This is a genomic window from Allobosea sp. GW823-FHT02B03, from assembly GCF_058797755.1.
This window is the reverse complement of record NZ_JBXAJY010000004.1, coordinates 616,223-671,493: the sequence shown is the minus strand read 5'-3', so window position 1 is coordinate 671,493 and position 55,271 is coordinate 616,223. Positions and strand designations below refer to the sequence as shown.

The 55,271-nt window shown below is 68.3% G+C and carries 55 protein-coding genes and 1 other RNA gene (2 of these 56 running past the window's edge); 25 read left to right on the top strand and 31 right to left on the bottom strand.

Features of this window, described 5'->3' with window-relative positions:
- From AC1REK_RS16745 to ybgC, 8 genes are all read right to left on the bottom strand, one after another.
- Positions 1–301, bottom strand: partial view of a DUF2939 domain-containing protein gene (locus AC1REK_RS16745; RefSeq protein WP_492269174.1) — the 5' portion only. Its footprint begins 368 nt before the window's first position; the window shows 301 of its 669 coding nt (coding positions 1–301); its start codon is at positions 299–301; its stop codon lies beyond the left edge, outside the window.
- 115 nt (positions 302–416) lie between these two features.
- A complete protein-coding gene (tolB, locus tag AC1REK_RS16740) occupies positions 417–1,730 on the bottom strand; it encodes a Tol-Pal system beta propeller repeat protein TolB (RefSeq protein WP_327522201.1) in 1,314 nt (437 codons plus the stop codon).
- 56 nt (positions 1,731–1,786) lie between these two features.
- The gene (tolA, locus tag AC1REK_RS16735) at positions 1,787–2,908 is read right to left on the bottom strand and encodes a cell envelope integrity protein TolA (RefSeq protein WP_327522202.1); all 1,122 of its coding nucleotides are present in this window, start codon (positions 2,906–2,908) and stop codon (positions 1,787–1,789) included.
- 46 nt (positions 2,909–2,954) lie between these two features.
- The gene (gene tolR / locus AC1REK_RS16730; RefSeq protein ID WP_316017640.1) at positions 2,955–3,401 is read right to left on the bottom strand and encodes a protein TolR; all 447 of its coding nucleotides are present in this window, start codon (positions 3,399–3,401) and stop codon (positions 2,955–2,957) included.
- Positions 3,402–3,413: 12 nt separating this feature from the next.
- Positions 3,414–4,127: a protein TolQ gene (tolQ, locus tag AC1REK_RS16725; RefSeq protein ID WP_066476097.1), complete on the bottom strand. Its 714-nt coding sequence runs from the start codon at positions 4,125–4,127 to the stop codon at positions 3,414–3,416.
- 527 nt (positions 4,128–4,654) lie between these two features.
- Positions 4,655–5,104 (bottom strand): DUF2852 domain-containing protein, encoded by a 450-nt coding sequence (locus AC1REK_RS16720; RefSeq protein ID WP_316017641.1) that lies wholly within the window; start codon positions 5,102–5,104, stop codon positions 4,655–4,657.
- A 297-nt stretch (positions 5,105–5,401) separates the two neighbouring features.
- Entirely contained in the window at positions 5,402–6,049 is a 648-nt protein-coding gene (locus AC1REK_RS16715; protein ID WP_492269175.1) for a TetR/AcrR family transcriptional regulator, read from the bottom strand.
- 57 nt (positions 6,050–6,106) lie between these two features.
- The gene (gene ybgC / locus AC1REK_RS16710) at positions 6,107–6,532 is read right to left on the bottom strand and encodes a tol-pal system-associated acyl-CoA thioesterase (protein ID WP_066476093.1); all 426 of its coding nucleotides are present in this window, start codon (positions 6,530–6,532) and stop codon (positions 6,107–6,109) included.
- Between the two features lie 170 nt (positions 6,533–6,702).
- Between ybgC and AC1REK_RS16705 the strand changes: the two genes are divergently transcribed.
- On the top strand, positions 6,703–6,915 hold the full coding sequence (locus AC1REK_RS16705) for a hypothetical protein (RefSeq protein ID WP_327522204.1): 213 nt from the start codon (positions 6,703–6,705) through the stop codon (positions 6,913–6,915).
- Positions 6,916–6,933: 18 nt separating this feature from the next.
- Here the strand turns inward: AC1REK_RS16705 and AC1REK_RS16700 are convergent, their stop codons facing one another.
- From AC1REK_RS16700 to ruvA, 4 genes are read right to left on the bottom strand one after another with little or no spacing between them, the layout of a single operon-like run.
- Positions 6,934–7,470, bottom strand: a complete 537-nt coding sequence (locus AC1REK_RS16700; RefSeq protein ID WP_492269176.1) for a DUF3828 domain-containing protein — start codon at positions 7,468–7,470, stop codon at positions 6,934–6,936.
- Complete coding sequence (gene ruvB / locus AC1REK_RS16695) at positions 7,467–8,513, bottom strand: Holliday junction branch migration DNA helicase RuvB (protein WP_316017646.1); 1,047 nt, start codon at positions 8,511–8,513, stop codon at positions 7,467–7,469. Before ruvB ends, AC1REK_RS16700 begins: the two co-directional genes overlap by 4 nt.
- Positions 8,510–8,995: a GNAT family N-acetyltransferase gene (locus AC1REK_RS16690; RefSeq protein ID WP_492269177.1), complete on the bottom strand. Its 486-nt coding sequence runs from the start codon at positions 8,993–8,995 to the stop codon at positions 8,510–8,512. The genes ruvB and AC1REK_RS16690 overlap by 4 nt, the downstream gene beginning before the upstream one ends.
- Positions 8,992–9,609, bottom strand: a complete 618-nt coding sequence (gene ruvA, locus AC1REK_RS16685; RefSeq protein ID WP_066476085.1) for a Holliday junction branch migration protein RuvA — start codon at positions 9,607–9,609, stop codon at positions 8,992–8,994. Before ruvA ends, AC1REK_RS16690 begins: the two co-directional genes overlap by 4 nt.
- Positions 9,610–9,710: 101 nt before the next feature.
- Between ruvA and AC1REK_RS16680 the strand changes: the two genes are divergently transcribed.
- Entirely contained in the window at positions 9,711–10,922 is a 1,212-nt protein-coding gene (locus tag AC1REK_RS16680; protein WP_492269178.1) for an NAD(P)/FAD-dependent oxidoreductase, read from the top strand.
- Here AC1REK_RS16680 and ruvC read toward each other — a convergent pair.
- Entirely contained in the window at positions 10,910–11,419 is a 510-nt protein-coding gene (gene ruvC, locus AC1REK_RS16675; protein ID WP_492269179.1) for a crossover junction endodeoxyribonuclease RuvC, read from the bottom strand. The genes AC1REK_RS16680 and ruvC overlap by 13 nt on opposite strands.
- 158 nt (positions 11,420–11,577) lie before the next feature.
- Here ruvC and AC1REK_RS16670 point away from each other — a divergent pair, with 158 nt between their 5' ends.
- Positions 11,578–12,357, top strand: a complete 780-nt coding sequence (locus tag AC1REK_RS16670; protein WP_492269180.1) for a TSUP family transporter — start codon at positions 11,578–11,580, stop codon at positions 12,355–12,357.
- A gap of 122 nt (positions 12,358–12,479) precedes the next feature.
- Here AC1REK_RS16670 and AC1REK_RS16665 read toward each other — a convergent pair whose 3' ends face one another.
- Complete coding sequence (locus AC1REK_RS16665; protein ID WP_492269181.1) at positions 12,480–13,226, bottom strand: YebC/PmpR family DNA-binding transcriptional regulator; 747 nt, start codon at positions 13,224–13,226, stop codon at positions 12,480–12,482.
- Positions 13,227–13,439: 213 nt separating this feature from the next.
- Between AC1REK_RS16665 and AC1REK_RS16660 the strand changes: the two genes are divergently transcribed.
- Together AC1REK_RS16660 and AC1REK_RS16655 are read left to right on the top strand one after the other, a co-directional pair.
- A complete protein-coding gene (locus AC1REK_RS16660) occupies positions 13,440–14,789 on the top strand; it encodes a globin-coupled sensor protein (protein WP_316017652.1) in 1,350 nt (449 codons plus the stop codon).
- Positions 14,790–14,892: 103 nt separating this feature from the next.
- Positions 14,893–16,899 (top strand): PhoX family protein, encoded by a 2,007-nt coding sequence (locus AC1REK_RS16655; RefSeq protein WP_492269182.1) that lies wholly within the window; start codon positions 14,893–14,895, stop codon positions 16,897–16,899.
- Between the two features lie 20 nt (positions 16,900–16,919).
- On the opposite strand, the gene AC1REK_RS16650 is transcribed toward AC1REK_RS16655, so the two are convergent.
- The 9 genes from AC1REK_RS16650 to tkt all read right to left on the bottom strand — a co-directional run bounded on the left by AC1REK_RS16650 (position 16,920) and on the right by tkt (position 24,652).
- Entirely contained in the window at positions 16,920–17,207 is a 288-nt protein-coding gene (locus tag AC1REK_RS16650; RefSeq protein ID WP_492269183.1) for a YciI family protein, read from the bottom strand.
- A gap of 24 nt (positions 17,208–17,231) precedes the next feature.
- Complete coding sequence (locus AC1REK_RS16645) at positions 17,232–17,822, bottom strand: TetR/AcrR family transcriptional regulator (RefSeq protein ID WP_492269184.1); 591 nt, start codon at positions 17,820–17,822, stop codon at positions 17,232–17,234.
- A gap of 193 nt (positions 17,823–18,015) precedes the next feature.
- Entirely contained in the window at positions 18,016–19,098 is a 1,083-nt protein-coding gene (gene fba, locus AC1REK_RS16640; protein WP_291641413.1) for a class II fructose-bisphosphate aldolase, read from the bottom strand.
- A 94-nt stretch (positions 19,099–19,192) separates the two neighbouring features.
- Positions 19,193–19,426, bottom strand: a complete 234-nt coding sequence (locus AC1REK_RS16635; protein ID WP_492269185.1) for a hypothetical protein — start codon at positions 19,424–19,426, stop codon at positions 19,193–19,195.
- 170 nt (positions 19,427–19,596) lie between these two features.
- Entirely contained in the window at positions 19,597–19,788 is a 192-nt protein-coding gene (locus tag AC1REK_RS16630; protein ID WP_492269186.1) for a hypothetical protein, read from the bottom strand.
- Positions 19,785–20,978: a phosphoglycerate kinase gene (locus tag AC1REK_RS16625; protein ID WP_492269187.1), complete on the bottom strand. Its 1,194-nt coding sequence runs from the start codon at positions 20,976–20,978 to the stop codon at positions 19,785–19,787. The genes AC1REK_RS16630 and AC1REK_RS16625 overlap by 4 nt, the downstream gene beginning before the upstream one ends.
- Before the next feature lie 35 nt (positions 20,979–21,013).
- On the bottom strand, positions 21,014–21,475 hold the full coding sequence (locus AC1REK_RS16620) for a hypothetical protein (RefSeq protein ID WP_492269188.1): 462 nt from the start codon (positions 21,473–21,475) through the stop codon (positions 21,014–21,016).
- Between the two features lie 71 nt (positions 21,476–21,546).
- Positions 21,547–22,557, bottom strand: coding sequence for a type I glyceraldehyde-3-phosphate dehydrogenase (gene gap, locus AC1REK_RS16615; protein ID WP_066476067.1), 1,011 nt, complete (start codon positions 22,555–22,557; stop codon positions 21,547–21,549).
- A 97-nt stretch (positions 22,558–22,654) separates the two neighbouring features.
- Positions 22,655–24,652, bottom strand: a complete 1,998-nt coding sequence (tkt, locus tag AC1REK_RS16610) for a transketolase (RefSeq protein WP_492269533.1) — start codon at positions 24,650–24,652, stop codon at positions 22,655–22,657.
- Between the two features lie 326 nt (positions 24,653–24,978).
- Between tkt and AC1REK_RS16605 the strand changes: the two genes are divergently transcribed.
- The 12 genes from AC1REK_RS16605 (at position 24,979) to AC1REK_RS16550 (ending at position 34,501) form a co-directional block, all read left to right on the top strand.
- Complete coding sequence (locus AC1REK_RS16605; RefSeq protein ID WP_327522675.1) at positions 24,979–25,275, top strand: DUF4164 domain-containing protein; 297 nt, start codon at positions 24,979–24,981, stop codon at positions 25,273–25,275.
- A 30-nt stretch (positions 25,276–25,305) separates the two neighbouring features.
- The gene (locus AC1REK_RS16600; protein WP_492269189.1) at positions 25,306–25,674 is read left to right on the top strand and encodes a cell division protein ZapA; all 369 of its coding nucleotides are present in this window, start codon (positions 25,306–25,308) and stop codon (positions 25,672–25,674) included.
- Between the two features lie 96 nt (positions 25,675–25,770).
- Positions 25,771–26,835 (top strand): D-alanine--D-alanine ligase family protein, encoded by a 1,065-nt coding sequence (locus tag AC1REK_RS16595; RefSeq protein ID WP_492269190.1) that lies wholly within the window; start codon positions 25,771–25,773, stop codon positions 26,833–26,835.
- Positions 26,836–27,071: 236 nt separating this feature from the next.
- A non-coding RNA gene (ssrS, locus tag AC1REK_RS16590) (6S RNA) lies at positions 27,072–27,227 on the top strand.
- Between the two features lie 6 nt (positions 27,228–27,233).
- Positions 27,234–27,809, top strand: a complete 576-nt coding sequence (locus tag AC1REK_RS16585; RefSeq protein WP_492269191.1) for a 5-formyltetrahydrofolate cyclo-ligase — start codon at positions 27,234–27,236, stop codon at positions 27,807–27,809.
- A 73-nt stretch (positions 27,810–27,882) separates the two neighbouring features.
- Entirely contained in the window at positions 27,883–28,707 is an 825-nt protein-coding gene (locus AC1REK_RS16580; protein WP_316017663.1) for a TIGR00282 family metallophosphoesterase, read from the top strand.
- Positions 28,708–28,717: 10 nt separating this feature from the next.
- Positions 28,718–29,872 carry a benzoate/H(+) symporter BenE family transporter gene (locus AC1REK_RS16575; RefSeq protein WP_492269192.1) on the top strand — a complete coding sequence of 385 codons (1,155 nt, stop codon included), beginning with the start codon at positions 28,718–28,720 and terminating at the stop codon, positions 29,870–29,872.
- Positions 29,869–30,522 (top strand): thiamine phosphate synthase, encoded by a 654-nt coding sequence (locus tag AC1REK_RS16570; RefSeq protein WP_316017665.1) that lies wholly within the window; start codon positions 29,869–29,871, stop codon positions 30,520–30,522. The genes AC1REK_RS16575 and AC1REK_RS16570 overlap by 4 nt, the downstream gene beginning before the upstream one ends.
- On the top strand, positions 30,519–31,439 hold the full coding sequence (locus AC1REK_RS16565; protein ID WP_492269193.1) for a tetratricopeptide repeat protein: 921 nt from the start codon (positions 30,519–30,521) through the stop codon (positions 31,437–31,439). The genes AC1REK_RS16570 and AC1REK_RS16565 overlap by 4 nt, the downstream gene beginning before the upstream one ends.
- 96 nt (positions 31,440–31,535) lie before the next feature.
- Positions 31,536–32,324 (top strand): inositol monophosphatase family protein, encoded by a 789-nt coding sequence (locus AC1REK_RS16560; protein WP_327522672.1) that lies wholly within the window; start codon positions 31,536–31,538, stop codon positions 32,322–32,324.
- Between the two features lie 87 nt (positions 32,325–32,411).
- The gene (locus AC1REK_RS16555) at positions 32,412–33,431 is read left to right on the top strand and encodes a flagellar motor protein MotA (RefSeq protein ID WP_492269194.1); all 1,020 of its coding nucleotides are present in this window, start codon (positions 32,412–32,414) and stop codon (positions 33,429–33,431) included.
- A 53-nt stretch (positions 33,432–33,484) separates the two neighbouring features.
- Positions 33,485–34,501, top strand: coding sequence for a peptidoglycan -binding protein (locus AC1REK_RS16550; RefSeq protein WP_492269195.1), 1,017 nt, complete (start codon positions 33,485–33,487; stop codon positions 34,499–34,501).
- Between the two features lie 82 nt (positions 34,502–34,583).
- Here the strand turns inward: AC1REK_RS16550 and AC1REK_RS16545 are convergent, their stop codons facing one another.
- The 6 genes from AC1REK_RS16545 to AC1REK_RS16520 all read right to left on the bottom strand — a co-directional run bounded on the left by AC1REK_RS16545 (position 34,584) and on the right by AC1REK_RS16520 (position 43,460).
- Positions 34,584–35,036, bottom strand: coding sequence for a GNAT family N-acetyltransferase (locus tag AC1REK_RS16545; RefSeq protein WP_492269196.1), 453 nt, complete (start codon positions 35,034–35,036; stop codon positions 34,584–34,586).
- A gap of 283 nt (positions 35,037–35,319) precedes the next feature.
- Positions 35,320–39,213, bottom strand: a complete 3,894-nt coding sequence (locus AC1REK_RS16540) for an autotransporter outer membrane beta-barrel domain-containing protein (protein ID WP_492269197.1) — start codon at positions 39,211–39,213, stop codon at positions 35,320–35,322.
- Between the two features lie 478 nt (positions 39,214–39,691).
- Positions 39,692–41,200 (bottom strand): tripartite tricarboxylate transporter permease, encoded by a 1,509-nt coding sequence (locus tag AC1REK_RS16535; RefSeq protein ID WP_316017672.1) that lies wholly within the window; start codon positions 41,198–41,200, stop codon positions 39,692–39,694.
- A gap of 4 nt (positions 41,201–41,204) precedes the next feature.
- On the bottom strand, positions 41,205–41,678 hold the full coding sequence (locus AC1REK_RS16530; protein WP_492269198.1) for a tripartite tricarboxylate transporter TctB family protein: 474 nt from the start codon (positions 41,676–41,678) through the stop codon (positions 41,205–41,207).
- Positions 41,679–41,755: 77 nt separating this feature from the next.
- Entirely contained in the window at positions 41,756–42,724 is a 969-nt protein-coding gene (locus AC1REK_RS16525; RefSeq protein WP_316017674.1) for a tripartite tricarboxylate transporter substrate binding protein, read from the bottom strand.
- A gap of 10 nt (positions 42,725–42,734) precedes the next feature.
- The gene (locus tag AC1REK_RS16520; RefSeq protein WP_492269199.1) at positions 42,735–43,460 is read right to left on the bottom strand and encodes a FadR/GntR family transcriptional regulator; all 726 of its coding nucleotides are present in this window, start codon (positions 43,458–43,460) and stop codon (positions 42,735–42,737) included.
- Positions 43,461–43,714: 254 nt separating this feature from the next.
- Between AC1REK_RS16520 and AC1REK_RS16515 the strand changes: the two genes are divergently transcribed.
- The 8 genes from AC1REK_RS16515 to AC1REK_RS16480 all read left to right on the top strand — a co-directional run bounded on the left by AC1REK_RS16515 (position 43,715) and on the right by AC1REK_RS16480 (position 51,953).
- Positions 43,715–44,080, top strand: a complete 366-nt coding sequence (locus AC1REK_RS16515) for a YciI family protein (RefSeq protein WP_492269200.1) — start codon at positions 43,715–43,717, stop codon at positions 44,078–44,080.
- A complete protein-coding gene (locus AC1REK_RS16510; protein WP_492269201.1) occupies positions 44,077–45,321 on the top strand; it encodes an RNA polymerase sigma factor in 1,245 nt (414 codons plus the stop codon). The genes AC1REK_RS16515 and AC1REK_RS16510 overlap by 4 nt, the downstream gene beginning before the upstream one ends.
- Positions 45,322–45,484: 163 nt before the next feature.
- On the top strand, positions 45,485–46,228 hold the full coding sequence (locus tag AC1REK_RS16505; protein ID WP_492269202.1) for a glucosamine-6-phosphate deaminase: 744 nt from the start codon (positions 45,485–45,487) through the stop codon (positions 46,226–46,228).
- A gap of 7 nt (positions 46,229–46,235) precedes the next feature.
- Positions 46,236–47,264 carry an N-acetylglucosamine-6-phosphate deacetylase gene (locus tag AC1REK_RS16500; RefSeq protein ID WP_492269203.1) on the top strand — a complete coding sequence of 343 codons (1,029 nt, stop codon included), beginning with the start codon at positions 46,236–46,238 and terminating at the stop codon, positions 47,262–47,264.
- Positions 47,265–47,313: 49 nt separating this feature from the next.
- On the top strand, positions 47,314–48,504 hold the full coding sequence (locus AC1REK_RS16495) for an ABC transporter substrate-binding protein (RefSeq protein ID WP_327522661.1): 1,191 nt from the start codon (positions 47,314–47,316) through the stop codon (positions 48,502–48,504).
- An 83-nt stretch (positions 48,505–48,587) separates the two neighbouring features.
- Positions 48,588–49,016 carry a hypothetical protein gene (locus AC1REK_RS16490; RefSeq protein WP_492269204.1) on the top strand — a complete coding sequence of 143 codons (429 nt, stop codon included), beginning with the start codon at positions 48,588–48,590 and terminating at the stop codon, positions 49,014–49,016.
- Positions 49,017–49,195: 179 nt separating this feature from the next.
- Positions 49,196–50,914, top strand: a complete 1,719-nt coding sequence (locus AC1REK_RS16485) for an ankyrin repeat domain-containing protein (protein ID WP_492269205.1) — start codon at positions 49,196–49,198, stop codon at positions 50,912–50,914.
- A 268-nt stretch (positions 50,915–51,182) separates the two neighbouring features.
- Positions 51,183–51,953 carry an enoyl-CoA hydratase-related protein gene (locus AC1REK_RS16480; protein ID WP_492269206.1) on the top strand — a complete coding sequence of 257 codons (771 nt, stop codon included), beginning with the start codon at positions 51,183–51,185 and terminating at the stop codon, positions 51,951–51,953.
- Positions 51,954–52,022: 69 nt separating this feature from the next.
- Here AC1REK_RS16480 and AC1REK_RS16475 read toward each other — a convergent pair whose 3' ends face one another.
- A complete protein-coding gene (locus AC1REK_RS16475) occupies positions 52,023–54,017 on the bottom strand; it encodes an acetyl/propionyl/methylcrotonyl-CoA carboxylase subunit alpha (protein ID WP_492269207.1) in 1,995 nt (664 codons plus the stop codon).
- A 5-nt stretch (positions 54,018–54,022) separates the two neighbouring features.
- A protein-coding gene (locus AC1REK_RS16470; RefSeq protein ID WP_492269208.1) for an acyl-CoA carboxylase subunit beta crosses the window boundary here: on the bottom strand, positions 54,023–55,271 show its 3' portion. Its footprint extends 350 nt past the window's final position; 1,249 of the gene's 1,599 nt are visible here — the last part of the coding sequence; the start codon falls outside the window, past its right edge; the stop codon is at positions 54,023–54,025.

Below are 55,271 nucleotides of genomic sequence, written 5' to 3'. Positions count from 1 at the left end.
CGGCGACGACCTGACGGGCGAGCGGATCGAGACCGCGAGCCTGCGGATTGCGCGAAATATAGGAGCGGACGATCTGGCGGGCGAAAGACATGCGCAGCGCCGGAAGATCGATGCGGGCAAGGACCTCGTCCGCCGCGCCGGCATTGGCCGCCCGGGCCAGGCGTGCCGCCGCGACATAGGGCGAGGCCCAGTAGCCGAACAGGATAGCGAAGAGCAGGCCGAGCACGATCCACCTGCCGCGCCGCGACGGCAGCGTGGCGAGGTCTTCAGCATCGTCGCGGTCCGGAATCGTCTGCGCCATCCACACTCCCTTCAAGGCCGAGGCATCGCAACGCCGACGCTGAAAGGAGAACGTGTCATGGTCGCGAAGCGGAAGCCTCGCTCACCGGCTCGTGAACGAGACCGGCCGCGGAGCCTCAGCGCGCCGCGGTGAGTAGCGGCGACCAGGTCGGGTCGGAGGCGAAGGCCGGCGTCGGCACCGGGATTTCCACCCGGCCGGTAATGTCGACCATGTAGAGTTTGCCACCCGACTGGCCGCCGGGGTCGCGGAAGAACATGATGTACTGGCCATTCGGGGCCCAGTTCGGAGCCTCGTTGTGGAAGCCCTCGGTCAGGATGCGCTCGCCCGAACCGTCGGGGCGCATCACGCCGATCGAGAAGGCGCCGCCGCCCTGGCGGGTGAAGGCGATGAGATCGCCGCGCGGCGACCACGAAGGCTGCGAATAGGAGCCCTGGCCGAAGGAGATGCGCTTGCCCTCCCCGCCTCCGGCGCCCATCACATAGAGCTGCTGCGAGCCACCGCGGTCGCTCTCGAAGACGATCTGCGCGCCATCGGGCGAATAGGATGGCGAGGTGTCGATCGCCGGCGTCGAGGTCAGCCGCGTCGTGGTGCGCGAGCCGATGTCGATCGCGTAGAGATTGGCGTTGCCGCCCTGCTGCAGGCTGAGCGCGATGCGCGCGCCGTTCGGCGAGAAGCGCGGGCTCGTGGTCATGTCGGGGAAGTTTCCGACGACCTGGCGCTGGCCGGTCTCGATGTTCAAGACATGCACGCGCGGCTGCTCGCCGGTGCGCTGCGCCATATAGGTGACTTCCTGCGCCACAGGGGAGAACCGCGGCGTCACCACCGAGATCGCGCCATCGGTGAGGTAGCGCACATTGGCGCCGTCCTGGTCCATGATCGCGAGGCGCTTGCGCCGGCTCTCCTTCGAGCCGGACTCGTCGACGAAGACCACACGGGTATCGAAGAAGCCGCCGACGCCGGTGACCTTGCTGAACACCGCATCCGAGATGATGTGACCGACGCGGCGGGAATTATTGGGGTCGGTGAAGTATTGCTGGCCGTCGATCTGCTCGCCGGTCAGCACGTCCCAGAGCCGGAACTCGGCCTTGAGCCGGCCGGAGCCGTCGCGCGAGACGCGGCCCGTCACCAGCGCCTGGATGCCGGCCGACTTCCACGCCTCGAACTGCGGGACGCTGTCGAAGGGCGGGTTCTTCTCGGGATGACGCGCCTTCTCGATCGGCAGGAAATAGCCGCAGCGCTTCAGGTTGTTGGTGATGATCGTCGAGACCTGCACGCCGCCCTCGCCGGCGAAATCGGCGATCGCGATCGGCATCGGCTGGAAGGTGCCCTTGCGCAGGTCGATGACGAGTTCGGCACGCGCCGCGGCCGGCAGCAAGGCCGCGCCCGCGAATGCAGCACCGCCGAGCGCCAGCGCATGGCGGCGCGTCAATCCGGGCGCGCGCGGCAACGTCTGGAGAGTGGGAAGAGGATTGCGGTCGATCGCGGTCACAGTACGTCCCTTGCGTCGAAATTGACGACGACATCGCGCCAGTCGTCATAATACGCGGCAAACTGAGCGGGAATCCGCAGCGGCGAGCAGCGCCGCGTCGCCGTCAGCGCCGAATCCGCCGCGACTCGGAAGAGCGGGTCGGACGAGGAATTGGTCACGCTCGCCTGGCCGAGCAGCGAGCCGTCGGTGTTGAGCTTCATGCGCACCTGCGGCACCACCGGCCGCGGCGAGCTCTGCAGCGCGATCGGCACGTTCCAGCACTTCTGCAGCTGGTCCTGGATGATGCCCATCAGCTGCGCCCGCAGCGAGGGCGAGAGCTTCTGCGACGAGCCGGTCTGGGTGCCGAGCGAGGCGGTGCGGTTGACCTGCGGCGCGCTCGATCCCGAGGATTGCGCCTGCTCCTTCGACTGCAGCAGCTTGGCGATGTCGTTCGGATTGAAATTCTTGGCGATCTCGGCCTCGCGCTTGGCCTTCGCCTCGGCCTCGCGCTTCGCCTTGGCTTCAGCCGCGAGCTTGGCCTTCTGCTCGGCTTCCGCCTTGGCCTTGGCTTCGGCCTCGGCCTTCGCCTTGGCGAGCTTGGCGGCTTCGGCCTTGGCCTGCGCCTCCGCTTCGGCCTTCGCCTTGGCGGCGGCCTTCGCCTCTTCCTCGGCCTGCTTGGCCTTGCTCTCGCGCTCGGCCTCCTCGGCCAGCTTCGCCAGCTCCTCACGGCGCTGCTCGGCCTCGCGGGCGGCGGCCTGCTCGGTCTTCTGCGGCGGCTGCTTCACCGGTTCGGCCGGCGGCGTCGGCTTCGGGGTCGGCCGCGACGGCGGCAACGGTGCCGCGACATTCTCATCGGCGACCTTGAGCTCGGCCGGGCGCGAGGGCGGCGCCGGCGTGTCGTGCTTGGCCTCGCCGGCTTCCTTGCGCTCGACGATCTCGGACTGGCGCTCGGCGCGCTGCTGCGGCTGCTCCTGCACCTTCTCGGCCTGGCGCTCGCCGCGCGTCACCTGGTTCAGCGCGGAAGGGTCGATGACCTCGACCGCGATCGCTTCCATATGCTCCGGCAGCGGGTTCGGCGAGGAAAACGCCAGCAGCCCCGCGACCAGGAAGGTCGCGTGGCCCAGGGCGGAAACCGCCATGCCCGGTTCGGAACTGGAGATCTTCAACGCGGACAGACTCCCCCGTTCACCGCGAGCTAGGCTCGGTGACCAGCGCGACGCGCTTGAAGCCGGCGCTGGTGATCGTCGACATCACCGAGGCGACGCGGCCATAGTCGACCTGCTTGTGGCCGCGGACATAGATCCGGTCGTCGAAGCCCTGCTTGGCGATCGCCTGGAGCTTCTGCACGAGATCGGGCTCCAGCGTCGGCTGGTCCTGCAGGAAGATCTGGCCCTTGTCGTCGATGGCGATGGTGATCGGCTTCTGGTCGACATTGATCGGCTTGGCGCCGGTCTGCGGCAGGTCGATCGGCACGCCGCTCGCGATCAGCGGCGCCGCGACCATGAAGATGATCAGGAGCACGAGCATGACGTCGATAAACGGCGTCATGTTGATCTCGGCGATGGCGCCGTGCCGCCGGCTGCGGCGGCGACGTCCCCCGGCCTTGGCGCCGGCTGCGGCTGACATGCCCATCCGCGCCGCCCCTTAAGCCGCCAGCCGTTCGTCGATCTGCCGCGACAGGATCGCGGAGAACTCGTCGGCGAAGGCTTCGAGCCGGTTCTGCGCCTTGGCGACCTCGGCCTGCAGCTTGTTGTAGGCCATCAGGGCCGGGATCGCGGCGAACAGGCCGATCGCGGTGGCGAACAGCGCCTCGGCGATGCCCGGCGCCACGACGGCGAGCGAGGAGTTCTTCGAGACCGCGATCGCGGTGAAGGAGTTCATGATGCCCCACACCGTCCCGAAAAGGCCGATGAACGGAGCCGCCGAAGCGATGGTGGAGAGCACGAGCAGCTTCGATTCCAGCCGCTCCGCCTCGCGCTGGATGGTGACGTCGAGCACCTTGTCGATTCGCTGCGACAGGCTTGCGACCGAGCGCCCGCCATTCTCGAAGGAGCGCTTCCATTCGCGCATCGCCGCGACGAAGACCGCGGCCATGTCGCTGACCGGCCGGTTCGCGAGCTCGCGATAGAGTTCTTCGAGCGAGCGGCCGGACCAGAACACCTCCTCGAAGGCATCCATGTCGCGGCGGGTGCGGCGATAGAGCAGGGTCTTGTCGACGATGATCGACCAGCACCAGACCGATGCGGCGAGCAGGCCCATCATCACGATCTTGACGACGAAATGCGCGTGCCAGAACAGCGACCAGAACGACATGTCGATCTGCGGCGCGACCTGCGCGACCTCCGCGGCGGGGTTCATCCTGTCATCCTTCTGCCTGGCCGATGCGAAATCCGACCGACTCCGCACAGCCCGCTAGACGCGTCGCGAAGTTCGCGCCGCCGCCCGATCTGCGCTCCGGGGATATGCCGTCAGAACCAATCGCCGCTGAATCCGGCGAAAGATGGGCCAAACGGCGATATTCGGCGCGCCAAAGGCCTTGTTTCGGATTAAGGCCCGGTCAACCTTAACAGTCCTCGTGGTTAACATCGGGTTATGGCGTCGGCCTGCCTGCGATCCCGGCGGCGCGCGCAAGGGCGTGAATGCGCAGGTGCAAGCGCTGGCCCGCCCTGTTCCAGCCGCTTCAATGCAGCGCGCTGCGCCAAGCACCCGGCCCGGCCGGCCCGCCGCGATACTGCTCTGCCGACCAGGGTCGCCCCGGTCATCTTTGACGCGAGGACGCGTTGCAGGAACGCGGAGCCGGCTACTGAGTCGCGAAAGCAAAACGGCCCGCCTCCCAGAGGGAAGCGGGCCGCGAAAGCTGTGGGATCGCTGATGCGATCAGACGGTCAGGCGTTGCCGCCGGCTTCCGCCTCCGGCGTGCCCCGGCGACGCTCGCTCATGAACTCGTCGAACTCGGCCTTGTCCTTGGCCATGCGCAGCCGGCCGAGGAAATCCTGGAATTCGCGCTGCTCGTCCTCGAGGCGACGCAGCGTCTCCTCGCGGTACTCGTCGAAGGCGCGGTTGCCGCTGGACGGGCCGCGACCCCAGCCACCGAAGCCGGAGCGGCCCCAGCCCTGCCCACCGCCCATGCGATCGCGCAGGCGATCCATCTTGTCCTGCAGGCGGCTCATCCGGTGCTCGTAATGCGCCTGTCCGCAACCATGTCCCATGCGTCCACTCCAAAACAGAAAGACCAGGGTCGCCAGACCCAGGGGCCAGAAGATGATGAAGCCGAGCACCGCAAAGGCGATCCAGGCTCCTTTTCCGTATTCGTCCAGCTTGGCGACGATCGGCATCGTTCCCTCTCGAAACAGATGGCAGCGGCGGGTGCCACTGCCGGCCAACCTCCCCGATCGGCGGAGGCCGACCGTGTGAATGTAAATCACATTTACATATCTGGCCGCGACTGCCAAGCGTTTCAAGACGAGACGCAGAAAATTCTGAGTCGGCTCCCCGTCGGCACGGACAAGCCGCACCCACGCACAGCCCCGGGGATCTATGCGTGAGTCCTCTGAATGATGTGCGGACCGTTTCCGAGATGCGACCGGGCTGGCCGGAACGACGGTGCGAGGTGGGCGAAGCCTGTGCGGCCTTCAGCCAGCCTGCTCGGGCGGCAGGCCGAGGCCCTTGAGATAGACCAGCATCCCGGCCTCCAGCAGGTCGGAAGCCGACATCGGCAAGGGCCGCCTGCCGCCATCGGCCCGGCCGAACAGGGCGGCGACGCCATGCGACATCGCCCAGATATGCAGCGCCATCATCAGCGCCGGCGGCCGCTTGCCCTGAGGCAGTGCCGCGATCAGCGTCTCGGCGGCCTGGCGCAATTGCTGGAAAGAGCGGTCGGCGGCGGCCCGCAATTCCGGGCTGGCGTCGAGCGGCACTCCGGCTTCGAACATCGCCGAATAGAAGGCCGGCTCGTCATGCGCGAAGGCGAGATAGGCCCGGCCGAGCCGGTGGAAGGCGATTTCCGGATCGGGCTTGCCGCCATCCCAGGCCTTGGCCAGGGCGGCCTCGAAGGCGATGAAGCCGCGCACCGCGACATCGGCCAGCAACTCGTCGCGGTCACGATAATGGCGATAGGGCGCGGCGGGGCTGACGCCGGCCATGCGGGCCGCCTCGGCGAAGGTGAAGCCGTTCGGCCCCTTCTCGCCGATCAGGCCGAGCGCGGCGCGGATCAGCGCTTCCTTGAGGTTGCCGTGGTGATAGCCCCGCGGCTGACCGGGCTCGTCGCGTTTCCAGCTCATGTTACGGGCACTAACATGGCGCTCGGACCGGGTCGATGCCAGTCCGAGCAGCCCCGCTCAGACGATCTCGAGGCCCAGACGGTGCCGCAGCACGTCGGGGATGCGCCGCGCCTTGCCGCCACCGACACAGGCGACCTTGACCTGCGCCGTGATCAGGACCTCCTCGCCGCGCAGGATGCGCTGGTCGAGCTCCATTGTGGCGCCGCGCGCCAGCGTCGGACGCGTCTCCACCGTCAGGAGATCGTCCATCACCGCCGGCCTGACGAAATCGATCGTCATGCGCCGGACGGCGAAGCCGAGCGCCTGATCGCCGTCGAACAGCTCGCGCTGCTCGATCCCGAGCGCGCGGATCAGCTCGGTGCGGCCGCGCTCCATGAAACGCAGATAGGAGGCATGGTAGACGACGCCGGAGAAGTCGGTGTCCTCGTAGTAGACGCGGACGGAAATCCGGTGGCCGGCGGGCGCAGCGTTCGATTCGGTCATTGAGGCTCTCAGGCGGCCGGCTCCCGGGAGCACAGCCGCACTTCCTTTCGCGGGCATGCCGCGAGCTTTAGCCCCGAAGGCAGCGTGACCACAACCGCCCGCTCCGGCCGCAAGGGAACCTCGCCGCCGCCCACAGGTTATCACCGGGCAACCGGACGGAGACCAAATCGATGGAGAAGCTGCGACACGCGGCCCAGCAGGCCAAGGCCCGCAAGGCGCTGGATCGGAAGCGCAAGGCGGAAACCGAGCCGGCCCGGCCGGAAAGTCGCAACCCCGACGAGGGCATGCAGCCGATCGAGAGCGATCGCGAGGCGCCGTCCGGCGCACTCGATCATGCCGGCCAGCTTCCGGCCATGCAGCGATCCAAATTCGCGCGCCAGTAGACGGAACGAGGGCGCGCCTCAGCGCTTGCAGGGCTTGCCCATGAACGAGCCGCAGTCATAGGGCTGCGACAGCGCCGCCCGAACCGAATAGTCCTTGCCTTCGAACTGGTCGATGATGTCGTCGATGCGCCAGCCGTCGTTCTCCCGCACCATCCTGAACTGGACGGTGACGGGCTTGCCGAAGCTGCGGAAGCTGGCAACGACCGTCGCCTTGCCCGGCGCGACGGGGATAGTGTCCAGGGTCAGTTTCTTGATCTCGCCGTCCTGACCGTTGAGGAAGGGATCGGCGCCGATCTGGCCCATATCGCCGCTCTCCTCCTGGTAGAGGTCGTCGCGGGCAAAGAGCGCGGCAAGCTCCCGGCTCATCAGCCTGTCGCGATGCGGCGGACGCCAGGCGGGCTTGCCGGTTCCCTTCAGCGTCTTGATGGTGATGGCGTAGGCCTCTGAGACCGGCCCGCGCGGCGAGACATCGTCCGCTCGCACCGGGGAGGCCGATATGGCGATCTGCCCGGAAAGCGCGAGCGCCAGGGCCAGCGCCTTGCCTCTGCCTATCACGCCTCGTCCTCCTCATCGCCGAACAACCCGAACTGCGCCGTATCGCGCTTGGGCTCGGCCATGCCGAGATGCCGGAAAGCATGCGCGGTCAAAAGGCGCCCGCGCGGTGTGCGCTGCAGGAAGCCCTGCTGCAGCAGGAAGGGCTCGATGATCTCCTCGATCGCGTCGCGCGGCTCGGAGAGCGCCGCCGCGATGGTCTCGATGCCGACCGGACCGCCGCCGAAGTTCACAGCGACCATTGTGAGATAGCGCCTGTCCATCAGGTCGAGGCCGATCCCGTCGACTTCGAGGAGGCTGAGCGCCTTGTCGGCGACCTTGCGAGTGACGATCGCATCGCCGTCGACGATCGCGAAGTCGCGCACACGTCGCAGCAGGCGTCCCGCTATTCGCGGCGTCCCGCGGGACCGGCGCGCGATCTCGTTGGCGCCGTCATCCGACATCGGCACGCCGAGCACCCGCGCGCCGCGCGCGACGATGCCCTGCAATTCCTCGACCGTGTAAAACTGCAGCCGGACCGGAATGCCGAAGCGGTCGCGCAACGGCGTCGTCAGCAAACCGGCCCGCGTCGTCGCGCCGACCAAAGTGAACTTCGGCAGGTCGATCTTGACCGAGCGCGCCGCCGGCCCCTCGCCGATGATCAGGTCGAGCTGGTAGTCCTCCATCGCCGGATAGAGGATTTCCTCGACGGCCGGATTGAGCCGGTGGATCTCGTCGATGAAGAGCACGTCGCGCTCTTCGAGATTGGTGAGCTGAGCCGCAAGGTCGCCGGCCTTGGCGATCACCGGTCCCGAGGTCGAGCGGAAATTGACGCCGAGCTCGCGCGCCACGATCTGCGCCAACGTCGTCTTGCCGAGGCCGGGCGGCCCGACGAACAGGACATGGTCGAGCGCATCGCCGCGGGTGCGTGCGGCATTGATGAAGACCTGCAGATTCGCCCGCGCCGCCGCCTGGCCGGTGAAATCGGCGAGCGAAAGCGGCCGCAGCGAGCTCTCGCTGTCGTCGTCGCGACGCTCGGGCGTCACCAATCGCCGGGGTTCACTCACAACGCGATCTCCAATTCGAGCGCGTCGCGCACGGGCAGGCCCTGATAGCCGGTCTTGATGATCGTCGGGATCACCGAGCGATAGGCATCGATCGCCTCGACATAAAGCCCCGAGAAGCGGAATCCGAGCTTCTGGTAGAATGCCAGGCCCGGCATGTTGTCATTGGTCAGCATGGCCCGCAGCCTGACGGCGCCGCGCGCCTTCGCCGCCGCCTTGACCGCATCGAGCAGCCGCTCCGCCGCGCCTTCGCCGGGCTTCAGCGCATGCAGCGCGCAGAGCACGGCCGTGTCGCCGTCGGGAGCCCAGCTCGCCAGTGCCAGCGGCTCGCCGGCGGCCGTGAACAGTCCGAGCAGCGGAATCTCGGCGCAGTCATAGGTCTTCAGCCCGATCATCATGCGATGCGAGCCCCAATGCCGCATCATCAGCGCCAGGAAGGCGCTCTTGTCCTCGATCTCGCGGACCAGTTCCGGCGGACGGCTCATTTCGCCAGTTCCTTCAGGCCGAGCCGGATCAGCTGCGCGGTTCCGGCGCCCTCCCCGGCGGCCCGCGAAGCGGCCGCGACCGCGGCCACGGCCTGCGCCTGCGGATAACCGAGATTGGCCAGGGCCGAGACCGCATCGGCGACCGGCTGCGGCAGCCGCTTGTCGTCGAGCGCGCCAGCGAGCTCGGCGACGCCGGCATCGATATGGCCGAAGGCCGGAGCCTTGTCCTTGAGCTCGGCGCAGATCCGCTGCGCCAGCTTCGGCCCGACGCCGGATGCGCGGGCCACCGCCGCCTTGTCGCCGGTCGCGATCGCCGTCGCCAGCGCCCCGGGCTCGAGCGTCGAGAGGATCGCCAGCGCGACCTTGGCGCCGACGCCCTGCACCGTCTGCATCAGGCGGAACCAGTCGCGCTCGGTATCGGACAGGAAGCCGTAGAGCCGGATCGCATCCTCGCGGACATGCGTCTCGATCGAGAGCGCCGCAGCCTCGCCGGTCTTGGGCAGACGCTGCAAAGTGCGCGACGAGCACTGCACGACATAGCCGACGCCCTGAACGTCGACGATGACGAAGTCCTCGCCATACGAATCGATGAGGCCCTTTAGCTTTCCGATCATGCATCCTGTTAGCATGATCGCCCCTTCCAGCCAGCGCGGATCATTCGCGGCGATCATGCGTTCTCCACCAGGAGTGGGGGGCGCCAAGTGCTGAAGAAGAAGTGCTGACGAAGAAGAGGGACCTGCGGACCGGCCGCTCGGTCTGGCAGGAGAAGCGGGCGCCTTCCGTGCCGGGCTGGGAGCTTGCTGGCGATGCGGACGCCGATGTCGTGGTGATAGGCGCCGGCATCTCGGGCGCCATGGTCGCCGATGCGCTGAGCGAAGCCGGACTGGGCGTGCTGATCGTCGACCGGCGCGGCCCGGTCCGTGGCTCGACCGTCGCCAGCACCGCCCTCCTCCAATACGAGATCGACCAGCCCCTGACCAAGCTCTCCCGCCAGATCGGCGAGGAGGCGGCGATCCGGGCCTGGCGGCGCTCGCGGCTGGCTCTGGACGGGCTTTGCGCCCGCATCCGCGCCCTGTCGCTCGCACCGATGCGCAAGCGCGATTCGCTCTACCTCGCCGGCAACCTGCTCGACGCCGAGGCCCTGTCCCGCGAGGGCGAGGCGCGCCGCCGCGCCGGATTCGAGACCGCCTTCCTCGGCACCGCCGCGCTCAAGGAACGCTTCGGCATCGGGCGCCGGGCCGCCCTGCTCGGCTACGACAATATCGAGGTCGATCCGCGCGCCCTCGCCGCCGCGTTCCTGCGCATCGCGATCGCCCGCGGCGCGCGGCTCGCCAGCCCGGTCGAGATCGTCGACCTCGATGCCAGGCCGCGTTCCGTCGTCCTGCGTACGAAGGCCGGCACACGCATAAGCAGCCGCCATGTCGTGTTCTGCACCGGTTACGAGATCCCGTTCGGGCACGAGCCCAAGGGACATCAGGCGATCTCGACCTGGGCGATCGCCACCGTCCCGCAGCCGCGCCGCCTCTGGCCTGAGCGCTGCTTCATCTGGGAAGCGTCCGAGCCCTATCTCTATCTGCGCACCACGCCCGATGGCCGCGTGATCTGCGGCGGTGAGGACGAGGATTTCGTCGACGAAGAGGCACGCGACCGTCTGATCGAAGCCAAGACTGCGACCTTGCAGAAGAAGCTCGCCAAGCTGCTATCCGGCCTCGACACGCGGGCCGATTTTGCCTGGGCCGGCACCTTCGGCGCCTCCACCACGGGGCTGCCGACGATCGGCGAGATGCCCGGGTTGAAGAATTGCTGGGCAGTGATGGGCTTTGGCGGCAACGGCATCACCTATAGCCGCATCGGCGCCGAGATCGTCCGGGCCGGCCTCACCGGCAAGGGCGATCCGGATGCCGAGCTCTACGCCTACCGGGCCTGATACTTCGCCAGCATCGCGCGGGCGCCGCGGTGCTGGGCATGGCAGATCGCCACCGCCAGCGCATCGGCAGCGTCGGCGCTCTTCGTCTCCGCCTTGGGCAGCAGCACGCGGATCATCGCCTGCACCTGCTTCTTGTCGGCATGGCCGACGCCGACCACCGTCTTCTTGACCAGGTTCGCCGCATATTCGGCGACCTCGAGCCCCGCCAGCGCCGGAACCACCAGCGCGACGCCGCGTGCTTGGCCGAGCTTCAGCGCCGATTGCGGATCGCGGTTGACGAAGGTCTCCTCGACTGCGACCTCGCCCGGCGCATGGGCGGCGATCACGCCGGCGATGCCGTCGTGCAATTGCCGCAGGCGCTCGGCCAGCGTCGCCTTCTGCTCGCTTTCGACGACGCCGCAGGCGATGAAGCTGAGCTTGGTCCCCTCGCTGAGAATGACGCCCCAGCCGGTCTTGCGCAGGCCGGGGTCGATGCCGAGGATGCGAATCGCGTTCATCGGGGCAAACTAGAACCCCGCAGCCTGCGGTGGAACCGCGGCGGGCAATCGATGCCGGGTGATCGATGCTTGCCGCTCATCGCTGCCATCACCGCAACGGGGGTTGATCGCGCCACGGCTTGGGGTGAGGTGAAGGCGTCGCCATCGCATCCGAGGCCATGCTCGAATTCCTCGCCCCCTTCTTTCCCGGTCTCACGGTCTCGGGCATAGCCACACTGCTCTTTGCGACCTTTCTCGGCGGGCTGGTCCGCGGCTTCACCGGCTTCGGCTTCGCCATGGTGTTCATGCCGCTCGCCTCGGTCGTGCTCGGCCCGGTCGCGGCGCTCGGCCTGATCTGGCTGATCGACATGCCCTTCGCCCTGCCACTGGCGGCGCGTTCGGCCAAGCGCGCCGAATGGCGCGAGGTCATCCCTCTGCTCGTCGCGGCGACGCTGACCCTGCCACTCGGCCTCGCTCTGCTGATCTGGCTCGACCAGACGACGATGCGCTGGCTCCTGGCCGCGCTCATACTCGGCACCGTCGCGCTGCTGGCATCCGGCTGGCGCTATCATGGCCAGCCGGGCATTCCGCTCTCGCTCGGCGTCGGCGCCTTGTCCGGGCTTTGCAACGGGCTCGCCAGCATCGGCGGCATGCCGCTAGCCGTGTTCTGGCTCGGTGCCCAGCGCAACGACCGGCACAAGACGCGCGCCAACATGCAGACCTATTTCGGCCTGGGCACCATCGTCAGCGGCACCATCCTCTGGATCAAGGGCATCCTCAGCGCCGCTGGTCTGCTGATGGCGCTGCCGCTCTTCCTGATCTATGGCGCCGGCCTCTGGATCGGCACCCACGCCTTCGGGCTCGCATCGGAGCAGACCTTCCGGCGCATCGCCTATCTGACAATCTTCGCCAGCGCGATCGTCGGCCTGCCGCTCTGGGATGGGTGGCTCGGGCGATAATACGCGACAGCCGTCATGCTCGCCCTTGTGGCGAGCATCCACGTCTTGAACACCACTCTGCGTAAAGGAAGACGTGGATGGTCGGGACGAGCCCGACCATGACCCAATCCAGCTGTCCGGCCTCAGCCGCTGAGCTTGGCCATCACATCGTCGGCGATCTCGAAATTGGCGAAGACGTTCTGGACGTCGTCGTCATTGTCGAGCGCCTCCATCAGCCGCATCATCGACGCCGCCTTCTCCTCGTCGAGCGGGGCCGTCGTCGTCGGCCGCCAGACCGGCTTGGCCGAGGCAGGCGCGCCGAGGGCAGCTTCCAGGGCCTTGGAGACCTCGTTGAGCGCATCGAAGGCGCACAGGATGGTGTGGCCGTTCTCGTCGCTGATCACGTCGTCGGCGCCGGCCTCGATCGCGGCCTCCATCACCTTGTCGGCATCGCCTGCCTCGACGGGGTAGCTGATCTCGCCGACCCGGTTGAACATGAACGAGACCGAGTTGCTCTCGCCCATCGCCCCGCCGGACTTGGTGAAGTAGGAGCGCACCGCCGAGGCCGTACGGTTGCGGTTGTCGGTCAGCGCCTCGACGATGACGGCCGCGCCGCCCGGGCCGTAGCCTTCGTAGCGGACCTCGTCATAGTTCTCGCCCTCGCCGCCGATCGCCTTCTTGATCGCGCGCTCGATATTGTCCTTCGGCATATTTTCAGCGCGCGCCGCCAGCACGGCCATGCGCAGGCGCGGGTTCATGTTCGGATCGGGCATGCCCATCTTGGCGGCGACGGTGATTTCACGGGCCAGCTTCGAGAACAGCTTGGAACGCACCGCGTCCTGCTTGCCCTTGCGGTGCATGATGTTCTTGAACTGGGAATGCCCGGCCATGGCTTGGTCGCCTCCGCTCTGATCGTTGCGGCAGCCCGGCGCCGCGCGCAGGGGCGGGTTATAGTCAGCCGGATCGGCAGGAAGCAAGCGCGCAACACTGCTTTTTCGCGTTGGCTCACTGCCTTTCGCGCGCGCTTAAGCCTTTGTTTTCGAACTCCTCGCAATGTCCTCGCGAACCTGTCAGCCCATCGCCGAGATCCCAAGAAGTTGCGTATGAGCAACGCCATCGCCCAGCACGACGCGCGTCTGCGCACCTTCCGCATCGACGAATACGACCTTGCCTTGCTGCACGGCCAGCGTGACTTCGCACGGGAGCGCATGCCCGGGCTGCTGCAAGGGCTGCACGACCGTTTCGAAGCTTGGCCCGAGATCCACCGCGCGATGCAGCAGCCGGAGGTCCATGCGCTGCGGCTGGCCCATTGGATCAGGCTGGTCTCGGGCGAGCTCGACGACGATTTCCTGGCATCCGCACGTACGCTCGCCACCGCCTTCCATGACCATGGCGTTCCCGTCCATGGCGTCGCCATCTGCCATGCCATCGTCGGCAATGCGATCGGCGCCGAGCTCGGACTGCAGCGCGACGGCCTCGGCCGCCTGCGCTTCTGGCAACGCAAGGAACTCAACCGGCGCATCGCCCTGCGCGCCGCGCTGCTGAAGGCCATCCAGTTCGACCTGGAACTGCTGCTCGAGACCTACACGCTCGTGCAGAAGCAGAGCCGCGAGACGTCCCAGACTGAGATCGCCGCGTTCGAGGTTACGGTCCGCGACGTCGTCGCTTCGGTCGCCGGCAGCGCCCGCGTGATCGAGACGCTTGCCCGGACCATGAACGACACCGTGCAGGAGACCGGAATGCAGGCCCTCGCAGCAGCCAGCGCCTCGGATGCGGCCTCGGAGAATGTCCGCAACGTCGCCAACGCCGCCGAGGAGCTGTCGATCTCGCTCCGGCACATCGCGGCGGAGGTCACCGGCGCCACGACCAAGACCCATGATGCCAGCGCCGCGGCGCAGACGACCGAGGTCATCGTCAAAAGCCTGGCGCAGTCGGCCGAAACCATCGGCTCGATCGTCGACCTGATCCGCGACATCGCCGAGCAGACCAACCTGCTCGCCCTCAACGCCACCATCGAGGCCGCCCGCGCCGGCGAGGCCGGCCGCGGCTTCGCCGTCGTCGCTCAGGAGGTCAAGCTGCTCTCGGAGCGCACCGGCAAGGCGACGGACGAAATCGCCGCCCAGGTTCCGACGATGCGGGCCCATAGCCGCGAGGCCATCCTCGCCATCGAGAGCATCGCCGGCTTCGTCTCCGGCATGGACCAGACGACCCTGACCATCGCGAGCACCATCGAGCAGCAGCGCGCCGCGACCGAGGAGATCGCCCGCAGCGTCAGCTTCGCCGCGCAGGGAACCCAGGAGGTCGCCCATACCATCGGCGCGGTCAACGAATCGGCCCAGGCGGCCGGTGCCAGCGTCGGCGATGTGCTCGGCGTCGCCCAGTCGCTGACCCGCCAGGCCGAGGGACTGGCCGATGCCTTCGAGAACCTGACGCGTCGCAGCCGCGCAGCCTGAGCTTCGGCTCCAGCCACCTCGCGGCGTCACCTGCCTGTCAATCGCTCCGGCTAGCTTGCAACCGTTCCAATCGGAAGCAAGCTTAGAGCATGGAGAGCCGGTGATGGGCGACGATGCGCAATATGAATCGACCTTCGGCGCGAGCTTGCTCGAGCACGAGGACGCCGCCCCCCAGAACCCGACCGACAACCCGACGATGGGTGAGCTGATCGGCCAGCGCTTCTCGCGGCGCGGCTTGCTCAAGGGCGCGCTCGCCGTCTCGGCGATCTCGGCGACTGTCGGGACCGCGGCGCTGGCGACTGCCGAACGGGCGGAAGCGCGCGGCGCCGAAGGCTCGGCCTTCGCCTTCAAGGAGGTCGAGGCCGGTGTCGATACCGACCATCATGTCGCTGAGGGTTACGACGCCGATGTCCTGCTGCGCTGGGGCGACCCGCTCTTTCCCGACGCGCCGCAGTTCGATCCCACCAAACAGACGCCTGAGGCCCAGGCCAGGCAGTTCGGCTACAACAACGACTTCGTCGGCTACCTGCCCCTGCCCGGCGCGGCTGACCCGTCCGCGCATGGCGTGCTCTTCGTCAATCACGAATACACCAACCCGCATCTGATGTTCCCCGGCGTCGTCGAGATCAAGGACGGCAAGCCGGTGATGAAGAACGCGACCAGGGAGCGCTACGCGATCGAGGCGATGGCCCATGGCGCGACCGTCGCCGAGATCCGCCGGACCGACGGAAAATGGGCGCTGGTCAAGGATTCAAAGCTCAACCGCCGGATCACGGTGGCGACCGAGATGCAGCTTTCCGGCCCCGTCGCCGGCACTGAGCGCGTCAGGACCAAGGCCGACGCCTCGGGCCGCAAGGTTTTCGGCACGCTCAACAACTGCGCGGGCGCGATGACGCCCTGGGGCACCTTCGTCTCCGGCGAGGAGAATTTTCACGGCTATTTCTCCGGCAAGCTGCCGGAAGGCCATCGCGAGGAGGCCAATTACAAGCGCCTCGCCATCCCCTCCTCACCCTATGCCTGGGGCCGCTTCGAAGAGCGCTTCGACCTCGCCAGCGAGCCCAACGAAGCCAACCGCTTCGGCTGGATCGTCGAGGTCGATCCCTTCGACCCGAACTCGGTGCCGAAGAAGCGCACCGCGCTCGGCCGCTTCAAGCATGAGGGCGCCGACAACATCGTCGCCAAGGATGGCCGCGTCGTCGCCTATCTCGGCGATGATGAGCGCTTCGACTATGTCTACAAGTTCGTCACCGCCGGCCGCTTCGACCCCGCGAACCGCGCCGCCAACATGGACCTGCTCGATTCCGGCACGCTCCATGTCGCGAAGTTTGCGGCTGACGGCACGCTCGAATGGCTGCCGCTGGTCTTCGGTGAGGGGCCGCTCACCACGGCCAACGGCTTCACCAGCCAGGCCGACGTGCTGATCGAGACCCGCCGCGCCGGCGACCTGCTCGGCGCCACCAAGATGGACCGGCCGGAGGACATCACGCCCGACGGCGTCAACGGCCGCGTCTATGTGATGCTGACCAACAATACCAGCCGCAAGGACGATCAGGTCGACGCCGCCAATCCGCGTGCCAAGAACGCCTTCGGGCACATCATCGAGATCATCGAGGATGGCGGGGACTTCACCGCGACCAGGGGCAAATGGGAAGTGCTGCTGAAATGCGGCGATCCTTCCATCGCCGCGGTCGGAGCGAGCTTCTCGACCGAGACCAGTAAGAATGGCTGGTTCGGCATGCCCGACAACGCCGTGGTCGATTCGGCCGGGCGCCTCTGGGTCGCGACCGACGGCAACGGCCCCAAGGAAACCGGCCGCACCGACGGTCTCTGGGCGGTCGACACCGAAGGCGCGGCACGCCGCACCTCAAAACTGTTCTACCGCGTGCCGCACGGCGCCGAGCTCTGCGGCCCCTGCTTCACGCCCGACGACACCACCGCCTTCGTCGCGGTCCAGCACCCCGGCGACGACGGCCCGGACTGGCCGGAATTCGGCCGCCGTTCCTATTACGAGGACCTCTCGACCCGCTGGCCGGACTTCAAGCCGGACATGCCGGTGCGCCCCTCGGTCGTGGCGATCACCCGCAATGGCGGCGGCAAGATCGGCGTCTGATCCTATCCGTGCCTTGCCGGTCAGTTCAGCAGGAAGGCGAGCCGGTCATCGGCTCGTCCGGCAGCAATCTCGAGGACATCGGCGCTGACGACATCCTCGGCGACGAAGGGGTCATCCCGCAGGCGCGCATCGAGTTCTTCGCGTGACAGCTTGTGCGCGAGGACCATGCCGCCGCCTCCCGACTTCAGGCTGCCCGTCAGCAGGAAGACGCCATCATCGAAGCCGCGCCTGATCCAGTCGTTATGGGCCGGCATCAGGGCCGCAGCACGAGACTTGTTGGCGGAGAAGCGGAGCGCGACGACGAACATAGGGCTACCTTTCCGGCGAATGGCTCAGGTCGATGAAGCGGCGTTTTCGAGTGGTTCGAGCGCCCGCAGCCAGGCCGACATCGCTTCGACCTCCTGCTGGATGAAGGCCTCGTCGCGAAAGGCGGTCGCCAGCGTCGCGATGCCCTGGCTGCGCATCAGCACATGCATCGCCAGCCTGTCCGCTTCGGCCGCACAGCCGAGCGCCGCGAACTGCGAGGCGAGCCAGTCCCGGAACAGGGTGAATATCTCGGCCGCGTGCTGCTGAGCGTCATGGTCGAGCTTCGCAAGCTCGTTGCAGAGCGTGCCGACCGGACAGCCATGGCGCATGATCTTGGCGCGGTTGGCAGTCAACATGCCGATGAAGCAGCGGATGCGCTCGCGCGGCGTCCCGGCCTCACCCTGCCAGTGCTCCAGCATGCCCCGCGTCCGATCCAGCCGCAGCGCGATCACGGCCGCGAGGATCTCGTCCTTCGTTCTGAAATGATAATAGAAGTTCCCGCGGGAAATGCCGACGGCCGCCGCTATGTCCGCAAAGGCGGTCGCCTCGTAGCCGCGCTCATAGAAGAGCTGGTCGGCTGCATCGACGATCTGCTGCCTCGTTGCGGCTGCCCTCACCCCGGCCCTCCCCGCTATCCCTGTGGACCGTCAAACCTATTAGGTCATCCATCCTAAATCTTGATTAGGACAGATGACCTAGATGGTCAAGACACAGGCGGCCGCCAAAGCAAAAACGCCGCCGGGAAACCCGGCGGCGCTGGAAATGGGGGCTGCTGCGGCAATGCAGCAGCCGAAGGGCTTGCAGCTGAGCTCAGGCCGCCTTCTTGGCGCCGAAGGTCGGGTCGAGTTCGCCCTTGGCGTAGCGCTTGGCCATGTCGGCCAGCGTGATGACGCGCTTGATCTTCGAGGCCTGGCCGGCGGTGTTGAACTCTTCCAGGCGCTGCTTGCAGAGCTTGGTCATCGCTTCCATGGCCGGCTTCAGATACTTGCGCGGATCGAACTCGCCGGGGTTCTCGGACAGGATCTTGCGGATCTGCCCGGTCATCGCCATCCGGTTGTCGGTGTCGATGTTGATCTTGCGCACGCCGTGCTTGATGCCGCGCTGGATCTCCTCGACCGGGACGCCCCAGGTCTGGGGCATCTTGCCGCCATACTGGTTGATGATGTCCTGCAGGTCCTGCGGCACCGAGGAGGAGCCGTGCATGACGAGATGCATGTTCGGCAGCTTCTTGTGGATCTCTTCGATGACGTGCATCGCGAGGATCGCGCCGTCGGGCTTGCGGGTGAACTTGTAGGCGCCGTGCGAGGTGCCCATGGCGATGGCCAGCGCATCGACCTTGGTCTCGGCGACGAACTTCACGGCCTCGTCCGGGTTGGTCAGGAGCTGGTCATGGCTGAGCTTGCCCTCGAAGCCGTGGCCGTCCTCCTTCTCGCCTTCGCCGCTTTCGAGCGAGCCGAGCACGCCGAGCTCGCCCTCGACGGAAATGCCACCTAGATGGGACATCTCGGTCACCGTCTTGGTCACGCCGACATTGTAGTCCCAGTCGCCCGGCGTCTTGCCGTCGGCCTTGAGCGAGCCGTCCATCATCACCGAGGTGAAGCCGGCCTGGATCGCGGTCATGCAGGTCGCGGGCTCGTTGCCGTGGTCCAGATGCACGCAGACCGGGATATGCGGATAGATCTCGGTGACGGCGTCCATCATGTGCTTGAGCATGATGTCGTTGGCGTAGGAGCGCGCCCCGCGCGAAGCCTGGATGATCACCGGAGCGTCGGTGGCGTCCGCAGCCGCCATGATCGCCAGCGCCTGCTCCATGTTGTTGATGTTGAAGGCCGGAACGCCGTAGTCGTTCTCGGCGGCATGGTCGAGCAATTGGCGAAGCGTAATACGGGCCACGATGATCCTCCGGTTGGACTCTGCTTTATCCGGAGGGTTTAGAATCGAACTGTGGCGGACGCAAAGCGAAAGGCGCCGAAAGTGTGAATCCCGCTCAGCGACCGCGTGCTTCGAGCGCCGCGACGCGCTCTTCAATCGCGGCCAGTTCCTCGGCGAAGTTGCCGGTGATCGACTTCGCCATGACGAGCAGGCCGGCAGTATCGCGCCGCTGCTTGCGGACGAGCTCGTCGAGCCCTTCGAACCGAGCCTCCACATGAGTGAAGCGCTCGTTCACCTCGGTCCGGAACGAGCCGAGGTCAGCCTGAATCTTCTTCAGGATCTCGAACATGGCCGTCTGCACATTCTCGCTCATCGCAAGGCGGCTCCAGCGGAATCGTCGTGACATCGTGCCTTGAAAGGCGAAGGGCGATGCGGCCCGTCCGACGGGCCAGCCCCTCGCCGGCGTTCACACACGCCATCGAGAGAACATAGCATAAACAACGCCCGTCGCAACGGCGCTCAATCGAACCAGCGTCGGTAGACCGCCTCGCCCATTCCCCTCGTCATGGCAGTCACGAGGAAAGCAGCGCCGCCAATCACCAGCCAGCGCGGCCCCTGCCAGCCGGCCACGTCCGCCGTGACGAGGACCGCCAGCGTGGCCGCGATGGCGAGCAGGACATGGACGCCCCCGATGACGAGGTGGCGCTTCACCGCGCCCGCAGCGCCTCGACGCCCGGCAGGGCCTTGCCTTCCATCCATTCGAGGAAGGCACCGCCCGCGGTCGAGACATAGGTCAGGTCGTCGGCCACGCCGGCATGGTTCATCGCCGCGATCGTATCGCCGCCGCCGGCGACCGCGACGAGCCGGTTGGTCCGGGCGCGCTCGGCCACCGCCTTGGCGACCGTCACCGTCGCCGTGTCGAAGGGCGGCAATTCGAAAGCGCCGAACGGGCCGTTCCAGACCACGGTCTTGGCCTTGTCGAGCCGCAGCACGACCTCGGCGACGCTGAGCGGGCCGGCATCGAGGATCATCTCGTCATCGGCGACCTCGCCGATCGAGACGACGCGGTGGCCGGGATTGGCCTTGAACTCGCGCGCCACCAGCGCATCGACCGGCAGAACGATCTCGCAACCCGCCGCCTTGGCCTTCTCCTCGATCTCGCGGGCGGTCGCGACGAGATCGTGCTCGCAGAGCGACTTGCCGACATTGACGCCGCGCGCCGCCAGGAAGGTGTTGGCCATGCCGCCACCGATGACCAGCACATCGACCTTCTTGACGAGATTGCCGAGCAGCTCGAGCTTGGTCGAGACCTTGGCGCCGCCGACGATCGCCATCACCGGCCGCGCCGGGCTGTCGAGGCCGGCCGAGAGCGCCTCGAGCTCGGCCTGCATGGTACGGCCGGCATAGGCCGGCAGCACATGTGCCAGACCTTCGGTCGAGGCGTGCGCCCGGTGCGCCGCCGAGAAGGCGTCATTGACATAGAGATCGCCATTGGCGGCGAGCGCCTTGACGAACTCCGGATCGTTCTTCTCGTCACCGGCGTGGAAGCGCGTGTTCTCGAGCAGCAGCACCTCGCCGTTCTTGGCAGCCGCGACCGCCTTGGCGACATCCTCGCCGATGCAGTCGCCGACGAAGATCACCGGCTGGCCGAGCGCATGGGCGAGCGCCGGCACCACCTGCCTGAGGCTGTTCTTCTCGTCGCGGCCCTTGGGACGGCCGAAATGCGCGAGCAGGATGACCTTGCCGCCCTTCTCGGAGATCTCGCGGATCGTCGGCAGCACCCGCTCGATCCGTGTCGCGTCGGTGACCTTGCCGTCTTCCATCGGCACGTTGAGGTCGACGCGGACGAGAACGCGCTTCCCTGCGAGGTCGGCGTCGTCGAGGGTGCGGAAAGCGGGCATCGCGGTCTCTTCTGAAGGTCGGGGCGTGGGCAGCGTCAGCGCGGCAGGATCGGCGGCAGGATGCCGGGGACACCGCTCTTCAGCACGATCACGGTGAGGATCACCGTCAGGATCGCGGTCACGATGCCGGTCAGCAGCAGCGCACCGAAGCGCGGCGTCGCGTTGACGCGCTGGCGCAGCGTCGAAAGCTCGACGCGCAGCCCGGCGAAATCCATGGTGCCGGCAGCGAGGTCGACCTTCTGGGCGCTGCGCTCGAGCGAAGCCTCGGCGCGCGTCAGAACGGCCTCGTAGCGGGCGAACTTCTCCTCGATCCGGGCCGCCTTCTCCTCGATCCGCGAAAGCTGGTCGAGCTTGCGCGGGTCGCTGGCGACGGCCGGTTCGACGGCCTTGATCTCGGCGGCGCGGGCCGCGGCGGCCTCCGCCATGGTCGGGGCGGGAGGAATGATCGCCTCGGGAGCGGGCGACGGGTTCGCGACGGTAGGCTCGATCTTGTTCATGGGCTCTGGCTTTCCCGTTCGTGAAAGTGGAATGGCCGCGCCGGGCGCGGCCATTCAGGGACCCTTCTGGGTCAGATCAGCTTGGCCATGGCGACGGCGGTGTCGCTCATCCGGTTCGAGAAGCCCCACTCGTTGTCGTACCAGGTGAGGATGCGGACGAACTTCTCGTCCATCACCTTGGTCTGGTCGAGCGCGAAGGTCGACGAGGCCGGGTCATGGTTGAAGTCCATGGAGACGTTCGGCTGGTCGGTGACGGCCAGGATGCCCTTCAGCGGCCCGCGCTTGCTGGCCTTGATGATGGCTTCGTTGATCTTCTCGACCGTAGTCTTGCGCTTCGCCATGAACTTGAAGTCGACGACCGAGACGTTCGGCGTCGGCACGCGGATCGAGGTGCCGTCGAGGCGGCCCTTCAGCTCGGGGATGACGAGGCCGATGGCCTTGGCGGCGCCGGTCGAGGTCGGGATCATCGAGAGCGCCGCGGCACGGGCCCGGTAGAGATCCTTGTGCATGGTGTCGAGCGTCGGCTGGTCGCCGGTATAGGCATGGATCGTGGTCATGAAGCCCTTGTCGATGCCGACCGCGTCCTGCAGCACGCGCACGACCGGCGCGAGGCAGTTGGTGGTGCACGAGGCGTTCGAGACGACGAGGTGGTCCTTGGTCAGTTCGCCATGGTTGACGCCATAGACCACGGTGAGGTCGGCGCCGTCGCAGGGAGCCGAGACCAGCACGCGCTTGGCGCCAGCGGCGAGGTGGGCGGCCGCCTTCTCCTTGGTGGTGAAGATGCCGGTGCACTCAAGCGCGATGTCGACGCCGAGGGCCTTGTGCGGCAGGTCCTTGGGGTCGCGCACGGCGGTGACCTTGATCGGCCCGCGGCCGACATCGATCGTGTCGCCGGAGACGGTCACCGTGCCGGGGAAGCGGCCATGCACCGAATCGAAGCGGAAGAGATGGGCGTTGGTCTCGACCGGGCCGAGATCGTTGATCGCCACGACCTCGATGTCCTTGCGCTTCGACTCGATGATCGCACGCAGAACGTTGCGCCCGATGCGGCCGAAGCCGTTGATCGCCACCTTGACCGTCATCTCAATCCTCTCCTTCGCCATTCGGCGGCGCAGCCAGCGCCATTAGTGCGGGCAAATCGGCCAAACCATGGCAGATCCATGGTCTGGCCACAGAAACTCAGGCGTTATGGCGCTTGATCGCGGCTTCCGCCACTGCTTCCGGCGTAATGCCGAAATGCGCGTAGACCTGCTTGTAGGGGCCGCTGGCGCCGAAGGAGGACATGCCGACGAAGCCGCCATCGGCCCCGACCACGGCGTCCCAGCCGAAGCGGACCGCGGCCTCGACCGCGATCTTGACCGGCGCCTCGCCGATGATCGCCGCCTTCACCGCCTCGTCCTGCTCCAGGAGCAGCTCGAGCGAGGGCACCGAGACGACGCGGGCGCGCACACCCTTCTCGGCCAGGAGCTTGCGCGCCGCGACAGCGATCTCGAGCTCGGAGCCCGAGGCGAAGAGCGAGACCTGCGCCTTGCCGCCCTCGGCTGCGAGCAGCTCGTAGCCACCCTTCGCCGAACGGTTGGTCGCCGTGCCGTCCTGGCGCAGCGGCGCGAGGTTCTGGCGCGAAAGGGCGAGCACGGTCGGCCCGTCGGTACGCTCCAGCGCGATCTGCCAGGCTTCGGCAGTCTCGATCGCGTCGGCCGGGCGCAGCACGCGCATGTTCGGCATGGCGCGCAGCGAGGCGAGATGCTCGACCGGCTGGTGGGTCGGCCCGTCCTCGCCGAGGCCGATCGAGTCGTGCGTCATCACGTAGACGACAGGCAGCCCCATCAGCGCAGCGAGGCGCATCGCCGGGCGCGCATAGTCGGCGAAGACCAGGAAGGTGCCGCCGGCAGTGCGGAAGCCGCCATGCAGGGTGATGCCGTTCATCGCCGCAGCCATGGCGTGCTCGCGGATGCCGTAGCGGATGTAACGGCCCTTCGGGGTCTTCGGGGTGAAGTCCTCGAGGCCCTTGGCCTTGGTGTTGTTCGACGGCGTCAGGTCGGCCGAGCCGGAAACCAGCTCGGGCATCACCGGCACGATCGCATCGAGCGCCAGCTCCGAGGCCTTGCGGGTCGCGACCGCCTGCGGATTGGCGGCGAGCGCCTTCTTGTGAGCGGCAAGCGCCTTACCGAGCTTGGCCGGCGGGGTCAGGCCGAGACGGCGTTCGAACTCGCCGCGCTTGCGCTCGGAGAGGCCGGCGAGCAGGCCCTGCCATTCCTTGTGGGCCGCGGCGCCGGCGGCGCCGAGACCACGCCAGGCCTTGAGCACGTCGGCGGCGACCTCGAACGGGCCGCTGGTGATGCCGAGCGCCTTCTTGGCGGCGGCGAGTTCCTCAGGCCCGAGCGGCTCGCCATGCGCCTTGGAGGTGCCGGCCTTCTTCGGCGCGCCGAAGCCGATCACCGTCTTGCAGGCGATCATCGTCGGCTTGTTGGACTTCTGGGCCCGGCGGATCGCGGCTTCGATCGCGTCGGGATCATGGCCGTCGACGCGCTCGGACTTCCAGCCGCAGGCCTTGAAGCGCGCGACCTGGTCGACCGAATCGGAAATCGAGAGCGGCCCGTCGATCGAAATGCCGTTATCGTCCCAGAGCACGATCAGCTTGTTCAGCTTGTGATGGCCGGCGAGCGCGATCGCTTCCTGGCTGATGCCCTCCATCAGGTCACCGTCGGAGGCGAGCACATAGGTCTTGTGGTCGACCAGCTTCTTGCCGAACTCGGCGGCGAGCATGCGCTCGGCCATCGCCATGCCGACGGCGGTGGCGAGCCCCTGGCCGAGCGGGCCGGTGGTGGTCTCGACGCCCTTGGTCATGAAGTTCTCGGGGTGGCCCGGGGTCTTCGATTCGAGCTGGCGGAACTTCTTGAGGTCATCGAGCTCGAGGCCGCCCGTCCCGGTCAGGTAGAGCAGCGCGTAGATCAGCATCGAGCCATGGCCGGCCGAGAGCACGAAGCGGTCGCGGTCGGGCCAGGTCGGCGCGGCCGCGTCGTACTTCATGATGCGCGAGAACAGCACCGCCGCGATGTCGGCTGCGCCCATCGGCAGGCCGGGATGGCCGGACTTGGCCTGCTCGACACCGTCCATCGAGAGCGAGCGAATGGCGTTGGCGAGCCGCTCATGTTGGGCGCGGTCGATCGCTTGCATCGTCATTGGCTCACTCCGGGGGATGGGGCATCCGCTCACGCGTGAAAACAGGCCGGCGAGCGGGAAACGGTTGCAGAAAAAGGCGCGCGTTCGATAGGCCCTCGCCGCGAGCGGTGTCAATTCGCTCCGGAGAGGCGATTTCGGCGCAATCCACCGCTCCTCGCGGGAAACATCACCCGCCCTCTTCCGGCAAATCCTGTGAATCGCCCAGCCGTTCAGAGCCTTAGGGATGGTTCGTAGCGCAGGCCGATCTTTCGGGGTGCGGCGACATGCACTAGGCTCGCGAATCGGATGAGCCGGCTTGACCGGCCTGAAAAGGAAGAAACGTGGCGTCTCCGGCACTGGATCACGCCTTGTCGCGCCTCGAAGGCGCGCTCGGCCAGCTCGAAGCGGCCGCCCGCCGGCGGCTCGAAGCCGAGCGCGGCCGCGCCAATCTCGAAACCGAGCTGACGCTGATGCAGGACGACCGGGCCCGCCTCGCCGTCGAGCTCGACGGCACGATGGCCAAGCTCGGCCATGTCCAGGGCGCCGCCGAGGAGGTCGACCGGCGGCTCGACAAGGCAATGACGGCCCTGCACGAGATGATCGCGCGCACCGAAGCGCCTGAAGACGCCGAGAGCTGAAGAAAGAGCAGGTATGCCGCAGGTGCAGATATGCCCCAGGTGAACGTCACCATAGCCGGCAAGGCCTACAGAATGGCCTGCGGCGAGGGCGAGGAGCCCCATCTGGAGGATCTCGCCCGCATTTATGACGGCAAGATCGAGGAAATGCGCCAGGCCTTCGGCGAGATCGGTGACATGCGCCTGCATGTCATGGCCGCGCTGATGGTCGCCGACGAGGTCAGCGAGTTGCAGAGGAAGGTCGCCAGGCTGGAAGACCATCTCGCCTCGCTGCAGGGCGACGCCGGCTCGGCCGACCAGCGCGCCGGCGAGATCGAGCAGCGCGCGGCCGATGCGCTGGAGGCAGCAGCCGAGCGCATTGAGGGCGTGGCGCGAAGCCTGCTGCCGACCACGGCGGGCTGATCAGGACATCATCGCGAGCAGCAGCGCCGCCTTTGCAATTCCTCAATCATCCCCGACTGAGGCTCGCAGCAGAACGAGTCGATGAAGGCGATGACGATGAGCGACAGGGTCCGGGTGGCAATTCTCCTCGGCGGCAAATCCGCCGAGCACGAGGTCTCGCTGATGTCCGCCGCCAATGTGGTGAAGGCGATCGACAAGGCGGCCTACGATGTCGTGCCAATCCTGATCACCAAGGGCGGCCAGTGGCGCGAGCTCGAACTTGAGAACGGCGTCCTGCCCGATCCCATCCCGCAGGACGGAGCCGAGCTCTGCCTGCTGCCGGGCGGAGGTGGACGCCTGCTGCGCCTGCAGGACGGCGCCGCGCCGCAGGCCCTGCCGAAGATCGACGTGCTTTTCCCCGTGCTGCACGGCCTCGACGGCGAGGACGGCTCGGTCCAGGGGCTGGCGGCCGTCGCCGGCGTTCCGCTCGCCGGCTGCGGCATCGTCGGCTCGGCCAATGCGCTCGACAAGGACATCGCAAAGCGGCTGCTGCGCGAGGCCGGGCTCGGCGTCGCCCGCTCGCTCACCGTCCGGCTGGGCGAGATGCTGAGCTTCGATCAGGCGACGGAAGCCCTCGGCCTGCCGCTCTTCGTCAAGCCGGCGCGGCAGGGCTCCTCGGTCGGCGTCAGCAAGGCGACGACTGCTGAGGGCTTCGCCGTGGCGCTGGCCGAGGCCTTCCGCTACGACCGCGTCGTCCTCGTCGAGGAATTCATCGAAGGCCGCGAGATCGAGCTCAGCGTCCTCGAGCAGGCCGACGGCGAGACCATCGTCTCGCTGCCGGGCGAGATCGCCGCCGCCGCGAGCCACGGCTTCTACACCTATGAGGCGAAGTACATCGACGAGGACGGCGCCCGCGTCGAGGTGCCCGCCAATCTGCCGCCGGAGACGATCGCGAACCTCCAGGCCCTGGCCAAGCGCGCGTTCTACGCGCTCGGCTGCGACGGCATGGCCCGCGTCGACTTCTTCCTGCGGCCGGACGGCAGCGCGCTGGTCAACGAGATCAACACCATCCCCGGCTTCACCGACATCAGCATGTTCCCGAAGGCGCTCGCCGCCAGCGGCGTCGCCTATCCCGACCTGATCGACCGCGTGATCCGCCACGGGCTGGCGCGGGGAGCGTGAGGCGCACCGGTCTCGGAAGGCCTCTCCCGTCATCCCGGACAAGCGGCGAAGCCGCGCCGATCCGGGATCCATTCCCGAGCTTCGCCGAAAGAGGTTCCGGAATGGGTCCCGGGTCTCCCTTCGGTCGCCCGGGACGACACGAGCGCCTGACTCGCGACCGCCTCGCCACACGAATTTCTCTGCGCCGACGGCCAAACCCTCTGGCGCTTTGCCGGCATGCGCCTTACCTTGTCCGGGCGGGGCTGCCTGGTGCGTGAGAGTCATGTATTCCCGGGCCCATACGACTCCCTAGGGAGCTGTCCCTGACTGGGTCCCTGGACCCGGACACACGGCGCCCACCTACTTTGTAGGTGTCCCGGGATCGAAATCTCCACGGCCGAGGTGGCTCCGCACTCTCCATGACCGAAGCCGCCTCCCCCGCCCCCTCCCCCCGCAAGGCTGCCCTGCGTGCCGAGGCCCTGGCCCGGCGCGACGCGCTCGAGCTCGACGACCGGCTGATCTGGGACGAGGCGATCACCGAGCGCGTTCTGGCCCTGCCCGCCTTCTCGCAGGGCCCGGTCTCGGCCTATTGGCCGATGCGTTCCGAGGCCGATCCGCGCCCGATCCTCGAAGTGTTGCATGAACGCGGCCTGCCGCTCTGCCTGCCGGCGATCGTCGACGGGCGCATGCATTTTCGGCGCTGGGCGCCCTGGGAGCCGATCGTTCCCGGCGGTTTCGGCACGCTGGTGCCTCAGCCCTCGGAAGCTGAGGTCCAGCCGGCGGTGCTGATCGTGCCGCTCGCCGCTTTCGACCGGCGCGGTTTCCGCATCGGCTACGGCAAGGGCTATTACGACCGCGCCATAGCGGAATTGCGCCCGCTCGCCACGGTCGGCATCGGCTATGCCGCACAGGAAATCCCGGCCGTCCCGGACGAGCCGCATGACCGCAGCCTCGACTGGATCGTCACCGAGAGCGAAACCATACGCTGCGCCTGACCCGCTGCACGGTTGATTTGCCGACGCAATCACGGCACTGAAAGCGACCGCTGCTGCCACAGAGACCCCGACAATGCGTCTACTCTTCCTCGGCGACATCGTCGGGCGCGCCGGCCGCCAGGCCGTGCTGGATCGCCTCCCCGGCCTGCGCCAGCGCTGGAACCTCGACTGCGTCGTCATCAACGGCGAGAACGCCGCCGGCGGCTTCGGCATCACCGAGGCGATCTGCGACGAGATCCTCGCCGCGGGGGCCGACGTCATCACCCTCGGCAACCATTCCTGGGACCAGCGCGAGGCGCTGGTCTTCATCGAGCGCCAGCCCCGGCTGATCCGCCCGGCCAATTATCCGCCGGGCACGCCCGGCCGCGGCGCCGCCGTGGTCGAGGCCAGGAACGGCGCCCGCGTGCTCGTCGTCAACGTCATGGGCCGCCTGTTCATGGACCCGCTCGACGATCCCTTCGCCGCGGTCGAGCGCGAGCTGTCCGCCTGCCCGCTGCGCGACGTCGCCGATGCGGTCGTGGTCGATTTCCACGCCGAGGCGACCAGCGAGAAGCTGGCGATGGGCTATTTCCTCGACGGCCGCGCCAGCCTCGTCGTCGGCACCCACACTCATGTCCCGACCGCCGACACCCGCATCCTGCCGGGCGGCACGGCCTATCAGTCCGATGCCGGCATGTGCGGCGACTATGATTCGATCCTCGGCATGCAGAAGGACGAATCCATCCGCCGCTTCCTGCAGAAGACGCCGGGCTCCAGGCTGGAGGCCGCGCTCGGCCAGGGCACGCTCTCCGGCATCGCCGTCGAGACCGACGACGTCAGCGGCCTCGCCAAATCCGTCTCCGCGGTCCGGCTCGGTCCCGAGCTCGATCAGGCCTGGCCGACAGCCTGGGATTCGTAAGGGCCCGCCGATGTCGCAGCTCTTCTCGGCCCTCGTCGCGGTCTTCGTCGGCTATGCGGCCTCGGTCGCGGTGGTGCTGGCGGCGGCGCAGGCACTGGGCGCGACGCCCGGCCAAACCGTCTCCTGGCTCGCCGGCCTCGCCATCGCCAAGGGGCTCGCCAGCCTGATCCTGTCCTGGCAGCACCGCATGCCGATCATCTGCGCCTGGTCGACGCCGGGCGCGGCGCTGATCGCGGCGGCGAGCGGCGTCGACATGGCCTCGGCCGTCGGCGCCTTCCTTGCCGCAGCCGCGCTGATGATGGCGACCGCCGCCTTCCGCCCGCTCGGCGCGCTGGTCGAGCGCATCCCGATGAGCATCGCCGCGGCGATGCTGGCCGGCGTGATCTTCCGCTTCGTCGTCGCCGTCTTCGACGAGATGCGCCTGCAGCCGGCGCTGGTGCTGCCCCTGCTCGTCGTCTTCCTGCTGGCGCGGCTGTGGAACCCGTTCCTCGGCGTCATCGCGGCGCTGGCTGCAGGCCTCACTCTCGCCTTCGCCACGGGCACCGCGACCTTGCCCGCGGGGCCCGTCGCGCTCACCCATATCGAGCTAATCGTCCCGCATCTCGACCTAACGGCGATCCTCGGCATCGGCATACCGCTCTATCTCGTCACCATGGCCGCGCAGAACCTGCCGGGCTTCGCGGTGCTGCGCGCCTCCGGCTATCACCCGCCGACCGCCTCCTGCCTGTTCGTCACCGGGCTGATGTCGTTCCTGACCGCGCCGACCGGCGCGCATATGGTCAACATGGCGGCGATCAGCGCCTCGATCTGCACCGGCGCCGACACCCATCCCGACCCGAAGGAGCGCTGGAAGGCCGGAATCTGGTACGCCCTGTTCTGGCTCGCCATCGCCGCGACCGCCGGCCTCCTGCTGGCACTGATCCTCGCCATGCCGAAGGCGCTGATCGTCGCCGTCGCCGGGCTCGGCCTCGTCGGCTCGCTCACCGGCGCGCTCGGCCAGGCGATGGGCAGCGACAAGGAGCGCTTCGCCGCGGTCGTCACCTTCGCCGTCGCCGCCTCGAGCCTGTCGCTTTTCGGCGTCGGGTCGGCCTTCTGGAGCCTCGTTGCCGGCCTCGCGGTCTTGACATTGGACCACGTCGCGGGCCGTTTGCGCAGCCGATCATGAGCACACAACCGCCCCGCACCCGCCTGATGCTGGTCACGCCCCCGGTCCTCGACCCCGGCGCGATCTCCTTTCGCCTGATGCAGGCCTTCGCCGGCGGCGATGTCGCAGCCGTGCTGCTGCGGCTCGCGCCCGGCGACGAGCGCAGCCTGACCGAACGCGTCAAGGCGCTCGCTCCGTCGGTGCAGGCCCAGAACGTCGCGCTCGTCGTCGAGGCCTCGGCCCAGGTCGCCAGCCGCGGCGGCGCCGATGGCGTCCATATCACCGAGGGCATCGAGGCGATCGCCGAAGCGCGCTCCAGCCTGCGCCAGGAGCGGATCATCGGCGTCGGCGGCCTGCGCTCGCGCCATGACGCCATGGATGCCGGCGAGGCCGGGGTCGACTATGTGATGTTCGGCGAGCCACGCCCGGACGGCTCGCTCCCGCCGCTGCCGGCGGTGGTCGAGCGCGCCTCCTGGTGGGCCGAGATCTTCGAGACGCCCTGCATCGCCTATGCGCCCGATGCCGCCTCCGTGCCGGCGTTGGTCGAAACCGGCGCGGAATTCCTCGCGCTCGGCGAATGGCTCTTCGGCGATGACGTCGACATCCGCGCCGCGGTCGGCGCAGCCGATGCGGCCATCACCGAGTTTGCCGCACGCAAGGGAACCCGATGAGGCTGCGCCTCGCTTTGCTGGGACTGGCTCTCGCCCTGCCGGCCGGCGCGGCGGAGCCCGACCTCGCCTATGGCGCCTATCAGGCCGGCCACTATCGCCGCGCCCAGACGGAAGCAATGAAGCGGCTGGAGGCCAACCCGAACGACGCCGCGGCGATGACCCTGCTCGGCGAGATCTACCGCCAGGGCCTCGGCGTCCGCGACGACGCGGCCGCTGCCGCCGACTGGTACCGGCTCGCCGCCGAGAAAGGCGACGTCAATGCCGTCTTCGGGCTCGCCATGGCGACCCTGGAGGGTCAGGGCGTGGCGCGCGATCCGGCCAAGGCCGGCGTCCTGCTCGAGAAGGCCGCCGCCGCCGGCCACCCCGCCGCGAACTACAATCTCGCCCTCGCCTTGCTCGCTACCGGCAAGCCCGAGGACGACAAGCGCGCCATCGCCAGCCTCGAACTCGCCGCCGATGCCGGCCTCGGCGACGCGATGCATGCCCTCGCGGTGCTCAGCAAGCTCGGCCGCGGCGGCCCCGCCGACGCGCAGAAGGCAGCGCAATGGATGGGCAAGGCCGCCGCCAGCGGCAATCTTGCCGGTCAGGTCGAATACGCGATCATGCTGTTCAACGGCGACGGCGTCGCCAGGGACGAGCGCGCCGCTTCACGACTGTTCATCCGCGCCGCCAACAGAGGCAACGCCATCGCCCAGAACCGGCTGGCCAAGCTCTACCAGTTCGGTCGTACGGTGCCGCCGGACCTCTCCGAGGCCGCGGCCTGGCATCTTGCGGCACGCGCCCAGGGCCTTTCGGATGCGACCCTGGACGAGCTTCTCGAACGGCTTTCGCCGGAGCAGCTCGCCCGCGCCGCCCGCCTCGCCGCCGACCGGATCGAGGCCACGGCCTTGACGACGCCCAGCCAACCGAGCAAGTGACGGCGAAATTCGCGCTGCACCGCCGGCGCCGCCTGCCCCGCTGTTTGATAGCCCACTCCCGTTCTGCCGCGCCCCGCGCGCCCTGAGGTTTTGAAGATGATCCGTTCCCCGCTGATGACCGTGATGACCGATGCCGTGATGAAGGCGTCGCGCTCGCTGAAGCGCGATTTCGGCGAGGTCGAGAACCTGCAGGTCCTGGCCAAGGGCCCGGGCGACTTCGTCTCCAAGGCCGACCACAAGGCCGAGGAGATCCTGCGCGCGGCCTTGGAGAAGGCGCGGCCGGGCTACGGCTTCGTCATGGAGGAGAGCGGCGTCGTCGTCGGCACCGACGAGAGCAATCGCTGGCATATCGACCCGCTCGACGGCACCCACAACTTCCTGCGCGGCATCCCGCACTGGAACATCTCCGTCGCCCTGGAGCGCGACAACCAGTTCATCGCGGGCGTCGTCTACGACGCCGCCAAGGACGAGCTCTTCATCGCCGAGAAGGGCAAGGGCGCCTATGTCAACAACCGCCGCATGCGCGTCTCCGGCCGCCGCGAGCCGGCGGACATGCTGATCGGCATGGGCGTGCCGCATATCGGCAAGGGTGGCCATCCGCTCTTCCTGAGAGAGCTCGGCGCGGTGATGAGCCGCTTCGCCAATGTCCGCCGCATGGGCTCGGCCGCGCTCGACATCGCCTATGTCGCCGCCGGACGCATGGACGCCTATTGGGAGCGCGGCCTCAACACCTGGGATTTCGGGGCCGCCGCGGTGATGGTCCGCGAGGCAGGCGGCACCTTCGGTACGCTCGACGGCAAGCAGCCGACCTCGGCCAAGGACGTCATCTGCGGCAACGAGGCCGGCGAGCCGGCCCTGCGCGCCGCACTGAAAACCGTGGCCTGAGGCGGGGTAAGCCGCATTCGCGCTTGATCCCGGCGTGGCGGGAGGCGACATTGCCAAGGGCGGAGAAACCGGAACGGAAGACCACGCATGGCCAGTGACGAAGCGGCCCATGAGGCCGTGGCGCGGGAGAATGCGGCTGCGGCCCCGATGTCCGCGCTGCATTCCGAAACGCTCCGCTTCTCGCGGCCCCTGCGCTATTTCATCCGCGCCTTGGTCTTCCTAGCGCTGATCGGCTTCCTGATCTTCATCCTCCAGGCTGGCCTGCGCTCCGCCTTCATGACCAATCCGGGCCTGAACGGCCTGATCGTCGGCGCGCTCGCGGTCGGCGTCCTGATCGCGCTACGCGAGCTCTGGCGCGTCGACAGCGAGGCTCGCGCCGCGACGCGGCTGGCCGCCAGTCCGGCCGACGCGGCCATCCGCCGCTCGCAGGTGATCAGCCCGCTCGCGGCGGTCCTACCCGCATTGCAGCGTCGCAGCCTCGCCTCCGACCAGGCCGCGAGCCTGCTCGAATCGATCGCGGTCAGGCTCGACGATGGCCGCGAGGTCCTGCGCTATCTCGCCGGCCTGCTCGTCTTCCTCGGCCTGCTCGGCACCTTCTGGGGCCTGCTCGACACGGTCTCCTCGGTCGGCAACGTCATCAAGACCCTGCGTACCGGTGCCGAGGCCGGCGTCCTCTTCGACGAGCTCAAGGCGGGCCTCGCCGCGCCGCTCGCCGGCATGGGCCTGTCCTTCTCGTCCTCGCTCTTCGGCATCGCCGGCTCGCTGGTCCTCGGCTTCCTTGAACTCCAGGTCGCGCAGGCGCAGCGCCGTTTCCGCAACGAGATCGAGGGCTATCTCGGCGCCAGCACCGCGGCGAGCCAGGCCGCCAGCTTCGACGGACTCGGCGAGCGCTTCGACAAGCTCCATGCCGCGATCCAGGAAGGCGCCAACAGCCGCGCCGCCGCGCAGGCCATGGCCAATCTCGCCGAGGGCATTCAGGGCCTCGTCCAGCACATGCGCTCCGAGCAGCAGCTGATTCGCGACTGGGTCGAAGCCCAGGCCGCGCGCGAGAAGGACCTGAAGCGCCTGATCGAGCGCCTCGCAGCCGATACGGTGGCGGAGCCATGAGCGCGCCACAGAGCTTCGTCATCGACGCGATCTGAACGAAAGGAGCGCCGCGCATGGCCCTGTCCCGCTCCCATCGCCGCGAGGACGTCAATTTCTGGCCGGGCTTCGTCGACGCGCTCTCGACGATGCTGATCGGCATCGTCTTCCTGCTGTCGGTCTTCGTGCTCGGGCAATTCTTCCTGTCGCAGGAGATATCGGGCAAGGACACGGTGCTCGATCGGCTGAACCGCCAGCTCTCCGAGCTCACCGATCTCCTGGCGCTGGAACGCGCCGCCGGCAAGGACGCCAAGGATTCGCTCGCCCTGCTGCAATCGACGCTCACCACCGAGCAGGCCGAGCGCAGCCGCATCCAGGGCATGCTCGACAGCGTCAATGGCAACGCGCCGGCCCAGCTTGCCGAGAGCCAGAAGGCGCTGGAGGCCGAGAAGCAGCTTTCGGCGCGGGCCCAGGCCACCGTCGAGCTGGTCAACCAGCAGATTCTCGCCATGCGCCGCCAGCTCGCCGCGCTCGAGGAGGCGATCGGCGCCGCCGAGGCCAAAGACAAGGAAGCGCAGACGCGCATCGCCGAGCTCGGCTCGCGCCTCAATGTCGCGCTGGCCCAGCGCGTCCAGGAGCTGGCGCGCTACCGCTCGGACTTCTTTGGCCGGCTGCGCCAGGTGCTCGGCACGCGGCCCGACATTCGCGTCGTCGGCGACCGCTTCGTCTTCCAGTCCGAGATCTTCTTCGATGCCGGCCAGGCTGTGCTGAAGCCGGAAGGCCGGGCCGAACTCGACAAGCTCGGCACGATCATTGCCGACCTCGGCCGCGAGATGCCGCCGGACCTGCCCTGGATCCTGCGCGTCGACGGCCATACCGACAACCGGCCGATCCGCTCGGCCCAGTTCCCCTCGAACTGGAATCTCTCGACCGCGCGTGCCGTCGCCGTGGTCGAATACCTGATCACCAAGGGCATCCCGGCCGACCGCATCGCCGCCACCGGCTTCGGCGAGTTCCAGCCGCTCGACGTCGCCAACAATGACGAAGCCTGGCGCCGCAACCGCCGCATCGAGTTCAAGATCACCGAGCGCTGAGCCTTGCGCCGGAAGCGAATGCGGCCGAAGCCGCATTCGCCGGGGGTAGGCTGGGCCACGCGTGCGCGGCCCTGCCGGACCATCAGGCCCTCAGGCGCATCTGCGCGTTCTCGAACGGCAGGCCCTCATCGTCCTGCGCCCGTCGCGACTGCTCCTCGAAGCCGAGCGCTTCGTAGAAGGCGTAGGCCTGCCTGTTGCCGGTGTAGACCTCGAGCACGAGCTCGCCCTTCAGCTTCAGCGCATGGGCGACCAGGGTCCGGCCGATGCCGTTGCCCTGCTGGCCTGAGGCGACGAAGAGCCCGCCGATGAAGTGGTCGAGCAGGCTGACGAAGCCCACCGGCTCTCCGCCGCGACAGGCCACCCAGGTCTCGGCCTCGGGGAGATATTTCGTTTCGATCAGGACGCGCTGCTCGCGCAGGCGTTCCTCCCCGATGAAGGGATGGGCCAGGAGCGAAGCCTCGAACCAGATGGCCGACAGCGTTTCGAGATCCGTCGACGCCTCATAGGCGCGGATCGTCGTTTCCACGTTTTTCATGATGTTTCCGCAGATGGGAATGCAAACAGAGAAGCACCGCTCGGGTGCTGTTGAGACCGCTGGATGCGGTTCAGATGAGGCCTCTGCGCATTGACATCCTTCTGCCGAGGCCCACGCTGTAGCGCGTCAGCCGGCACCTCTCAAGTCCCGTCTGGAGAGCGACCGCAGCCAAGGGCACATGCCCGCACGGCTTGGCCTGCGACCAAGCCGATGTCTGCTGTCGTCCTCGGGAGACCCCGGCGCCGAACACCGTGGTCGTCCCGTTCCAGGCATCGAAGCTCCTTCACCAACTCACCTTGACGCCGAGCCTACCGTCATAGGCGTGGGCGCGTCCGTTGATGCCGACTGAGTATCCGGCAGAGGCGTAAAGGGCGACGTTGCGGGCGATCTGGGCATCGACGCCCGCCTTGAGCTCGGCCCAGCTGCCGCCGAGATCGGAACGGAAGGGGATGAAGCCCGTCGCCGAGGAGAAGGAGGTCTTGGGATTGCCGAGGAACTCGTTCCACAGGCTCGCCTTCAGCCAGGCGGTCAGCATCCGCGGCCGCCCGCCGCTCGCCGCGTCCTCCAGCGTCCAGCTCCTGGCGAGCCGGGCACCGATCCGGCCGGCGAACGAGTCGGCGTCGGAGAAGCGGACCTGGGCGACGGCGTCTGACGCGCTGCCGCTCGAGATCGTCTGGTAGACGATCTGCGCCTGCGGCTCGACGATCCAGCCCTGGCCGAGCGCGATCGGATAGCCGCCCTCCAGCGAGGCCGCGAAGCCGAAGGCGTCGCGGTTGAGCTCGAAGCCGCGTCTTGAATCGGCCTTGGCATCATACCAGGTGCCCTGGACGACGCCGTCGAGATACCAGCCGGAAGCGCCGAAATGCGTCCAGTAGGCGCCGAGCGAGGTGGCGTCGATCGTGTTGCGCCCGGCCCTGATGCCGTTGAAATGCCTGACGTCGCCCTCGATCCGTCCGACCGCGCCATAGATGCCGGCATGGTCGCGCGAGCCGTCGGCATTGTAGCTGCGGTAGAGATCGAGCCCGGCCTGGAAGGCGTAGAGGTCGTAGTCGAAGCTCGGGCCGTTGCGCAGGATGCCGTAAGGCCCGCTCTGATGCTCGCCGTGCCAGCCGATGATCCGGGCCCAGCCCGAGGAGACATAGGACCGGCCGGGCGCGATCGCGCTCGCCGGCAGCTGCACGATCGTGGTGCAGCGAAAGTTCTTCTCGGGATTCTTGCACCAGATCGTGCGTTCCTCGGTCACCGGCGCAGCCTCCAGCGGCCGGAGCTCGCCGACCCGCTCATGCAGGCTGTCGAGCAGGGTCCGGCCATAGATCAGCTGCATCGCCGGCAGGGCCGCATAGAGCGAGGCCTCCTGGCGGTAGCTCGGGATCACCACCGGCGTCGGTCTGGGCGTCGGCGGTGTCGGCGTCGGCCCTGGGTCTGGCGGGGTCGGCGGCACCGGCGGGTCGGGTGTCGGAGCAATATGTGAGCGCAGATACCAGTTCTGCGGCCCCGACGTGTCGACGCTGCCGCGGAAGAGGAAGTACTCATAGGGGCCGGCGACCACTGGCCGGCCCAGCGTGAAGGTACCTGGCACCGTGGTGGCCCCGCTGATCGCGTCCACCACCAGGATGCCGTTGCCGGTGGTGAGGTCGCCAGGCCCCGTCGTGTTGGCGATCAAAAGCGGCGAACGTCCGGACGCCTGCCCACCGTCGATGATCAGGCGGTCGGACGGCGATGCGTCGGCGCCGAGAAAGGTGTTCAGGCCGATGCGGCCATCGATGCCGAGATAGGTCACCACCGTCAGCGTCTTGTAGCTGGCGAGCAGCGTCGGGTCGCCCGTCGGCGGGGTGTACTGGATCAGGCTGGGATCGTTGACCAGGTTCGTGAGGTTCGAATTGCCGGTCATGATCCAGGTGCTGTCGACCAGCGTCACATTCGAGACGCTGCCCGGCGCTGTGAAGGCCGAGCCGGTGACGGTCGAGTTGGTCAGCGTCACATTGGCGAGGCCCGGCACCACCGGTAGGCCGGGCGGAGCCCCGATGGGCGGAAGCGCCGTCGGCGGCGGAAGATCGATGTCAGGCAGGTCGGGCACGCCGGTCAGCGGCGGCGACTGGATCAGCGGCGGGAAATCGACGCTCTGTCCCACGCGCAGCCATTCCCCGCTCCCGCCCGCAGTCGAGTTCGTCAGCGAGACGTTGCCGTTGCCCGCGACGCCGATCGTCGGACCGCTGAGATTGGCGAGCCTGCTATCGGTGAAACGGGCGTTCGACACCGCATCGGGCGCCCCGATGACGAAGAGCGCCGCCGACGACGCACCGGTCGCGGTCACGCTCGCAGCATTGCCGACGATCAGACCGCCCGCTTCGGCGACCGAGCCATGCGCCGCCAGGCCGGACGCGACGACATCCGTCCGGTTCATCGTCACCGAGGTCGGATTGTCGCGCGACAGCGCACCATGCCCGCCATCCCCTTGCGTCCGGACCTGAGAATCGTTGGCGACCACCTGCGCCTCGCCGCGTCCGGTAACCGGCCGGGTGCCGTAGTCGCCGAGCACGGCGCGCAGCCCCACCGCATTGGCTCCGGTGGTGAGGATGACGGCCCTGTTGACCGTCGCGAGCGCCAGCGGCGCGGAGATATCATTGCGCGACTGAGCCGCGACGGCGTGCGCGAGACTGCCGCTGGTCGTGATCGAAAGATCGCTGGCCGTCAGATTCGCAGCGAACTGCGCGCCCGTCTGTTCGGTCACGGAGAAAAGGCCGATGCCGCTGGTGCCGGAGGTCGTGACCCGGCCCTGGGAGAAGGTCAGAACGCCGCCATCGTCGGCAACCAAACCCATCGCAAGCAGGCCGGAGGTCGTCACCGTCGTCCCGGTCGCGGTGAGGATGCCGTTGGGGTTGCGTGCGGCGAGAGCGTGCGGACGGGCTCCCGACCGGACCTCGCCGCCGGTGGTGGTGACCACGGCGTCGGCGAGGTTGATCGTGCCGTCGAGGTCGGCGATCACACCCATGGCGTTGTCGCTGCCAGAGGTCGTCACCCTGACATTGGTCGCCGTGACGCTGCCGCCACCGGAGGCCGCGATGCCGGGACTGTCGCGGCCGTCCGTGGTCGAGGAACCGCCCGTCATGGTCGCGGTCGCTCCGGAATTCACGCGAAGGCCATAGCCGATCAGGGCGGGACCGCTGACGCCCTGTATCGCCGTATTCGTCAGAGTGACTGCGGAGCCGGCGTCCTGGACCAGGACCGAGGTTGGTCCGGCCGAAGACAGCGTGCCGCCGCTGACATTCGCCTGGCCGCCGTCGGCAACGAACAGCGCATTGGCGCGATTGCCCGCCGCCGAAACGCCGGTATCCGTGACCGTCGCTGTGGATCCGGCGCCCTGGACCGATATGCCGGTGCCGCGCTGCCCGGTCGTCGTGATCGTGCTGCCGGTGAGGCTGAGTTGTCCGCCGCTGAGCACGCGCGCGCCCGCAGCGGGATCGGTGTCGGCGGCGGAGGTGCCGCTCGCGGTGATCGTCGTGCCGGTCAGGGAGATCGCCCCGGCATTCTCGATACGGACCGGGCTCGAGAAGTTGCCCGTCGTGCCGAGCGTCAGGTTCGTGCCGGTGATCTGGCTGCCCGCTCCGGTCGCGAACAGGGCATGCCCTCCGGCGATCGCCGCCGTGCCGACACCGGTCGTCGAGATCGACGTGCCGTCGAGAAGGATGCTGCCGCCATTCTGGGCGAGGGCGCCGAATGAGGCTCGGGAACGCGTCGCGATCGTCCCGCCCGTGACGTCGACGAGGCTGCCGCCACCATCTGAAACGAGCGCGTGATTGTTCAGCCCCCCGGCTCCACCCAGCGTCGTGACATTGGTGTTCACGAGAGTGACCGCGCCCCCTGAAACGGCGCTCACCCCGATCAGATTATTGGCGACGGTCGTGCCGTTCGCAGGGCCGAGCGTAACGCTCGATCCGGTGGCGCTGACGGAGCTGCCGGTCCCTGTCGCCTGGAGGCCGATCTGTCCGGCCGCCGTCGCGGTCGTGATCGCGGTCGTCGCGAGCGTGCTGCCGTTGAACAGAATCGAGGCTGTGTTCTGGGCGCGCGCTCCGGTCGTCGTCGCGGCGGCGAGATTCGTGGTGATGCCGTTGCCGGTGATCAGGCCGCCGGCTCCGGTGGCGCTGAGGCCGATCGCGTTCGCGGGCGTGACGGTCACCACCGTCCCCGGCGTCACCGTGCATTGCGAGCCATTGACGACGATCGGGGAAGGACAGACCTGAGAGCGGGCTGGACCGCTCAAGTACAATGACACTGAGAGAGCCGAGACTGCGTACAGAGGCCAGCGAACCATCGGACGCTCCATTTCCGGAGCCTTCCGAACCGGGGACGCTTCTGCTCCCGTGTGACCGTTCCCGACGGTCGTCGCAACGATACCCTTCTGGGTTCTCAGGGAGGGAGCAATATCCCGGACCAGAAAGGCCCACTCAGAATCAAGGCAAGCGCCGACGAGGATGAGCCCGGCTGCGGTGCATGACAAGTTAAGGCCCGGAAATCGGGAGGCGATTTCCGGACTGATCTCACGATATCGTAACCGAGCGGTGCCGCCAGGCTCGCTCAGTTTACCAAAGGCGATCTCGTCTCACGTCATTCGGGCGGGGCCGCGCTCTGGACCGAAAGTGGCACGACCGCGCCCGCTACAGGTCCTGCGCCGTGACCTCCCGGCGTGGCCCGCCGCGTATCGAGCTGATGATCGTCCAGCCGATGATGCCGATGGTGATCGCGGCCAGCACGGCGGCTATCGGCCGGTCGACGAGGCCGAGCAGGCTGCCGTCGGACTTGATCATCGAGTTGATGAAGTACTCCTCCAGCAGGGGGCCGAGCACCACGCCGAGGATCACTGGCGCGACCGGGAAACCGTTCTCCTCCAGCACGAAGGCGAGCACGCCGAAGGCCAGCATCAGGCCGACATCGAACAGCGAGTTGTTGATCGCGTAGGAGCCGACGATGGCGAAGAGCAGGATGATCGGCATCAGCACCTTGCGCGGCACCGTCAGCACCTTGGAGGCGACTTTGATGATCGCCCAGCCGAGCGGCAGCATCAGCAGGTTGGCGATGACGAAGACGAGGAAGAGCGCATAGACGTTCTGCGGGTTGCTGACGAAGATCGTCGGTCCCGGCGCCATGTTCTTCATCATCAGCACGCCGATGGCGATGGCGGTGATCGAGTCGCCGGGGATGCCGAAGACCAGCGCCGGAATCCAGGCGCCGGCGAGCGAGGAATTGTTCGAGGCGCCGGCCTCGATCAGCCCTTCCGGATGGCCGGTGCCGAACTTCTCAGGCTCCTTCGAGAAGCGCTTGCTCATCGCGTACGACATCCAGGCCGCCATGTCGGCGCCGCTGCCCGGCTGGATGCCGACCACCGTGCCGAGCGCGCTGCCGCGCAGCAGTTGCACCGGGTACTGCTTGGTGAGGCGCCACATATTGGCGAAGATCGGCCCGATCTTCTTGATCTTGATCTGCGGCGCGTTGCCCCCGGAGATCATGTGCCGCATCACCTCCGAGCAGGCGAACATGCCGACCATCATCGGGATCAGCGAGACGCCGCCGAGCATCTCGGTGGAATCGAAGGTGAAGCGCGGCTGGCCGGCCGGATTGTTCATCCCGACCATCGCGATCATCAGTCCGAGCAGCAGCGCGATGCAGGCCTTGAGCGGCGTCGAGGAGCCGATGAAGACGGCGCCGCCGAGCCCGAGCATCACGATCCAGAAGAACTCGACGGAGCCGAAGCCGAGCGCGAAATCGGCGATCGCCGGCGAAGCGGCCATCATCACCGCCGTGCCAAAGAGGCCGCCGAGCACCGAGAACCAGAGCCCGATGCCGAGCGCGAGCTCCGGCTCGCCGCGCTGGGTCATCCTGTAGGAATCCTCGACATAGGCGGCCGAGGCCGGCGTGCCGGGAATGCGCAGCAGGCAGCCGGGAATGTCGCCGGAGAAGATCGCCATCGTAGAGGTGGTGACGATGGCGGCGATCGCCGGCACCGGCGGCATGAAGAAGGTCAGCGGCACCAGGAGCGCCGTCGCCATCGTCGCCGAAAGCCCGGGAATGCAGCCGACGACCAGGCCGTAAATGGCCGAGGCGACGATGACGGCGAGCACATAGGGATCGAGCACCATCCCCAGCGCGGTTACATAGGCGTCGAGCATGATCTCACCAGCGCACGGGTTCGAGCGGTCCCCAGGGCAGTTGCACCCCGAGGCCGAGATAGAAGATCGAGTGCATCACCAGCGCGGCGCCGAGCGCCAGCGGCAGCGCCAGCCGGGGCCGGACGCCGCCGGCCAGGAACAGCGTGGCCAGGATCACCGCCGCGGTGATCAGGAAGCCGAGCGCCTCCGAAGCCAGCACATAAAAGAGCACCGCGCCCGGCACGAGCAGGAGCCGGGCGAGCGCAGCCGGGCTGCGCGTCCAGTCGGCGAGCGCCAGCGCCGGGCCGCGCTCGGATGCCCGCGCGCCCTGCCAGGCGAGCAGCGCCGCGCAGAGCGCGAGCAGCCCGGCGAGGATGAGCGGGAAGGCAGAGGGGCCGAGCGGCTGCTGCGACGGATTGGGCAGGCTCCAGGCGCCGGCAGCATAGAGGCCGGCGACAACCAGGAAGAACAGCCCGGCGACGAGTTCGTTGACTTTCATGCGCGGCTTGACCCTGGAAGCGGGCGGAGCGCCATGGGCTGGCGCTCCGCGGAAGGTTGAGGGCGGAGAACCCGCTGCTACTGGCGCAGGCGCAGGCCGAGCGCGCCCATGATCTCGCCGTTGTTCTTGTGCTGCGTGGCGAGGAACTCGCCGAAGGCCGGGCCCTTGGCGAAGGCATGGCCGAAGCCGCGCTCGGCCAGGAACTTCTTGTACTCCTCGGAATTCGCGACCTTGGCGGCCGCCTCGACCAGCTTGGCGGTGACGTCCGCCGGCAGGCCGGCGGGAGCCGCGAGCCCGCGCCAGGTGCCGCCCTCATAGTCCTTGCCGATCGCGTCCTTGACGGTCGGGACCGCCGGGAAGGCGCCGATCTTCTCCTTCGACATCACCGCGAGCGACTTGACCCGCCCGGCATCGAACATCGGCTTGCCTTCCGGCAGCGAGGACGGGACGATCTGCACGCCGCCGGAGGCCAGCTCCTGGAAGCCCGGCGCCGCGCCCTGGCTCGGCACGACCACGACCGCCTTGGGGTCGATGCCCTCGAGCTGGAGCAGGCCGGCGAAGGCGAGGTGATAGGCGGCGCCCGCCGCCATGCCGGAGAGCTTGTACTTGCCGGCCGGCTGCTTCTTGATGTCGTCGAGCGCAGCGCGCAGATCGGCCCAGGGCGAGTTGGCCGCGACGTTGAAGGCGGCGGAATCGAAGTTCACCAGCGCGATCGGCGTCAGCTTCTCATAGGTGAAGGGCGCGGTGTTCGACCAGTAGAAGGTCGTGACCTCGGCCGTGGCGAGGCCGATCGTGTAGCCGTCCGGCTTGGCGTTGACCATTTCGGTGTGGCCGACGACGCCGCCGCCGCCGGTGCGGTTGACGACGTTGACGGGCTTGCCCAGCTCCTTCTCGAGACCGGCGGCTACCATGCGCGCGACCGCGTCGGTGCCGCCGCCCGCGGCCCAGGGCACGACCAGCGTGATCGGGCGCTCGGGCCAGGCCGCGCTCGCCGAGAAGCTCGTGGCAGCGAAGGCGGCCGCCATCATCAGGCTCTTCAGTTTCATGTCGTTCTCCCTAGGGTTTGTCGTTCTCGGTTCGCGCCGGCTTCAGGCTGCCGGAGAGAAGGTGCTGCTGGGTGTAGCCGAGCAGATGCTCCATCGCCCGGCGCGCCCGCTCGGGGTCGCGAGCGGAAATCGCCTGCGCCACCGCGGCGTGATTGGGCAGGTTGCCGCTGAAAACGCCGACCGTGATGTCGAAGAGCGCGCTCAGGATGGTGTCGATCACGCCGCGGAAGCTGCGCAGGATCGGGTTGTGCGTGGCGTCGATGATGGCGAGATGGAAGGCCTTGTCGGCGGCGATCGCGGCCGCCGGATCGTCCTGCCCGCGCTCCATCGCGGCGAGAGCTGCCTCGATCCGCGCGCAATCCTCCGCCGTCGCACGCTCGGCAGCGAGGGCGGCCGCTGCCGGCTCGATGATGGCGCGCGTCTCGTCGAGCGCCAGCAGGATCTCGTCACCGAGCCCGTCGCCGCCGCGCAGCCAGGTGAGCACGTCGCGGTCGAGCATCGACCAGTCATGGGCGGGGCGGACATGGGTGCCGTGGCGCGGCCGGACGCTGACCAGCCCCTTGGCGGCCAGCATTTTCACAGCTTCGCGGACGACGCCGCGGCCAGCCTGGTAGCGCGCCTCGAGCTCGTGTTCGGGCGGCAGCGCCTCGCCGGGAGCGACCTCGCCGCGCACGATCGCCGCGCCGAGATGGGCGACGATCGCACCGATCTTGCCGGGCTTGGCGCCGCGCCGCATTCCGCCTCCCTGACTTCGCCTTGTTGGCTTCGTGCCAGCTCTTTCGCACAGCGTCGGCCCGCCCGCAACCATTCATCCGATGTTTAACATCCGATCTTTGTGCCATGCCAATGCGAGCGCGGCTCCGGCGCGTCCTTTTCGAAGCCCGCAGGTGACCCGGCCACCGACCCCGCTAAAAAAGAAACGGGTCCCTGTCGAAATCGACCGCCGCCGAACGACAAGTCGCGTCGATGCACAGGAAGAGGAGTTCCAACATGCGTTACGCTTGCCTGATCTATTACGATCCCAAGATCCTGTTCGGCGGCGGCGCCGAGGCCAATGCGGTTCTCGCCGAATGCGCGAACTACGACGTCAAGCTGACCGAGACCGGCCATTTCGTCGCCGGCGAGGCGCTTGAGATGCCGGACACGGCAATGACCGTGCAGATGCGCGACGGCAAGATGTCGGCGACCGACGGCCCGTTCATGGAGACCCGCGAGATGCTCGGCGGCATCGTCCTGATCGACGCGACCGACCTCAACGAGGCCGTTCGCGTCGCCTCCGGCCACCCGATCGCGCGCATCGGCTCCATCGAGGTCCGCCCGGTCGTCGACTTCAGCACGCCACCGCCGCAGCTGTGAGCACGAACGCAGCGCGCGCCGCCGTCGAGGCCGCCTATCGCGGCGAGCGGCGGCGCGTGCTCGCGACGCTGATCCGCCTGCTCGGCGGCTTCGAGGCCGCGGAGGAGGCGCTTCACGAAGCCTTCGCGGCCGCCGCCGAGCGCTGGCCACGCGAGGGCGTGCCGGCCAATCCCTATGCCTGGCTGGTCTCGGCCGGCCGCTTCCGGACGATCGATAGCTGGCGCCGGCAGGCGCGGCTGGCGGCAGCGACCACAGAACTTGCGGCGCTGGCCGACCCCGCTGTCGAGCCGGCCCTGCCGGAGGAGATTCAGGACGACGAATTGCGGCTGGTCTTCACCTGCTGCCATCCGGCCCTGCCGCCGGACGCGCAGATCGCCCTCACCCTGCGCGAGGTCGCAGGGCTGACGACGGAAGAGATCGCCCGCGCCTATCTCACCCGCCCGCCCGTCATCGGCCAACGCATCGTCCGGGCCAAGGCGAGGATCCGCGACGAGGCCCTGCCCTATGAAGTGCCCGGGCGAGCCGAATTGCCGGCCCGCCTGCAAAGCGTGCTGCGGGTGGTCTATCTCGTCTTCAACGAGGGCTATTCCGCCACAACCGGCCCGCAGATGACGCGGCAGGACCTCTGCGCCGAGGCGATCAGGCTCGGCCGCCTGCTCGCGGCCCTGCTGCCCGACGCCGAGGCACTGGGCCTTCTGGCGTTGATGCTGCTGCACGAATCGCGCCGCAACGCGCGCACTGACGAGGCCGGCGAGCTTGTCCTGCTCGAGGATCAGGACCGTTCGCGCTGGGACCGCGCGGCGATCGCCGAAGCCGGCCACCTGATCGAACAGGGCTTCGCGCGGCGCAGCCTCGGTCCTAATCTGCTGCAGGCGGCGATCGCTGCGACCCATGCGGAAGCTGGAAGCGTCGCCGGCACGGACTGGAACCGCATCGTCGGGCTCTACGACCTGCTGCTGCGGCTCGATCCCTCCCCGGTCGGCGTCCTCAATCGCGCCGCCGCGATCGGCCAGCGCGACGGAGCCCAGGCGGGGCTCGAAGCGGTCGAAGCCGCTCTTCGCGACAGCGCCCTCGACAATTACCCGCTCGCCCATGCGGCGCTCGCCGACATGCACCGGCGGCTCGGCCAGGACGAGGCCGCCGTAGCCTCCTACCGGCGCGCCCTGGCGCTCACGCAGCAACCGGCCGAGCGCCGCTTCCTCGAAGGGCGATTGCAGCTTCTCGCGCCAGCGGAGCGCTAGTCACGGCGTCATCCTCGCCGGAGCAGGCGATATCGGCCCGCGCTTCCATGCCCGCAGATTGGACCTGCCCCGACATCTTGCCCGATGCCTTCCGCGGCAGCCATGCTAGACCTCGATCCGCAATTCGTGGCGCGCGATGCGCCGAGCTTCGAGGGCAGGCCGCATGATCGACATCCGCATTCTCGCCGACAAGCAGGAGCTCGGCCGGCAGGCTGCGGCGCTCGGCGCCGAGACCATCCGCGCCGCCATTGCCCGCCATGGCGAGGCGAACATCATCGTCGCGACCGGCGCCAGCCAGTTCGAGATGCTGCAGCACCTCGTCGCCGCCGAAGGTATCGACTGGTCGAAGATCACCGCCTTCCATCTCGACGAGTATGTCGGCCTGCCCGTATCGCATCCGGCGAGCTTCCGGCGCTATCTGCAGGAGCGTTTCGTCGCCCCGCTCGGCGGCAAGGTCCATTTCGTCCCGGTCAATGGCGAGGGCGATGCGCAGGCCGAGACGCAGCGCCTCAATGCCTTGATCGCAGGCCGACGTATCGATCTCTGCTTCGCCGGCATCGGCGAGAACTGTCATCTCGCCTTCAACGATCCACCGGCCGATTTCGAAACCGAGAAGCCCTATATCGTGGTCACGCTCGATGAGGCCTGCCGCAATCAGCAGTTCGGAGAAGGCTGGTTCGAGAGCTTTGCCGCCGTGCCGGAACGCGCCATCTCGATGAGCGTGCGCCAGATCCTGAAGAGCGAACTGATCATCCTGTCGGTCTCGGACACCCGCAAGGCCAAGGCCGTTCAGGCCGCGCTCGAAGGCGAGATCTCGCCGCAATACCCGGCCTCGATCCTGCGCGAGCACTCCAATACGGTGATGTTCATCGATCCGCCGGCGGCCTCGCTGCTGAAGCAGGGCTGAGGCAGCGATGCTCGCCTCGCCCGGCCTCGTCGACCTCCAGGTCAACGGCTTCGGCGGTGTCGACTTCAATGACGCCGCCATCACCGCAGCCGGTCTCGACCGGGCGCTGGAGGCGATGCTGGCGACCGGCGTCACCTTCTGCCTGCCGACCCTGATCACCGCCCACCCGCACGAATTGCAGGAGCGCTTCCGGGCGCTCGACGCCGCGGTCTCGCAGAGCCGGCTCGGCCCGCTGATGTGCCCGGGCTACCATCTCGAAGGCCCGTTCCTGAACCCGGCGCCGGGCTATCATGGCTGCCATCCGCCTGACGCGATGACCGCGGCGAAGCTCGACCTCGTCGCGGGGCTGGAGCGCGATCTGTCCCGGCCGATCCTGATGGTGACGCTGGCCCCCGAGCGCGAAGGCGCCCTCGCCTTGACGAAGGCGCTGGCTGAGGCCGGCAAGATCGTCGCCATCGGCCATTCGGCGGCGGATTTCGAGGTGGTCGCTGCGGCTGCCGATGCCGGGCTCAGCCTCTCCACCCATCTCGGCAACGGCCTGCCGCAGACGCTGCACAAGCTCGCCAACCCCGTCTTCGCCCAGCTTGCCGAGGACCGGTTGATGGCCGGCTTCATCGCCGACGGCATCCATGTCCATCCCAAGGCGCTGAAGGCGCTGATCCGGGCCAAGGGCTTCGAACGCTCGATCCTCGTCACCGACGCGGTGGTCGCCGCCGCCGCGCCCGTCGGCCGCTATCACTTCGCCGGCATGGCGGTCGACCTCACGGCCGACGGCTCGGTCCGCCAAGGCGAGGGCCTGCTCGCCGGCTCGGCGCTCTGCCTCGACCAGGCGGTGCGCAATGTCGTCTCTTGGGGCATCGCCACGGCCGACGAGGCCCTCGCCATGGCCTCGCGCCATCCGCTCGCTGCAATCCGGCCCGCGCTCGACGCGCATGGCCTCGCCCTTGCCGAAGGCGCGGTTGAGTGGTCGGATGGCCTCTTCGTCGAGCGGGTCCGCATCGGGACTGTCGAGCGCCGCTACGAACGCCGGCACTAAGCTGTCGCGACGCCATAGCAAGACGTCGAGCCAATAACAGGGGAACGCGATGACCGACGATTACAATGCTATCAGCCGCCGCACCGTGCTCGGCGGTCTTGCGGCCGTCGCCGCCGGCGGCCCGGCCTTCGCCGCCTCGCCGCCGTTGCCGACCAGCCCGGTCGTGATCAGCGTCATGGATGTCGGCGGTGCGCTCGCCCTGATGCAGCGGGCCTTCGAGGATTACCGCACCGCCAATCCCAAGCTGGTCTCGCGCATCGCCTTCGTGAAGGCGCCCGCCCCCGAGCTCGCCAGCAAGCTCAAGGCGCAGCAGGATGCCGGCAAGGTCGATCTCGACCTGATCCTGACCGGCAGCGACGGCCTCGCCGCCGGCCTCGACCAGAAGCTCTGGCAGAAGATCCTGCCCGATTTCGCCGACAAGTTCCCGAACATCGAGGCCAATTACGAACCGGCCGCGCTCAACCTGCACAAGGTCCAGGGCGACGGCTTCGGCGTCGTCGTCAACTACTACCCGTCCGGCCCGCTGCTCGAATACATGCCCGACCGGGTCAAGAACGTGCCGACCACCGCCGAGGAGCTGCTCGCCTGGGCCAAGGCCAATCCGAACAAGTTCATGTATGCCCGCCCGACCAATTCCGGCCCGGGCCGCACCTTCATGATGGGCCTGCCCTATATTCTCGGCGACAAGGACCCGCAGGACCCGGTCAATGGCTGGGACAAGACCTGGGCCTATCTTCAGGAACTCGGCCAGTACATCGAGTACTATCCGGCCGGCACCGGCGCGACGATGAAGGAGTTCGGCGACGGCTCGCGCGACATCATCATCTCGACCACCGGCTGGGACATCAATCCGCGCGCGCTCGGCATCGTCCCGAAGGAAGCGAAGATCCAGACCCTGAAGGGCTTCCACTGGGTCTCGGACGCCTTCTTCATGTGCGTACCAAAGGGCCTGCCCAATGACCGGCTCGCCGTCGTCCTCGACATCATGGCGCATGTGCTGACGCCGAAGATGCAGGCCTATTCCTATGACGAAGGCTATCTCTACCCCGGCCCGGCGGTGAAGAACGTACCGCTCTCGCTGGCGCCGGAGGCGAGCCAGAAGGTCATCGCCGAGTTCGGCCGGCCGGAATATGCCGACCTGATCGCCAACAACCCGATCGAACTGCCGCTGAAGCCCGACAAGATGGTCGTCGCCTTCCGCAAATGGGACGAGCTGGTCGGCGTCAAGCGGGCCAAGTGACACTCCTGACGTGCTGATTGAAACTGCCCCCTCGCGCCGGACGGTGCGAAGGGGCGAAACATGTATTGCCGAGGTCGAAGCCGATGATCCCAGCCAGCTGGTTCCTGCGCCGCGCAGCCGGGCTCCTCATCCTCGCCATCCTGCTTGCCGGCGGTGGCGCGCAGGCCGCGACGCCGGAGCCGACCGAAGGCCGCTATCTCACCGACATCCTGAAGGACCCCGTCTATCGCCGGGCCTGGTCGCGGATGATCGGCAATCCCGGCCCGCGCGAACGCTGGCTCCGTGCCGACAGGCTTTCCGGCCCCGGCGGGCCGAGCCGCGAGGTCTGGATCGCCGGCCGCAGCTATGAGCGGGCCGACACCTGCAAGCGCCATGATTGCGGCGACAACCGTTTCGATGTGCTGTTCGCGCCCTGCGGCACGCGCGCCGTCGGTGTGCTCCGCCAACCCGGACGGGCCCGCATCTTCGGCTCGCCGACGGCGGCGGAGCGGCGCACCCTGCTCGGCGTCTGAGCACACGACCTTCGGTTGACTTCGCCCCGGCCTTGGGCTTCTCATCGCGGCAGAGCGCTTGGGGCGCCACCTGTCCGCGGCAAGGGAGCCTGCTCCCACCCAATCGGCTAGAGCGCATCCATCATCGCTTTCTTCCGGCCTGCGAAGCGGACATCAGGCTCTTTCCGGAAGGAAGAACCATGTCTTCGCGCACCCGCGAACTCTCCGCCCGCTCGAACCTCGAAACTCTCCGCCGGCAGGCCAAACGCTGGCTGAAGGAAATTGAGACCGGCGACGCCGCCGCGCTCGCACGTTTGCGTGCCCAGATCCTGAACCCGGCCAGCCCGCCGAAGCTGCGCGAGGTCCAGCATGCGCTGGCCCGCGAATACGGCGTTGTCAGCTGGGCGGCTCTAAAGCAGGAGCTCTCCACCCGCGAGATCGCTGCGCGCGGGCGGGCCGCGATCGTCGCGCTTTTTCTGGAAAAATCGGCGCTGCGCTACGGCGTCAGGCCCGGCACGCAGCAATGGGGTGGCTACGAGGCCGACCGCCCTGCCCGCGGCGCCCTCGCTTTGCGCCTGCTCGAACGCCATCCCGAGATCGCGAGCGACAGCATCCACACTGCCATTGCGGCCCACGACCTCGACGCCGTCGGCGCCTTCCTCGCCAGCGATCCCGCGCTCGCGACCGACCGGAGCGAGTTCGATGGCTGGACGCCGCTGCTCCGCCTCGCCTTCACACGGCTCCCGGACCACGCGTCATCGGCCGATGCGCTGGGGATCGCCGAGCTGCTGATCGCTCATGGCGCGGCCGCCAACGGCTTCTGGAGCGATGGCAGCAACCACTTCACCGCTTTGACCGGTGCCGTCGGTGGCGGCGAGAACGGCCAGCCGGCCCATCCGCAGGCCGAGCCGCTGGCCCGGCTGCTGATCGCCCATGGCGCCGATCCGCTCGACGGGCAGGCGCTCTACAACAGCTCGCTCGGCGCCGACGAGACGCTTTGGCTGGAGCTGTTCTGGGATGAAACGGCGAAGCGCGGTCAGCAGGGGCGCTGGCGCGAGCCGATTCGCGAACTGCCGGCGCCGCCATTGGACTACCTGCTCGGCAACGCCGTACCGCGCCAGCCCCGGCGCGCTGCCTGGCTTCTCGCCCATGGCGCCCGCGCCGACGCCGTCAACGCCCATTCGAAGCAGAGCCTGGTCAGGCAGGCGCTGCTGGACGGGCGCGAGGACCTCGTCGCGCTGCTGCGCGATCATGGCGCCGCACCGTTCGAACTCAGCGAGCGCGAGGCGTTCATCGCCGCCATCGCCCGCGCCGACGCTGCCGAGGCGAGCCGGCTGCTGCAGGCGCATCCGGAATTCCTGCTCGATCCCGGCCCGCTGCAGGTCGCGATCCGCCAGCACCGCCCCGAAATTGCGGCGCTGGCGCTGCGGCTCGGCGTGTCCCCGGATGCCGAAAGCCGTGACGGGGTGCGAGCGCTGCACGAGGCGGCCGGTGCCGATGCAGCGGCGATCGTCACGCTGCTGACCGAGGCCGGCGCCGAAATCGACCCGGTGGAGCGCCGCTATGGCGCGACCCCGCTCGGCTGGGCCCAGCACCAGGGAGCGCAGGCCGCGCAGGCACTTCTCGCCGCGCATAGTCGCGACATCGGCGCGCTCTGCCGCGCCGGCGAGAGCGAACGGCTTGAGACGCTGCTCGCCGACGATCCCGCGAGTGCCAATGCACCGACCCGTTCCGGCGAGCCACCGCTGTTCTGCCTGCCCGATGATGATGACGGCGCCGCCGACCTCGCCGAATTCCTGCTGGCGGCCGGCGCCGATCCGCAGGTCCGCAATCGCGCCGGGCTGACACCGGCCGAGGCCGCGCGCCACCGCGGGCTGCTCGACACCGCTAAGCTGCTGGACGCGCCGGCCGGCCACTGAGCGATCCGGCCGGGCCGGCCCTCCGGCCCGGTCACGCCTCGCGACCGCCCGCATCCTGCGGAAGGAAGACAAGGCTCAACGCCCGGCCATACCGATTCATGGTACTTCCGCCGCGCGCCGATCGCGTGCCAACATGGCCGCTGCAGACCTGTCCCGGCCGTCCCTCGACTGGCACGCAAGGACGGGCTGCGGCCGCCGCTCCCTGCCGACAATCCCCGGAACCTGCTCTGAATCGAAACCGACTGACCCGCCGCCACTGCGAAAGGCCATGCTGATGAGCGCAATCCTGGTCGAGACCCGAGGCAATATCGTTCACCTCACGCTGAACCGGCCGCCGGTGAATGCGCTGTCCCTCGTGCTCTGTACCGAGATCGCCGACATCTTCGAGCAGACCAGCGAGCGCACCGACGTGCAATGCGCCATATTGGGCGCTACCGGCGCCCAGGCCTTCTGCGCCGGGCTCGACCTCAACGAGTTCAGGACCCACAAGGCAGAGGATGACGAAGCCCACGCCGCGGTGGTCCGCCGCGTCTTCAGCGCCATCCGCAACTGCGCCATTCCGGTGATCGCCGCCGTCAACGGCCCGGCGCTGGGAGCGGGCTGCGTCATCGCATCGGCCTGCGACATCCGCCTTGCCGCCGAGAACGCCAATTTCGGCCTGCCCGAGATCAATGTCGGCAGCTGTGCCGGGATCACGCATATGGGGCGACACCTGCCGCAGGGCCTGCTGCGGCGCATGGTCTTCACCGGCAAGCCGATCGGCGCCCAGGAGGCCTGGCGGGCTGGCTTCGTCGACAGCGTGTTTCCGCTTTCCGATCTCGGCGACGCCGCCCGCACGCTCGCCGACGTTATCGCCTCGAAGGCGCCGCTCGCCCTGCGCATGGGCAAGGAAGCGCTCAACCGCGTCGAGTTCCTGCCGGTCGAGGACGGCTACGCACTGGAGCAGAGCTACAGCCTCCGCCTGCTCCATACCGAGGATGCGCGCGAGGCCACCCAAGCCGCCATCGAGAAGCGCCAGCCTCTCTTCGCGGGGCGTTGAGCGGCGATCGCCCGACTGAGCTGCTCAGGAAAGCCGATCCCAGCGCGTTCGCGTGGGCAATCGTGCGCTCTAGGCCGGCGCCGCCTCGATCAGCACCAGCCGCTTGCCGGCCGCGACCGTCTCGCCGGTCTGGCAAGCGATGTCGGCGACCGTACCGGCGATCCCGGCGGTCAGCGAGGTGAAGAGCTTCATCGATTCGAGCACCACGACGACCTTTCCGGCCTCGACCCGCTCGCCCGCGGCGACCCGGACCTCCGCGACCACGCCCGGCATCGAGGCGTTGACGGCGCCCGATCCCGACGAGGAGCCATTGGCGCCGGCCGCGATCCGCGTCGCGCTCAGAAGACCGATATCGAAGCCCTCGCCGTCGAGCACCAGCCTGACGCGCCCGTCCGCGACGGCGTGGCTGCCGCGCAGCAGCCTGCCCTCGCACGTAACCTCGAAGCTCTCGTCGCCGCTGCGCAGCACGAGTTCGATCTCTGCTTCCCCATCGCGGACCGCACGCACGCCGTCCGGCAGAGCCCGCACCTCGAGCCGGGTCGTCGTGCCTTCCTCGCTCGCGACGACATGGCTCGCGGCAAGACCACCGGCCGGCGCCAGCACGCGGAAACCGGACAGCCCGGCCCAGGCATCGCCGCCGGGTCGCGCCGCCTCCTGCCGCGCGAGCCAGAGCAGGGCCGCGGCAGCGCGCGCCAGACGCAGTCTCGGCCGCCGCGCCGCCCAGCCATCCGGGAAGGCTTCCTCGATGAAGCGCGTCGTCGCCCGTCCTTCGGCGAACAGCGGATGCTCGACCGCGTCGGCCAGGAAGGGCAGCGTCGTCGCCGGGCCGAGAATGGCGAAGTCGCGCAGGCCGGCCGCCAGCCGGGCGCAGGCCTCGGCCCGGTCGGCCCCGGCGGCGATCGCCTTGGCGAGCAGCGAATCGTAGAACAGCGTCACCTCTGAGCCGGCCCGCACGCCGCTGTCGATGCGGATCGCGCCGGGCTCGCGATAGCCTTCGATCCGGCCGGCATCGGGACGAAAACCCTGATCGGCCCGTTCGGCGGTGATGCGCGCCTCGATCGCATGGCCGCTCTCGCGGATCTCATGCTGCAGTGCGGGCAGCCGTTCGCCCGCGGCGATCCTGATCTGCCATTCGACGAGGTCGTAGCCGGTGATCGCCTCGGTCACCGGGTGCTCGACCTGGAGCCTCGTGTTCATTTCGAGGAACCAGGGCTCGTCGAAGCCCTCCTCGAGGATGAACTCGACGGTGCCGAGATTGTCGTAGCCGATGGTCCGGGCGAGCGCGACGCCGCGCTCGAGCAGCTTGGCCCGGATCGCCGGGGCGAGATTGGGCGCCGGCGCCTCCTCCAACACCTTCTGGTTGTTGCGCTGGACCGAGCAGTCGCGCTCGAACAGGTGCACGATATTGCCGTGCTTGTCGCCGGCGACCTGCACTTCGAGGTGGCGCGGGCGCAGCACCAGCTTCTCGATCAGCAGCGCCGGATCGCCGAACGCCGCCTGCGCCTCGGCGCGAGCCATGTCGAGCGCCGGCACGAGCTCCGTCGCCGAGAACACCCGGCGCATGCCCTTGCCGCCGCCCCCAGCCGAGGCCTTGATCATCACGGGATAGCCGATGCGCGCCGCCGCCTCGGCCAGCGCGGTATTCGACTGGTCCTCGCCCGCATAGCCCGGCACGCTCGGCACCCCGGCCTGTTCGGCGATCAGCTTCGAGCCGATCTTCGGCCCCATGGCGCGGATGCACTCTGCGGATGGACCGACGAAGATGCGCCCGGCCTCCCGGCAAAGCAGCGGGAGGTCGGGCTTCTCGGAAAGAAAGCCGTAGCCGGGATGGATCGCCTCGGCGCCACTGCGCGCGGCCGCTTCCATGATCGCCTCGGCGCGCAGATAGCTGTCGCGCGCCGCAGCCGGGCCGATGCGCACAGCCTCGTCGGCGCAGGCCACATGGAGCGCATCGCGATCGGCATCCGAGTAGACGGCGACGGTGCGGATGCCGAGGCGCCGGCAGGTGCGCATGATCCGCACGGCGATTTCGCCGCGATTGGCGATCAGGAGGGAACCGATCATCGCTGTCACATCCGGTAGACGGGGCGGTGCCCCGGCAGCTCGACCTCGCGCGCGGCGAGCGCGAGGCAGAGCCCGATCACGTCGCGGGTCTGGGCCGGCTCGATGATGCCGTCATCCCAGAGGCGGGCGGTGGCGTAATAGGGCGTGCTCTGCTCCTCGAACTGCGCCCGCGTCGCCCGGTCGACACGCTCGATCTCGCTCTCGTCGGCGGCGCCGCGCGTCAGGCTGGAACGCCTGAGCTCGGTCACCACCGTCGCCGCGACCTCCGGCGACATCGTCGCGATCCGGGCATTGGGCCAGGCGAAGAGGAAGCGCGGCTGGAAGCCCCGGCCGCACATGCCGTAATTGCCGGCGCCATAGGAGCCGCCGATGATCACCGTGTAGCGCGGCACACGGGCGTTCGAGACGGCGTAGACGAGCTTCGCCGAGTGCTTGGCGATGCCGCCGCGCTCGGCCTCGGTACCGACCATGAAGCCGGTGATGTTCTGCAGGAAGAGCAGCGGAATCCGGCGCTGGTCGCAGAGCTCGATGAAATGCGCGCCCTTCAGCGCGCTCTCGGAGAACAACACGCCGTTATTGGCGAGGATGCCGACCGGCTGGCCATGGATATGGGCGAAGCCGGTGACCAAAGTCGCGCCATAGTCCGGCTTGAAGGCCTCGAAGACGCTGCCATCGACCATGCGGGCGATCACCTCGCGCACGTCGAAGGGCTGCTTCAGATCGGTGCCGACGATGCCCTCGATCTCGGCGGGATCGTAGAGCGGGGGGCTTGCCGGGCGCGGCTGCGGACGCGGCGCCAGCGGCCAGTTCAGCGCGCCGACGATGTCGCGCAGCTTGGCGATCGCCTCGAACTCGCTCTCGGCGAGATAGTCGCTGACGCCGGAGACCAGCGTATGCATCTCGGCCCCGCCCAGCGTCTCGCCGTCGACGATCTCGTTGATCGCCGCCTTGACGATCGGCGGCCCGCCGAGATGGATGCGGCCGGTGCCGCGCACCATCACCACCTCGTCGGAGAGCGCCGGGATATAGGCTCCGCCGGCCGTGCAACCGCCGAACACCGCCGAGATCTGCGGCAGGCCGGCGGCCGACATCCGGCATTGCTGCAGGAAGCTGCCGCCGAAATGGTCGCGATCCGGGAAGACGCGGTCCTGCTCGGGCAGGAAGGCGCCGCCGCAATCGACGAGGTAGAGGCAGGGCAGACGGTTCTCGAAGGCGATCTCCTGCGCCCGCAGATGCTTCTTCACCGTCTCGTGG

What these genes read in the sequence shown, in the direction of transcription:
- tolA (WP_327522202.1), bottom strand. Translation starts at nt 2,908, where the DNA reads ATGGCGGTTTCCGCCCTGGGCCACGCGACCTTCCTGGTCGCGGGGCTG.
- tolR (WP_316017640.1), bottom strand. Translation starts at nt 3,401, where the DNA reads ATGGGCATGTCAGCCGCAGCCGGCGCCAAGGCCGGGGGACGTCGCCGC.
- tolQ (WP_066476097.1), bottom strand. Translation starts at nt 4,127, where the DNA reads ATGAACCCCGCCGCGGAGGTCGCGCAGGTCGCGCCGCAGATCGACATG.
- AC1REK_RS16720 (WP_316017641.1), bottom strand. Translation starts at nt 5,104, where the DNA reads ATGCCGATCGTCGCCAAGCTGGACGAATACGGAAAAGGAGCCTGGATC.
- AC1REK_RS16715 (WP_492269175.1), bottom strand. Translation starts at nt 6,049, where the DNA reads ATGAGCTGGAAACGCGACGAGCCCGGTCAGCCGCGGGGCTATCACCAC.
- ybgC (WP_066476093.1), bottom strand. Translation starts at nt 6,532, where the DNA reads ATGACCGAATCGAACGCTGCGCCCGCCGGCCACCGGATTTCCGTCCGC.
- AC1REK_RS16705 (WP_327522204.1), top strand. Translation starts at nt 6,703, where the DNA reads ATGGAGAAGCTGCGACACGCGGCCCAGCAGGCCAAGGCCCGCAAGGCG.
- AC1REK_RS16690 (WP_492269177.1), bottom strand. Translation starts at nt 8,995, where the DNA reads ATGAGCCGTCCGCCGGAACTGGTCCGCGAGATCGAGGACAAGAGCGCC.
- ruvA (WP_066476085.1), bottom strand. Translation starts at nt 9,609, where the DNA reads ATGATCGGAAAGCTAAAGGGCCTCATCGATTCGTATGGCGAGGACTTC.
- ruvC (WP_492269179.1), bottom strand. Translation starts at nt 11,419, where the DNA reads ATGAACGCGATTCGCATCCTCGGCATCGACCCCGGCCTGCGCAAGACC.
- AC1REK_RS16670 (WP_492269180.1), top strand. Translation starts at nt 11,578, where the DNA reads ATGCTCGAATTCCTCGCCCCCTTCTTTCCCGGTCTCACGGTCTCGGGC.
- AC1REK_RS16665 (WP_492269181.1), bottom strand. Translation starts at nt 13,226, where the DNA reads ATGGCCGGGCATTCCCAGTTCAAGAACATCATGCACCGCAAGGGCAAG.
- AC1REK_RS16660 (WP_316017652.1), top strand. Translation starts at nt 13,440, where the DNA reads ATGAGCAACGCCATCGCCCAGCACGACGCGCGTCTGCGCACCTTCCGC.
- AC1REK_RS16655 (WP_492269182.1), top strand. Translation starts at nt 14,893, where the DNA reads ATGGGCGACGATGCGCAATATGAATCGACCTTCGGCGCGAGCTTGCTC.
- AC1REK_RS16650 (WP_492269183.1), bottom strand. Translation starts at nt 17,207, where the DNA reads ATGTTCGTCGTCGCGCTCCGCTTCTCCGCCAACAAGTCTCGTGCTGCG.
- AC1REK_RS16635 (WP_492269185.1), bottom strand. Translation starts at nt 19,426, where the DNA reads ATGTTCGAGATCCTGAAGAAGATTCAGGCTGACCTCGGCTCGTTCCGG.
- AC1REK_RS16625 (WP_492269187.1), bottom strand. Translation starts at nt 20,978, where the DNA reads ATGCCCGCTTTCCGCACCCTCGACGACGCCGACCTCGCAGGGAAGCGC.
- AC1REK_RS16620 (WP_492269188.1), bottom strand. Translation starts at nt 21,475, where the DNA reads ATGAACAAGATCGAGCCTACCGTCGCGAACCCGTCGCCCGCTCCCGAG.
- gap (WP_066476067.1), bottom strand. Translation starts at nt 22,557, where the DNA reads ATGACGGTCAAGGTGGCGATCAACGGCTTCGGCCGCATCGGGCGCAAC.
- tkt (WP_492269533.1), bottom strand. Translation starts at nt 24,652, where the DNA reads ATGCAAGCGATCGACCGCGCCCAACATGAGCGGCTCGCCAACGCCATT.
- AC1REK_RS16600 (WP_492269189.1), top strand. Translation starts at nt 25,306, where the DNA reads ATGCCCCAGGTGAACGTCACCATAGCCGGCAAGGCCTACAGAATGGCC.
- AC1REK_RS16595 (WP_492269190.1), top strand. Translation starts at nt 25,771, where the DNA reads ATGAGCGACAGGGTCCGGGTGGCAATTCTCCTCGGCGGCAAATCCGCC.
- AC1REK_RS16585 (WP_492269191.1), top strand. Translation starts at nt 27,234, where the DNA reads ATGACCGAAGCCGCCTCCCCCGCCCCCTCCCCCCGCAAGGCTGCCCTG.
- AC1REK_RS16580 (WP_316017663.1), top strand. Translation starts at nt 27,883, where the DNA reads ATGCGTCTACTCTTCCTCGGCGACATCGTCGGGCGCGCCGGCCGCCAG.
- AC1REK_RS16575 (WP_492269192.1), top strand. Translation starts at nt 28,718, where the DNA reads ATGTCGCAGCTCTTCTCGGCCCTCGTCGCGGTCTTCGTCGGCTATGCG.
- AC1REK_RS16570 (WP_316017665.1), top strand. Translation starts at nt 29,869, where the DNA reads ATGAGCACACAACCGCCCCGCACCCGCCTGATGCTGGTCACGCCCCCG.
- AC1REK_RS16565 (WP_492269193.1), top strand. Translation starts at nt 30,519, where the DNA reads ATGAGGCTGCGCCTCGCTTTGCTGGGACTGGCTCTCGCCCTGCCGGCC.
- AC1REK_RS16560 (WP_327522672.1), top strand. Translation starts at nt 31,536, where the DNA reads ATGATCCGTTCCCCGCTGATGACCGTGATGACCGATGCCGTGATGAAG.
- AC1REK_RS16555 (WP_492269194.1), top strand. Translation starts at nt 32,412, where the DNA reads ATGGCCAGTGACGAAGCGGCCCATGAGGCCGTGGCGCGGGAGAATGCG.
- AC1REK_RS16550 (WP_492269195.1), top strand. Translation starts at nt 33,485, where the DNA reads ATGGCCCTGTCCCGCTCCCATCGCCGCGAGGACGTCAATTTCTGGCCG.
- AC1REK_RS16545 (WP_492269196.1), bottom strand. Translation starts at nt 35,036, where the DNA reads ATGAAAAACGTGGAAACGACGATCCGCGCCTATGAGGCGTCGACGGAT.
- AC1REK_RS16535 (WP_316017672.1), bottom strand. Translation starts at nt 41,200, where the DNA reads ATGCTCGACGCCTATGTAACCGCGCTGGGGATGGTGCTCGATCCCTAT.
- AC1REK_RS16530 (WP_492269198.1), bottom strand. Translation starts at nt 41,678, where the DNA reads ATGAAAGTCAACGAACTCGTCGCCGGGCTGTTCTTCCTGGTTGTCGCC.
- AC1REK_RS16525 (WP_316017674.1), bottom strand. Translation starts at nt 42,724, where the DNA reads ATGAAACTGAAGAGCCTGATGATGGCGGCCGCCTTCGCTGCCACGAGC.
- AC1REK_RS16520 (WP_492269199.1), bottom strand. Translation starts at nt 43,460, where the DNA reads ATGCGGCGCGGCGCCAAGCCCGGCAAGATCGGTGCGATCGTCGCCCAT.
- AC1REK_RS16515 (WP_492269200.1), top strand. Translation starts at nt 43,715, where the DNA reads ATGCGTTACGCTTGCCTGATCTATTACGATCCCAAGATCCTGTTCGGC.
- AC1REK_RS16505 (WP_492269202.1), top strand. Translation starts at nt 45,485, where the DNA reads ATGATCGACATCCGCATTCTCGCCGACAAGCAGGAGCTCGGCCGGCAG.
- AC1REK_RS16500 (WP_492269203.1), top strand. Translation starts at nt 46,236, where the DNA reads ATGCTCGCCTCGCCCGGCCTCGTCGACCTCCAGGTCAACGGCTTCGGC.
- AC1REK_RS16495 (WP_327522661.1), top strand. Translation starts at nt 47,314, where the DNA reads ATGACCGACGATTACAATGCTATCAGCCGCCGCACCGTGCTCGGCGGT.
- AC1REK_RS16490 (WP_492269204.1), top strand. Translation starts at nt 48,588, where the DNA reads ATGATCCCAGCCAGCTGGTTCCTGCGCCGCGCAGCCGGGCTCCTCATC.
- AC1REK_RS16485 (WP_492269205.1), top strand. Translation starts at nt 49,196, where the DNA reads ATGTCTTCGCGCACCCGCGAACTCTCCGCCCGCTCGAACCTCGAAACT.
- AC1REK_RS16480 (WP_492269206.1), top strand. Translation starts at nt 51,183, where the DNA reads ATGCTGATGAGCGCAATCCTGGTCGAGACCCGAGGCAATATCGTTCAC.
- AC1REK_RS16475 (WP_492269207.1), bottom strand. Translation starts at nt 54,017, where the DNA reads ATGATCGGTTCCCTCCTGATCGCCAATCGCGGCGAAATCGCCGTGCGG.